The following is a 57,282-nucleotide window of genomic DNA, read 5'->3' as shown; positions in this document are numbered from 1 at the left end:
GAGGCGATCAGCAGTTCCGGCGAGGCGCGGCCAGCTCGGAAACTGGCGAAGAGCGAATCGTCCAGCGCCTGAGCCTCGCCGCCTGGAAGCGTGCTGGCGCGGGCGATCAGCGCCGCCCAGTCCTGGGCTGGCAGTTCGAAGCGGTAATAGCCGGTTCCCCCCGCATTGGGAATGAACGGCCCCTTTCCGGCAAGTTTGACCGGGGCGGATTGGGTGGTCAGCAACTGGCAGCTCTGCTTGGTGACAGCCAGCCGGCGGACGCACAGCGGCACCCCCCAGCGCGTGTCTGGTGCGAGGGTGCCCAGCCGGGCATACCGGCTTTGTGTCGCGGTATAGCCGCCCTTGCCTGGAGCGAAAGTGATCAGCGGCACGCCCTGCTGGTCGGTAAAGCCCTGCATGGCCGGCACTATCCGTGCGTCTCCCGCGGCATCGGCCATGGCCGCAAAGAACTCTTTGCTGGTGGCGTTGCCATAGCGGTGCGCAGCCATGTAGCGGCGTACGCCATCGCGGAACTTGGTATCGCCCATGTACCCGGCAATCATCGCCACCACGTGGCCGCCCTTGCCGTAAGTGATGCCGTCAAAGGCTTCGTCGATCTTTTCGTTGGTCGGGATCGGCTGATGAATGGCGCGGCCAGCCAGCAATGCGTCCGTGCTCATGGCTTCAAACCCTTCGGCCAGAGCGCCCGCCCCGATATTGAGATCGGGGCGCCATTCGTTGCCGATGCGAAAGCCCATCCAGTTGGCAAAGCTTTCGTTGAGCCAGATGTCATCCCACCATGCCGGGGTAACCAGATCGCCAAACCACTGGTGCGCCAGTTCGTGGCTGACGACCATGCCGAAGGCGCGCTTTTGACCGGTCGGAGCGTTATCGTCCATAATCAGGATTGGATCGGCGTAAAGATCAGCGCCCGCATTCTCCATCGCGCCGGGCATGATCGGCGAAGTGATCTGATCCAGCTTGGGATAAGGGAACGACTGGTTGAAATAGCTTTCAAGGTGCCGGACGATGCCTTTTGACCCTTCAAGGGCAAAGGCCATCTTGTCTTTGTTCTGCTGCGTCGTGACAATCCGCAACGGCAGCGGCGTGGCGCGCTGCGGGGTTGGCGGAACGGTGCCTTCGACCGTGGCAAATGGGCCGACCATCATCGCCACCAGATAGGTCGGCAGCGGCAGGGTGGGGGCAAAGCGGTGCACGTCAAGCCCGCCTTCCAAGGTCTTGGATACCTCGGGCGCATTGCTTACCGCAACCTGGCCAGGTTTGGTGCGCAAAGTGACGGTAAAAGGCTGCTTGAACCCGGGCTCGTCAAACGAGGGGAACGCTGCGCGGGCATCGATCGATTCGAACTGGGACCATGAATACCAGTCATCGCCCACCTTGACCCGGAACAGACCTGCCGGACTGGTGTTGAACGGCGCGTCATAGTCGAACGCAAACGTGACCGGGCCGGCCGGCAGCGCTTCGGCAAAGGTCAGGCGGGCCACCCCGGTCGGATCGACCTGGGCCCATGTGCCAACATAAGTCTTGCCCCCCGCTGTCGCGACCGCCTTTTTTATGCCAAGATCACGGCCGTGCAGATCGACAAAGCGGCTTGCTGACTTGAGCACCGCGTCGATTTCAGTTCTGCCGCTAAAGCGCTCGTTGTCAGGGTTGACCGTAAGGTCAAGCCGGTAGGTCACCGGCTTGACCGCATCGCTTAAACGCCCCTTGGGAACACCCTGGGCCGCAACCGGCGCGGTGGCCGCAACCGGCGCGGTTTGGGCCAATGCGGGTGCTGCGCAGGCAAGTGTTATAAGCGAAGAGGCAGCTAGCAGACGGCGCATATTGGGAATCCCTCGGGTAATCGTGTCAATTCCCCGCAGGACACAGCCGATGCTGGTTGCAATTGCAACCAGCCGCCTCGACGAAACGCGTTTACACTTCGATCAGCGCAGCAGGCCGCCCAAAAGCCCACGCGCGAACCGGCCCAGCATGGCCCCGCCAAGAGCCGTGCCAATCGCACCGGCCGCCGCGCTGGCCGCCGAAGCCGCCGGCGATCCGCTGGACCGCCGCCCGCTCATCTGGCGCGCAACCATGGTCCCGGCTGACGCTGCTGCCGCGCCGAATGCCGCCTTGCCCGCCTTTTCCCACATGCTGGGCGTCGCGCGGGGCTGCGCGCGCTGGGCAGTCTCGCCCTGCTTTTCGACCACATGCGCCGCAGCGGCAGCATCGGCGGCCTTCTGGCTTAGCACCTCGGCTGCGCTTTCGCGGTTGACAGCCGTATCATACTTTCCATCGAACGGGCTGATTGACTGGATGATCGCCCGTTCCTTGTCGGTCACCGGACCAAGGCGACTGCGCGGCGGGGCAATAAGCGTGCGCTGGACCACGGTGGGCGCGCCATCATCGTCCAGCGTCGAGACCAATGCTTCGCCAACCTTCAATTCGGTGATCGCGGTTTCGACGTCGAGATCCTTGTTGATGCGGAAGGTTTCCGATGCAGCCTTGATCGCTTTTTGGTCGCGCGGGGTGAACGCGCGCAGAGCGTGCTGAACCCGGTTGCCTAGCTGTCCGGCTATTTTTTCAGGGATATCGATCGGATTCTGCGAGATGAAATAGACGCCCACACCTTTCGACCGGATCAGGCGCACGACCTGTTCAACCTTGTCGAACAACGCCTGGGGGGCATCGTCGAACAGCAGATGGGCCTCATCAAAGAAGAACACCAGCTTGGGCTTTTCGGGATCGCCCACTTCTGGCAGCGCTTCGAACAGTTCGGACAGCAGCCACAGCAGGAAGGTCGCGTAAAGCTTCGGGCTCTGCATAAGCTGATCGGCGGCGAGGATGTTGATTATCCCCTTGCCGCTGTCATCGCAGCGCATGAAATCGTTGATCTCGAACGCCGGTTCGCCAAAGAACAGATCCGCACCCTGGCTTTCGAATGACAGCAACTGGCGCTGGATCGTGCCGACGCTGGCCTTTGATATGTTGCCATAGGTAGTTGCCAGTTCGCTCGCCTGTTCACCGCAGGTCATCAGCACCTGCTGCAGATCGTCGAAATCGAGGAGGAGCAAACCGTTGTCGTCGGCCCACTTGAAGCAGACCGTCAGAACACCTTCCTGCGTTTCGTTAAGGCCAAGCAGGCGCGAGAGCAGCAGCGGGCCCATTTCCGAAACGGTCGTGCGGATCGGGTGGCCCTTCTTGCCGTAAAGATCCCAGAAAACCGCCGGGTTATCATGGTATTCAAACGGAGAGATTCCCAATTCGTCTGCGCGTGCCTTGATCTTGTCGGCATGGGCGAAGCTGTCGCTGCCGGCCATGCAGATGCCTGACAGATCGCCCTTAACATCGGCCAGGAAAACCGGCACGCCCTGGACGGAAAACTGCTCAGCCATGCACTGGAGCGTAACGGTTTTGCCGGTGCCCGTGGCGCCGGCCACCAGTCCGTGCCGGTTGGCTTTCCCCAGTTTGAGCATCTGCCGTTCGCCATTGGCGCCAAGGCCAAGATAGATGTCGTCCATTGTGGCCAAAGCTCCCGCTGCCAAACCTGTGTTTCTGATCCCGAATAGACTGGCCGGAAGCCTAGAGCGAGAGGCTTTTTGCAAGTCGGGAAAAGCACGGCTAGAAGCCGCCTCGCCATGGCCCAGCCGTTCATCCTGCTTGACGATGCCCGCCCCGACGGGGCCAGTGCCGCGCGGCTATATCAAGGCCCGCTTGAGGTGGTGGTTGCCCGCCGCGCGGATGAGGTTGTTCCAGCGTTCGAGCGGATCGAAGCGCTGCGCGCGCAGGGCCATCACCTGGCGGGTTATCTGGCCTATGAGGCTGGGCTGGCGCTTGAGGACAGGCTGTCTCCCCTCGCAGCACAGCGCACCGGGGCGAACGGGCCGCTGGTGTGGTTCGCCGCCTTCGCTGGCTACCAGCCGATCGAGGCGGCCGATGTTCCGGCCTGGCTACACAGACAGGCGCCGGGACTGGCCAGCGTTGGCCCGCTTGACCCCGCTCTGTCGCCTGGCGGCTATGGCTGCGCCTTTGCTGCGGTGGAAGATGCGATTACGGCTGGCGATATCTATCAGGTCAACCTGACCTTCCCGCTTGCCGGATCATACCGCGGCGATCCGCTGGCGCTCTATGCGCGGCTGCGCCCGGCGGCAGGCGCGGGCTATGGCGGGGTGTTGTTTGACGGGTCGCACTGGCTGCTCAGCCTCTCGCCAGAACTGTTCTTTGCGGCCAAGGACGATGCCGTCCGGGTCAAGCCGATGAAAGGCACCCGCCCGCGCGGACGCGATGCGGCGCAGGATGCCGCGCTGCGCGATGAACTGGCCGCTTCGGTCAAGGACCGCGCAGAAAACCTGATGATCGTCGATCTTCTCCGCAATGATCTGTCGCGTGTCGCCCAGCCGGGCAGCGTCAAGGTTGATCAGCCCTTCGCGGTCGAAAGCTATCCGACGGTGCATCAGATGGTCACCACTGTCACCGCGCGGCTCCAGCCCGGGCGAAGTGCGGCCGATGTCGTGCGTGCACTGTTTCCGTGCGGTTCGATCACCGGCGCTCCCAAGATCCGCGCGATGGAACTGATCCAGGCGCACGAACGGGATGCGCGTGGTCCCTATTGCGGGGCAATCGGGCGGATTGATCCTGCTGGCGAGACCGCGTTCAATGTGGCAATCCGTACTTTGCGCCTGACGCCGGGGGAAGACGGCCAGGGCCGTGCCGTGCTGGGCGTCGGCTCGGCGATTGTTGCGGATTCGGACTGCCTGCCGGAATGGCGGGAATGTCTGGTCAAAGGGGGATTTGTTCGCTTGGGTGCCACCGGTGCCGATTTGATCGAGACGATGCGGTTCACGCCCGATGATGGCATCCCGCTGCTCGAACTGCATCTTGAACGGATCAAGGTCAGCGCTGCCGAGATGGGCTTCGCGTTTGATCGCCATGCCGTGCGCAACGCCATTCAGGCGCTGTGTTTCGATGCTGAAAAGTCTGCGCGGCTGCGGCTGTGCGTGGCGCGTAGCGGCGCCTACACGCTCGACCTTTCACCGCTGCCCCCGGCGCTGCCCGACCCGGCGCTGTGTGCCGTGCTGCGTTTGCCGGTCGATACCGGCGACTGGCGCCTGCGGCACAAGACCAGCGACCGGGGATTTTACGACGAGGGCCTGAAAGTAGCGCAGCAGGCCGGGGCGCACGAAGCGCTGTTCCTGCGCGACGACGGCCTCATGACCGAAGGCTGCTTTACCAGCCTGTTCGTCCAGCGCGGCGATCTTCTGGTCACGCCGCCAATTGCACTGGGCCTGCTACCGGGTGTGCTGCGCGCGTCACAGCTTGCCGAGGGCCGCGCAATTGAAGGGGAGGTGACGCTGGACGATCTGGAAGGGGGCTTCCTTATCGGCAACGCCTTGCGCGGCCTGATGCCGGCGCGGCTGCTATGAAGACCTCGGCTGCCCTTTCGCGAATTGCACCGTCGCGCACCACTGGCATGACAGACCGGGCCAGCGCGCTTCGCGCAGCGGGCCGCGACATCATTTCGCTATCGGTTGGCGAACCCGATTTCGCAACTCCGCCCCACGTGGCCGACGCTGCCAAGCGCGCCATCGACGAAGGCCAGACCCGTTATACACCGGTGGCCGGAACCATTGCTCTGCGAACCGCGGCGGCGCTGCATTTCCAACGCGATCTGGGCATTGCGACCGTGCCCGAAACCGTAATCGTCAGTTCGGGCGGCAAGCAGGCCATATTCCACGCGCTGCTGGCGACGCTTGATCCCGGCGACGAGGTGCTGATCCCGGCGCCGTGGTGGGTCAGCTATCCCGAAATCGTTCGTTTTGCCGGCGGCGTCCCGGTCGACGTGCCAACCGACGCCGCAGGGGGATACCGCATCACGGCAGAACAGCTTGATGCCTTGATCACCCCGCGCACGCGCTGGCTGCTGCTCAACAGCCCCGGCAACCCGACCGGCTCGGTCTACTCGGCCGATGACCTTGGCAAGATCGCCAACGTCCTGGATCGCCACCCGCATGTCATGGTCCTGTCGGACGATATCTATGCGCCGCTGCGCTATCTGGCGGGCCGTCACGTTACGCTGGCCGCATTGCGGCCCGACCTGGCCAACCGCGTGCTCACCGTGTCCGGCGTATCCAAAAGCCATGCCATGACCGGCTTTCGCATCGGTGTCAGCGCCGGGCCTGGCTGGCTGATCATGGCTATGGCCAAGCTTCAGTCGCATTCATCGGGCAACCCCTGTTCGATCAGCCAGGCCGCCGCCGTGGCCGCTTTCGAAGGCCCGCAAGGTTATCTGGCGGACTGGTGCGGCCAGTTCCGCACCCGACGCGACACGGTGGTAAGCGCCATCAACGCGATCCCCGGCCTGTCTACTCCGGCGCCCGATGGCGCGTTCTATTGCCTGGTCGATGCCGCGCCCCATATGTCGCGGTTTGGCGATGACGAGGCGCTTTGTTTGCACTTTCTCGATCACGGAGTGGCCGTTGTGGCGGCATCGGCATTTGGCGGAAAGGCCGGCTTCCGGATCAGTTTTGCCGCCGATCAGGCAACGCTGGACGATGCGTGCCGCCGCCTTGCAAAGGCCCTCAGATGAACGCAATACCTATCCTGTTCGAAGACGGCGAAGCGCTGGTAATCGACAAGCCAGCCGGCCTGCCGATCGAGCGTCCCCGCGCCGGAGGTCTGAGCCTGGAGGCGCATCTCGAAGATTTGAAGCTCGGCTTCCAGCGCGCGCCGGTTCCGGTCCACCGGATCGATACCGATACGTCTGGCTGTCTTTTGCTGGCACGCAATCCCAAGGCGCTTAAACGGTTCAATGCCGCGTTCGAAGCGCGCACAGTGGATAAAATTTATCTCGGCATCGTTGCCGGACCAGTCGGAGACGACGCGGGAACAATTGAACTTGCGCTCACCAAAATCAGCAGCGCCGAAAAAGGCTGGCGGATGATTGCCGCGAAAAAGGGTAAGCCCTCGATCACCCACTGGCGCAAGGTGCAAGACCACGGCAGCCTGACCTTGGTCGAGTTCCGCCCCGAAACCGGGCGCACCCACCAGATTCGCGTCCACGCTGCCGAAACGTTTGGCGAGGCCCTGCTGGGAGATCCGGTCTATGGTAGCGGCAGCGGCGCAGCGCGCACCATGCTTCACGCGCTGGCGCTTACGGTTCCGCGCGAAGGCAAGGCCGCAGTTACGGCCCGCGCGCCAATTCCCGCCGATTTCGCCGCTCTGGGTTTTGGCGATGTCGACGCTTGTACATGAAGCGGTACAGCGGGCTCAGGCGCTGGCAAGCGAAAGCTTCACCGCCTCTTCCGGCCCGGGTGGACAAAACGTCAACAAGGTGGCGACGGCGGTCCAATTGCGCGTCGATGTTTATGCCTTGCGTCTGCCGGTCGAGGTTTTCCAGCGGCTGAAGACCCTTGCCGGAAGCCGCATGACGATCAAAGGCGAACTGCTGCTGAGCGCTCAGCGATTCCGCACGCAGGAAGCCAACCGCGAAGACGCCCGCTCGCGCCTGTCGGCGCTCATTGAAGATGCGTTCAATCTTCCTGAAAAACGCGCAAAGAGCCGCCTCAACCGGATAAACAAGGGTGAGCGGCTGGACGGCAAGAAGAAACGCGGCGCAGTAAAGGCCGGACGGGGCAAGGTACGTTTCGACTGATCAGGTGGTTGCGCTGGCGCTCATCACCTGACGGCCATCGGCAGAATAAATGCCAAACTCTAATGCTGCATGGTTGCTGCGCAGCACAAGGCGCAGCATTTCTCCGCAAATGGCTGGCGAAACCCCGCGGAAAGTGAATGTCTTGAGCATGTTATCGCCAAGCTTGCGCCCAGCCAGGTCGAGCAGCAAGGTTGCCATCAAGGGTCCGTGAACGACAAGCCCGCGATATTTCTCAACGTCGCGCGCATAGGCCAGGTCATAATGGATGCGGTGACTGTTGAAAGTGATCGCAGAATAACGAAACAGCAATGCCTCGGTCGGCAGTATAACCCGTTCAACAGACCACGACGATGGATCGAAAAGCCCTTCACTGGGCGGCGGCGGCGAGGGCGGCGCGCTGGCTTGTGCTGGCGCCCGGTAAACGATTGTCTGGACTTCGCGCACGCATGGGCCCGCACTGCCGCTCGTTTCATGCGCGACATCGACAAATGCGAGTGCCCCTGACTGGCCTGTCTTTTCCGAAACCGACAGAATTCTCGAGACACGCGTTACCGCCTCATCGACCTTCACCGGGGCCAAAAACTCCACGCGGCTGGACGCCCACATCCGGCGCGGCAGCTGTATCGGCGGCAGAAACGTGGCTGCATTGGCATCACGCACCGGGTGGCCATCCGGTCCAAGGCTGGCGGTAGGACCATCGGGAAGGCCAAGGCACCAGTGGAACCCTTGCGCTGCATTGCCATCACCCGGTGCAACCCGGTCCAGCGTGCCGCACCAGCGCGCGAATTGCCCTGGATCGACGTGGTCGTGGCGGGTTTCTTCGCGCCCGATCCAGGCTGACCAGTCGCTCACGCCTTTTCGAATACCGCGGCAATGCCCTGCCCGCCGCCGATGCACATCGTTTCCAGCCCATAGCGCACGTTGCGGCGGCGCATTTCGCGGGTCAGGTTGGCAAGGATTCGCCCGCCGGTCGCTCCAATCGGATGGCCTAGCGAAATCCCCGATCCGTTGACGTTGAGCATTTCATGGCGGCTGTCGTCGTCCGCCCAGCCCCACCCTCTGAGACAGGCAAGGACCTGCGGGGCAAAGGCCTCGTTCAATTCGATCAGGCCAATATCGGCCCACGACAAACCGTTTTTGGCGAAAAGCCGCTCAGTGGCGGGCACTGGGCCAAATCCCATCCGGCTGGGATCGCATCCGGCAGCAGCGGCGGAATGAAAGAATGCGATCGGTTCAAGCCCCATTTCCTCCAGCTTGTCCTCGGCCACGACCAGGCACGCAGCAGCGGCATCGTTCTGCTGGCTGGCATTTCCGGCGGTTACCACGCCGCCTTCCAATGCGCGCAATTTGCCCAGGGTTTCCACTGTGGCGTCGGCGCGGTAGCCTTCATCATGGTCGAACAGCAGCGGATCGCCTTTTTTCTGCGGGACCTCGACCGGGACCAGTTCATCGGCAAACTTGCCCGCCGCCCATGCCGCAGCCGCGCGCTGATGGCTCCGCGCGGCGTATTCATCGCAGGCCTCGCGGCTGATATTCCAATCTTTGGCCAGGTTTTCCGCCGTTTCAATCATACCTGAAATCACGCCATAGCGTTCGATCGGCTGGCTCATCACGCGGCCGCGGGTCAGCCTGTCGTGCAGTGTCAGGTTGCCCGCGCGCACGCCTTTGCGGATATCGGTCGAGTAATGCTCGACATTGGACATGCTTTCGCAGCCGCCTGCAACGACCACATCGCTCATTCCTGTCTGGACCATCATCGCTGCGTTGACCACGGCTTGCAGCCCCGATCCGCAGCGCCGATCCAGCTGATAGCCTGGAACCTGTTCCGGCAGGCCCGCCAGCAACCATGCCCAGTGCCCGATGCTGGGCGCCTCGCCATTGCCGTACCCCTGACTGAAGACTACATCGTCGACCCGGTTGGGATCGATTCCTGTGCGCTTTATCAGGGCTTTGAGGATCACCGCACCAAGCTGTCCGGCGGTGATCGACGACAGCGCGCCACCGAACTTGCCGACCGGGGTGCGGATCGGGGCGACGATGGCGGCGCGGCGCAATGATGTCATTTGCTGTCCTTGTCAGATGTGCCGACCACGCCTCGATCAATCAGGCGTGCGACTTGGCCCGAAGAAAGGCCCAGACGTTCGGCCAGGATCTCTTCGCTATGCTCGCCCAGGTACGGGGCCGGTTTGGGATCGCCCGGCTGCTCGCCGGGAAGATTGGCGAAAGAACGGGTGGCTGGATAGGCAAAGCCGCTGGGGTTGGCGGGCGAGGGACCAAACAGCGGATTGTTGCCGACAAGATCGGGGTCTTTGGCCGCCTCGTACATCGTGCGATAACGCTCGAAAGTGGCGCCAGCGTTTTTCAGGCGCACGGCAAGTTCCGCATAATCGAAGGCCGAAGCGGCCTCTTGAAACATATCGAACAGCTGCGCTCGGTTGACGAAGCGGTGGTGGTCGCTTGCGGCAAAGTCGACACCCAGTTCGCGCTCCATTGCGGCGACGGGTTTGCCCAGCCCGAAGGCTTCGACTGTGGCCGACCATTGCTTGGCAGTCAGCGCGGCGACCATGAAACGCTTGCCGTCCTTGCTGATGAAATCGCGGCCGAATGCGCCCCAGATCGCGTTGCCCAGCCGTTCACGGTCCCCTCCGCGGTAAAGCATTTCCGCCATGGCACCGGCATTGGCCATTGTGCCGATCGCCACGTCGCCCAGCGGCACACGCATTTCAGCGCCTTTACCGGTGGAATCGCGGTGGCGCAGCCCGGCCAGCAAAGCAAAAGCGCAATAGGCTCCGGTAATGAAGTCCCACGCTGGAAGCACCTGGTTGACCGGCGGTGCCACGGCTGGATCCCACTCCTCTGGCCCAGTCATCAGGGGATAGCCGCTGGCCGCGTTGACCGTGAAATCCATGGCCTGGCGTCCATCGTGCCAGCCCATGATCCGGACCGAGACGAGGTCAGGCCGTCCCGACGCCACCTTGTCATGGGCCAGAAAACTGTTCACCGGCAAATTGGTGACCATCTGCCCGGTGGCGCGTACCAGTTCGACCAGCAGTTCCCGTCCCTCGGCAGAGTGCAGGTCAAGCGCGACACTCTTCTTACCGCGGTTGAGGTTCTCCCACGACAGCGAGCGCCCTTCGCGGGTCATCATATAACGGTCGTAATCGAGCCCGCCCGCCTTGTGATCCACCCGTACAACGTCCGCGCCGAACTGCGCACAATAAAGCCCGACCGTTGGCGAAGCGACGAAGGACGACACCTCGATGATTTTCAGCCCGGCAAGAAGGTTATACATTTACTGGTTCGCCGCCCATTCGCGCAGCATGTGCTTGGCGATCTGCAATTGCAGGATCTGGGTCGTGCCTTCATAAATCCGGTATATTCGCGCATCGCGGAAGAAGCGTTCGGCGTCGTATTCGGCCAAATAGCCCGCCCCGCCGTATATCTGGACCACGCGGTCGACCACGCGGCCGCACATTTCGGTCGCGAAAACCTTGGCCGCGGCGGCCTGGCGCAGAACCTTTTCCCCGGCATCGGCACGGCGGCAGGCATCCTCCAGCATGCATTCGGCGGCGTATATCTCGATTTCGCTGTCAGCCAGCATCTGCTGGATCAGCTGGAAATTGGCAATCGGTTCGCCAAATGCCTTGCGTTCATTAGCATAGCGCAGCGCCGAATCGAGCGCGCGGCGGGCATAGCCGGCAGCGGCCGAGCCCACCGAGAGGCGGCCGTTGTCGAGGCTTTGCATCGCGGTGACGAAGCCCTTTCCTTCTTCATCGCCCAGTAGCGCGTCGGCAGGCAGATAGACATCTTCCATAACGATGTCGGCGATGTGGCTGCCGGCCTGGCCCATTTTCTTGTCGCTTTTGCCAACCGTTACCCCGGGCATGTCCATCGGCACCAAAAAAGCCGAAACGTGGGCGTTCTTGGGCAGGGCGTCCTTGCTGGTCCGGGCCATAATCAGCGCGACATGCGCGAAAGGCGCGTTGGTAATGTAGCGCTTGGTCCCGTTTAGCACCCAGCCATTGCCGCTTCGCACAGCCATTGTCTGCATCGCCGCGCTGTCCGATCCCGATCCAGGCTCGGTAAGACCAAAGCTGGCGACCTTGCCCGCAGCCAATTGGGGGAGCCATTGGGCCTTCTGTGCCTCGGTCCCGCCTTTGAGGATCGCCGAACAGACCATGCCGATGTTGATCGACGTGATCGAGCGATAGCACGGCATCGCATAGCTAAGCTCGCGGATCGTTCGTGCGTATTGCGACACATTCATGCCAGCCCCGCCATACTGTTCGGGCATGGTGATCCCGAACAATCCCATCTCGCGCATTTCAGCCATGATATCGTCAGGGATGCGGTCGGTTTCGAGGATTTCCTTCTCGGCCGGTACCAGCCGTTCGCGGACATACCGGTGCAGTTGTTCGATGAACTGGTCGAAAACGTCGGCGTCCATACCTGGGTTCATGGGCAAGTCCTCAGATCGGGTCATAGGGAAATACGTGGGCTGAAACCTCGTCCGCGCGGGCAAAGCTGGGACGGAAGGCCGGAATCAGTTCATCCGCGATGCTTTCGGGCGTCCAGCCTTCAACCTTGGTCATCGATCGGATCGGACGCGGCTTGTTATAAAGCACGATCTCGTTCTTGCGGACCGAAAAGATCTGGTTTGATACGTCCTTGCTGGCATCGGCGGCAAGGTAGACCACCAGCGGCGCGATCTTGTCCGCGCTCATCGTCTTGAGCCGCTCGACCCGTTGCTGCTGTTCGGGCGTTTCGGCGGGAATGCTGGCTGTCATCCGGCTCCATGCAAAGGGCGCGATGCAGTTGGAACGGACCCCGACGCGGGCCATATCAAGCGCGATCGATTGCGAAAGACCGACGATGCCCAGCTTTGCAGCGCTGTAATTGGCCTGGCCCACATTGCCGATCAGCCCGCTTGTGCTGGTGAAGTGAATAAAGCTGCCCGAATGCTGTTCACGGAAATAGGGCGTTGCCGCCTTGCTGACGTTAAAGCTACCGTTGAGGTGGACATCGATCACCGCGCGCCAGTCTTCATGGCTCATCTTGTGCCAAATCGTGTCGCGCAGGATGCCGGCGTTGTTGACGACAGCATCGATCCGGCCAAAGCGCATGACGGCATCTTCGATAATTGTCGCCGCGCCGACAGGATCGGCGACCGAGGCAAGGTTGGCGTGGGCCCTGCCGCCCGCCGCGATGATATCGTCCGCTGTTTGCTGGGCGGGCCCGGCATCACCGCCTTCGCCACCGCCGCCAACGCCCGGATCGTTGACGACTACCGCCGCGCCGCGGGCCGCGCAAAGCAGGGCGATCTCGCGCCCGACACCGCGGCCTGCGCCCGTTACGGCTACAACCTTGCCTTCAAGCATCCCCATCGTGGCGATTCTCCTAATTTAACCGAACGTTTAAACGGTCAATAGGTCAGCCCCGGCGAAAATCAACTGGCAGGCTTGGCAGGTAAAGGCGCGGCTGGCGGAGCGGACGGCTGCGGCAAGTCATCACGCGTCAGGCGCTGATCCTCGATCATTTCGGCGGCCTCGTCCAAGGCCTTGGCTTCCCCCACCGTTACTCCGCCGGGGCCAGGCTGGTTGTCCGCCTTTTGGCAAGCGGCAAGGGCAACAAGGGCGGGAATAAGGATCACTGTGCGCATGGAACTTGCATCATAGCGAGGCAGTGCAAAAAGCGAAAGACGGGCAGCCCCGATTGGGGCAGCCCGTCTTTACCTGTCAAAACCAGCATTACGGCCGGGGACTGTCACCGGTCCGTTGGTCCGAAGCAGCGGCAGCATCCACGGCACCGGCCGATGCATCGGCTACCGGCGAAGCATCCACATCGCCGACAGCTTCTTCAGCAGGCATTTCAACGTTTTCAGGCTGGGCTTCTTCCTTGGCGCTGTCCGAACTTCCACAAGCGGCAAGCGCAAGGGCGGCGACAGAAGCAAAGCCGAGTGCGGCGAACTTTTTCATGGGTAAAGCCTCATCAATATTGCGGGATGGACATGTTGCGCGAGCGACCCCGTAACCGCCTCCTAGCCAAGCGCGCCATCCCTGCCAACCCAGAACCGGGCGGCCAGGCAACCGATAAAGCCAAACCGGTTGTATAGATATAAAGATTTCTTTATATGATATGCCGATGCGGATCGATCCCACACTTCGCGCGCTGGCAGACCCTACGCGGCTGCGCATTATGCGCTTGCTGTCGGCAATGGAACTGGCAGTGGGAGAGCTTGCCCAGGTTCTGGGACAAAGCCAACCGCGCGTGTCGCGCCACATCCGTATCCTGTGCGATGCCGGGCTGGCCGAACGGCGCAAGGAAGGCAGCTGGGTGTTTTTGCGCAGCGCGATCGGCGCGACCCGCGCCCCGCCCATGGGTGCCGCCGCCGCCCGTCTGCTCGATGTGGCCGAAGCGGACGATGCAACCTTCGCCGCGCGCTGCGCCGAAGACCGCCGCCACCTCGCCGCGATCCGCGCCGCCCGAGAGGTCAGCGCAGAAGGATATTTTTCGCGCCATGCAGAAGAATGGGACACCTTGCGCGGGCTCCACAGCCCCGACGGCCCGGTGGAAGCCGCGCTGGCCAGAGCGCTGGGCACGCGATCACTCGGCGCGCTGCTCGACGTCGGCACCGGCACGGGCCGCATGGCCGAACTCTTCGCACCGGCCAGCGACCACGTAACCGGGTTGGACAAGAGCCCGGAAATGTTGCGCATTGCGCGCGCCCGGCTGCAGAACCTGCCGTCTGATGGCGTGGCGCTGGTTCAAGGCGATTTTACCGCCCTGCCCTTTGCCGATGACAGCTTCGATACGGTATTGTTCCACCAGGTGCTGCACTATGCCCAGGTGCCCGAGGCTGTACTGGCTGAAGCAGCGCGGGTGGCACGGTCCGGCGCAACAGTGGCTATAGTCGATTTCGCCGCGCATGACCGCGAGGAATTGCGCGAAAAACACGCCCATGCGCGGCTTGGGTTTTCCGATGAGCAGATGCTTGCCTTGCTCAGTAGCGCCGGGTTCGCGCCCGCGCCGCCTGTAGCCCTTCCAGGCAAACCACTGACCGTCAAGATCTGGACAGGCATGCGCGGTAGCAGCGCTGACCATTCCCTGACGCCGCACAACACAAAGGTATCGCGCGCATGACCGCTTCATCGATCCTGCGCGGCGTCGCCGATCGCCCGCAGTTTGTCACCATCCCCGGCGACTTCAGGGTTTCTTTCGAATTTTTCCCGCCCAAGACCGAGGCGATGGAAAAGCAACTGTGGGACGCTGTGGTCGAACTGGCGCCGCTTGATCCCAGCTTCGTGTCGGTTACCTATGGGGCCGGCGGCTCAACGCGCGAGCGCACGCACGCCACCGTAGCCCGGATCATCGACGAGACTTCGCTAAAGCCTGCCGCACACCTGACCTGCGTTGCCGCCAGCAAGGATGAAATTGCCGAGGTTGCCGATCGCTATTGGGAAGCCGGCGTGCGGCACATCGTCGCGCTGCGCGGCGATCCGCCACCCGAGACCGGCGGCCGCTTTGAACCGCACCCCCACGGCTTTGCCAGCGCCGCGGACCTCGTCGCGGGATTGAAGGCACGTCACGATTTCGACATTTCAGTTGCGGCCTATCCCGAAGTGCATCCCGAAGCAGCCGGTGCCCAGGCCGATCTTGACAACCTGAAACGCAAGCTTGATTCCGGGGCGTCGCGCGCAATCACCCAGTTCTTCTATTCGACCGATGCCTATTTCCGCTTTCTGGACAAGGTACTGGCTGCCGGGATCACCGCGCCGGTCCTGCCAGGGATCATGCCTGTGACCAACTTCGCCGCGATCCGGCGGATGAGCGGAAACACCGAAATCCCCGGCTGGATGATCAAGCTGTTTGACGGGCTGGACGGCCTGCCCGGCCCGCGCTCGATGATATCGGCGGCCGTGGCGACCGACCTGTGCCGCCGGCTGTACCAGGGCGGCATCCGCGATTTTCACTTCTACACGCTCAACCGCGCCGACCAGACATACGCTATCTGCCACCTGCTCGGCCTGCGCCCCAAGGAAATCAGCCAATGACCCCGCGCCAACTGCTTCAGGCCGAAGCTGCCAAGGCGATCCTGATCAAGGACGGTCCCTATGGCACGGCAATCCAGGCAGAGGGGCTGGACGAGGTGGCCTATCGCGGCGACACCGGCCTGACCCTTGACCAGAAGGGCAACAACGATCTGGTCAACCTGACCCAGCCGCATGTCATCCGCGCGATCTGCGACCGCTATATTGCTGCGGGGGCGCGGGTGCTGGCGACCAACACCTTTAATGCAAACCGCATCAGCCAGGCCGATTACGGTGCCGAGCATCTGGTCGGCGACATCAACCGTTCCGCGGCCCGGATAGTCGCCGAAGCTTGCGACTCAGCCACTGCAAAGGACGGTTTACCGCGCTTCGTGGTCGGCGCAATCGGGCCAACCAACAAGACCCTGTCGCTTTCCCCCGACGTCAACGATCCGGGCTACCGCGAAGTTGATTTCGACACGGTCAAGCAGGTCTACCGCGAACAGGCGGCCGCGCTGCTTGAAGGCGGTGCGCAGTTCATTCTGATCGAAACGGTGTTTGATACGCTGAATTGCAAGGCCGGCATTCTGGCGGTGAAGGAGCTGGAACGCGAGCTGGGCCGCGACGTGCCGCTGATGCTGTCAATGACGCTGACCGACCTGTCCGGGCGCAACCTGTCGGGCCATACGGTCGAGGCATTCTGGCATGCGGTTCGCCATGCCAAGCCGGTCACCGTGGGGCTGAACTGCAGCTTCGGCGCGACCCAGCTGCGCCCGCAGATCCGCCTGCTCAGCGGGATCGTCGACACCCTGCTGATGGCCTATCCCAACGCCGGCCTGCCCAATGAACTGGGCCAGTATGACGAGCTGCCCGAAACCACCGCCACCCTGGTCGGCGAATGGGCAGCGGGCGGGCAGGTCAACATTCTGGGCGGGTGCTGCGGCAACACCCCCGAACACATCGCCGCCATGGCTCGGGCCGTTGCCGGCCTTACTCCGCGCAAGGCGCCGCAAGTGCCAGTCGAAACACGGCTGGCAGGTCTCGAACCCTTTATCATGGCAGCGTGATGGGGATCGACGGGCCGCTTGAATGGCGCATTCGTCCGGCCGGGCCTGACGACGGCGCTGCACTTGCGCTGGTAGCGCAGGCAACATTCCTGGAAGCTTACGCCGGACTTGTCCAGGTGGGAGACATGCTGGCGCACTGCGCTTCGCAAAACAGTGCAGAGGCCTTCCGCTCTGCCTTGGATGAAGGCGCAAAAGCCTGGCTGGTCGAAGCGGTGAAGACCGGTGCGCCGCTGGGTTTTGCCCTCTTGATGCGCTCCGCCCTGCCCGATCCGCAGCCCGGCGATATCGAACTGAAACGGATCTACCTGCTTGACCGCTGCAAGGGTCAGGGATTGGCCGGCGATCTGCTCGGCATCGTAGTTGCCGGGGCTGCGGGTTATCGCCGCCTGATGCTGGGCACCAACAAGGACAATGAACGCGCGCTGGGATTTTACCGCAAGAGCGGGTTTAAAGTGGTCGGCACCCGCACGTTCACTGTCGGCACCGAAACGTTCGACGATTACATCCTGGCAAAACCTCTGGAAACCTCATGACCACCCCGTCCTCCGCGCGTTTCGTCAATGTCGGCGAACGTACCAACGTCACCGGCAGCGCGGCGTTCAAGAAGCTTGTCCTGGCGGGAGACTACGCCAAAGCAGTTGATGTCGCGCGTCAGCAAGTCGACAACGGCGCGCAGGTGATCGATGTCAACATGGACGAGGGCCTGCTTGACGCCGAGCTGGCGATGACCACATTTCTCAAGCTGATCGCCGCCGAACCCGACATCGCCCGCGTCCCGGTGATGATCGACAGTTCCAAGTGGGATGTGATCGAAGCGGGCCTGAAATGCGTGTCAGGCAAACCGATCGTCAATTCGATTTCGATGAAGGAAGGCGAAGAACCGTTCCTTTCCCACGCGCAGAAGTGCATGGATTACGGCGCCGCCGTGGTGGTCATGGCCTTTGATGAAAAGGGGCAGGCCGACACGAAAGACCGCAAGGTCGAGATTTGTGCGCGGGCCTACGCCCTGCTTCTGTCAATCGGATTTCCGCCCGAAGACATCATCTTCGATCCCAACGTTTTTGCGGTCGCGACCGGGATCGAGGAACACAACAACTACGCCGTCGATTTCATCGAAGCGGTTCGCGAAATCCGCCTGCGCTGCCCCCACGTCCACTTCAGCGGCGGGCTGTCCAACCTGTCATTTTCATTCCGCGGCAACGAGCCGGTTCGGCGGGCGATGCATTCGATCTTCCTCTTCCACGCGATCCCCGCCGGGCTCGACATGGCAATCGTGAACGCAGGCCAGCTTGACGTTTACGACACCATTGATCCGGCGCTGCGCCAGGCCTGCGAGGATGTTATCCTCAACCGCGATGCCGGCGCGACCGACCGGCTGATTGTCTTGGCCGAAAGCTTTCGCGGGACTGACGCCAAGGCCGAAAAGGAAGCAGAGGAGTGGCGCGGCTGGGATGTGGTGCGGCGGATCGAACACGCGCTGGTGAAGGGCATCGACGCGCACATCGTCGCTGATACCGAACTGGCCCGGCAGGACATTTTTGAACGCGGCGGCCGACCTATCGAGGTGATCGAAGGCCCCCTGATGGAAGGCATGAACACCGTTGGCGACCTGTTCGGCAGCGGCAAGATGTTCCTGCCGCAGGTGGTCAAATCGGCCCGCGTAATGAAGAAGGCGGTCGCCCATCTGATCCCTTTCATCGAAGCGGAAAAGACCGCCGCGTCCAAGCCCAAGGGCAAGATCGTGATGGCCACAGTCAAGGGTGATGTTCACGATATCGGCAAAAACATCGTCGGGGTGGTTTTGCAGTGCAACGGCTATGAAGTTATCGACCTGGGCGTGATGGTGCCGTGGACCAAAATCCTGGAAACCGCGCGCGAGAGCCAGGCCGACATTATCGGCCTGTCCGGGCTGATTACGCCCAGCCTCGATGAAATGGTCACCGTGGCCGAAGAAATGAAGCGCGACGGGTTCACCCTGCCGCTGTTGATCGGCGGGGCGACTACCAGCAAGGTTCATACCGCACTGAAGATCGACCCGGCTTATAACGGCCCGGTTATTCATGTGCTTGATGCCAGCCGCGCGGTGGGAGTAGCTAGCCAGCTGCTCTCTGATACGCAGCGCGATCGCTTCGTTGAAGCGACCGCAAGCGACTATCAGCACGTCCGCGATGTCAGAGCGGGCAAAGAAGGGTCAGTGCTGCTTAGCCTCGAGGATTCGCGCGCCAACGCCTTTAAGGCCGATTTTACCGACAAGCCAATGCCGCCAGAACAGCCTGGTCTGCACGTCTTTGACAACTGGGATCTGGCCGATCTGGTGGCTTGCTTTGACTGGACCCCGTTTTTCCGCGCCTGGGAACTGGCGGGCGTCTACCCCGCGATCTTGAACGATGACGTAGTCGGAGAAAGCGCCCGTGCGCTTTACGCCGATGCGCGCGCGATGCTTGACTTGATCATTTCCGAAAAGTGGCTGACCGCCAGGGGCGTCGCCGGCTTCTGGCCCTGCGCGCGCGAAGTCGACGATGTCGTCTTGTACCCGCAAGACGATGAACGGTGCATACGCCTGCCTTTCCTGCGCCAGCAGATCCGCAAGAGCCGCGACCGGGCGAATTACTGCCTGGCTGATTTCATCGATCCCGATGGCGACTGGATCGGCGGCTTTGCCGTAGGCATCCACGGGATCGAGCCGCATCTGGAACGCTTCCGCGCGAGCCATGACGACTATTCGGACATCCTGCTCAAGGCGCTGGCCGACCGTTTTGCCGAAGCCTTTGCCGAGCGGCTGCATCAGCGCGTGCGCACCGACCTGTGGGGATATGCCCCGGGTGAACAGCTGACCAACGAAGCGCTGATCAAGGAACAATATCGCGGTATACGCCCGGCACCAGGTTATCCCGCCTGCCCTGACCACAGCCTGAAACCGATGCTGTTCGACTTGCTAGGGGCCGGGGATAATGCGGGTCTGACCCTGACCGAAAGCTTCGCCATGTGGCCGACCGCCGCCGTTTCGGGTTTCTATTTCGCCCACCCGCAGAGCGAATACTTCGGCGTCGCCCGGATCGGGCGCGATCAGCTGACCGATTATGCGGCGCGCCGAGGAATAGAAGAATCGCTGGCGGAACGCTGGGTCCGACCCAACCTTGATTAGGGCTGGCAATTGCTCCGATTGCGGGTAATCCTCTGGTAATAGGGGGCTATCTGTATGGAACAATTCAGTATTGGCCGCGTCTTGTCGCGCGGTTTTGGACTGGTGCGCGACACCATCGGTACGGTTGGATTGTTTGTCCTTGTCGTCGTGGTCGTGCAGGCCCTGACCGGCTTTCTGGCCCAGGCGCTTGCAGCCGGTTCGCAGGGTGACCTGGATGTTACCAGTCCCGCCGCGAACCTTGCCCGCTTGTCTGCGCTGTTCAGTACCGGGTGGTCCTGGTTGTTCATACTAATCAGCGTGATCGGCTTTGGCTTGTCCTATGCGGGCGGCATCCATGGCTTCGCACAGCAAGCCGAACGCGGCGGCACAACGCTGGCGCAATGCTTTCAAGTCGGCCTGACGCGGATGGTTCCGGTCATTGGCCTTAGCATATTGTGGTGGCTAGGCATCTGGCTGGGGACGGTCTTTTTAATTGTGCCGGGATTAATCCTGCTGTCCATGTGGAGCGTGGCCTTGCCCGCACAGATCGTGGAAGGGCGCGGGATTATCGATAGCTTCGGGCGCAGCCGCGAACTGACTCGCGGCAACCGTCTGTCGATTTTCGGCGTTCTGTTTGTGTTGTTTTTGATCTATTACGCGGTGATAATTATTCTGTTCGGCGCCCTGCTTGGCACAGGCACGTTGGGGTTGGGCAACAACGGACAGGCAAGTTTGTTGAGCACGGTTCTTTCGATTCCTGCGGCGTGCCTTTCTGGTATGCTGCTAAAATCCATGATCACCTCAATCTATCTTGAATCCGTGCTGGTGAAGGAAGGGATGCGAACCCACGGCCTCACCGAAGTATTTGAATGATCCGACGGGCGCTGCTGACACTGGCAGCCTATGCCTGGTCGATACCAGCGTTCGCAAGTTCGCAGGCTGCTGTCGCGGTGGTTTTCGACACGGTTACGATTCGTCCGGTTTTGGCTGAAGGAGAGGCTGACCACGCGACACACCGCTTGGTGGGTCCCGATGATCCGGTGCGCATTGCAAGTATTTCCAAGCTGGTAACGGCGCTCGGCGTAATGCGGCTGGTCGACCAGGGGCAAGTCGACCTGGACCGTGATGTTTCGGACTATCTGGGCTGGACGCTTCGTCATCCGGCATTTCCTGACCGGCCGATTACGCTGGCCATGCTACTGTCGCACCAGTCGGGCCTGATCGACGGCGATGACCTGTACCTCATCCCGCTGGGAGCGACGCTGCAGCAGCGCCTCGGCGATCCGCGGGTGTGGGACCAGTCCCACGCGCCCGGATCAGGCTGGTTCCACTATACCAATCTCAACTTCCCCGTCGTCGCCACCATCATCGAACAGGTCACTCGCCAGCGCTTCGACGTGGCAATGCGCGACCTGGTGCTTGCCCCGCTCAAGCTCGATGCCTGCTTCAACTGGGGTGCGGGCTGTTCGGCCAGCGCGGCGGCGCGCGCAGTGGTGCTCTACCGCGCCAATGGCGATGTCGCGCGCGATGACTTGCACGGCACCTTTCCAGCGTGCCCGGTCGTCACTGACGCGGACGGCGGCTGCGATCTGTGGCGCTATACGCCGGGCAGCAACGGCGCGCTGTTCAGCCCGCAGGGCGGCTTGCGGATTTCGATGCGCGATCTGTCCAAGATCGGTCAAATGCTCGCACGGCGCGGAACCGGATTCCTTTCGCAGCAAAGCTATGCCCGCCTGATCCGCCCAATATGGCGCTTCAACGGCCACAACGGCCTTGGCGAAAACGGCGAGCCTGACGGTTTCTTTTGCGCATATGGCCTCGCGGTGCAAACCATCGGCAGCGACCAAAAGGGTTGCCGCGATGACCTGTTTGGCGATGCCCGCACCCGGATTGGCCACGCCGGCGATGCATATGGCCTCAAAAGCGGGCTGTGGCTTGATCCGGCCAGCGGCAAGGGGATCGCTTATTTCACCACGGGAGTCGCCAATGACGCACCCACCGGGCGCAGTGCCTTTACCGCGGCCGAAGAGGTGGTTGTGGAGAGAACCGGCCGGAGCGCCTTTTACAAACCGGACTGAGCGGCTAGGCGCACTGGGTGCCGCCACGCCTTCTCGACCAGCTTCACGCCACCTTCGGGTTTAGCGCCTTTCGCGGGGTGCAGGACCGGGTAGTGGCGCGCGTCCTGGCCGGGCAGTCGACCCTGGCGGTGATGCCGACCGGCGCGGGCAAGAGCCTGACCTATCAGCTGCCCGCCGTCGTCATGGACGGCACCTGCGTGGTCATATCGCCGCTGATCGCGCTGATGCATGACCAGCTGCGCAGCGCCGAAGCCAATGGCATCCGCGCCGCCAGCCTGACCAGCGCCGACAGCGAGGACTACCGCGAGCGTGCGGTCGATGCCTTCCGCGGTGGCCAGCTCGATCTGTTGTACGTAGCCCCCGAACGCGCCAGCCAGCCGCATTTCCGCGAGCTGCTGAGCCGGGCGCAGGTCAGCCTGTTTGCCATCGACGAAGCGCACTGCGTGTCCGAGTGGGGCCACGATTTCCGCCCCGACTATCGTCTGCTGCGGCCCCTAATGGATGCCTTTCCTGTCGTCCCGCGGCTCGCTCTGACAGCGACAGCCGACGCACATACCCGCAGCGATATCCTGACCCAGTTGGGCATTGCCGAGGACGGCCTGATCATCGCCGGGTTTGATCGGCCCAATATCCGCTATGCCATCCGCCCGCGTGAAGGCGGCGTGCAGCAGCTGCGCGCTCTGCTGGCAGAGCAGCCCGGCCCGGGGATCATCTATGCGCCGACGCGCAAGAAGGTAGAGGAGCTGGCTGAAAAACTCTCGGCTCATTCCGGACGGCGCGTGCTGCCCTATCATGCCGGGCTTGATCCTGCGGTGCGCGCAGCCAACCAGTCCGCCTTCGTCGCCTCGGAAGACATGGTGATGGTTGCGACCGTCGCCTTCGGCATGGGGATCGATAAACCCGACGTGCGCTTTGTCGCCCACGCTGGCATCCCCAAATCGATCGAAGGCTATTACCAGGAAACCGGCCGCGCCGGGCGTGACGGCGATCCGGCGCTGGCGCTGATGCTGTGGGGGTCCGAGGACTTTGCCCGCGCCCGCCTGCGCCTGGGCGAGGTCGAGGCCCACCGCCAGGCCGGGGAACGCGCCCGGCTAGATGCTCTCGCGGCGCTGGTCGAAACCGGTGAATGCCGCCGCGCCGTGCTGCTGCGACATTTCGGCGAAGACCCACCGCCAGTCTGCGGCAACTGCGACAACTGCCTGGATGCGCCCGGCGTGATTGATGCCAGCGAACTGGCGCGCAAGGTGCTGTCAGCCGTCTACCGAACCGGGCAAAGCTTTGGTTTCGGTCACGTCGAGAAAGTGCTGACCGGCGTGGCGGACGAGCGCGTGACCCAACGCGGGCATGACCAGCTCAGCGTATTCGGCATCGTGCCTTCGGACGAAGCCCCGCTGCTCCGCCCGCTCGTCCGTGCCTTGCAAACGCGCGGGGTGCTGGTCCCGACCGAGCATGGCGGGTTGGCACTGGGCGGGGATGCCCGCGCTATGCTGAAAGGCGAAGCGGACGTGCGCATTGCGCTGGCCCCAAGGCGCGAACGCGGCGGCAAAGGCAGCCGGCGCAGCCGCAGCGATACGATCAACCCGGTTGGCGATCCGCTGTTTGATGCGCTGCGCGCGCTGCGCCGCGATCTGGCAGCCAAAGGCGGCGTTCCGCCCTACGTCATTTTCCACGACGCCACTTTGCGCGAAATGGCCGCGCGCCGCCCTGCCAGCCTGACCGCGCTGGGTGAGGTTGGTGGGGTCGGCGCGCGCAAGCTGGAAGCCTTTGGCGAGGCGTTCCTCGCCGTACTCCGACAGTTTTAGGGCCGGATGGCGTCGTGCGGCAGTTGCGGCGCGGCGTCCTCGCCGTGGCGGGTCTTCCACAGTGAATAGCCAACCCCGCTGGCGATCAGGGCAAAGGTCACGCCCAAGCTCAGCACCGGCGGGAACTTGGCCCCGCCCAGCACGAAGTCGGAAACGAAGATCTTGCTGCCGATGAACACCAGCACCGCGGCCAGCGCATACTTCAGATAATAGAACCGGTGGATCATCGCCGAGAGCGCGAAGTACAGCGCACGCAGGCCCAGGATCGCCATGATGTTGCTGGTATAGACGATGAATGTGTCCGTGGTGATCGCGAAGATTGCAGGCACACTGTCCACCGCGAAGACCAGATCGGCCAGGTTGATCACTACCAGCGCCAGGAACAGCGGGGTTGCCGCCGTCACCAGCTTGCCGGTCTTGTCGTCGGGAACCTTCACAAAGAAGTGCTGGTCGTGCAGACCCTTGGTCACGCGCATATGCGCGCTGATCCAGCGCACGACCGGGTTCTTGGCGATATCGGGAGCGTGGTCCCCGGCGAAGAACATCTTGATCCCGGTGAATACCAGGAAGGCGGCAAATATGTAGAGCACCCAGTAGGCCTGCTCGACCAGCGCAGCGCCCGCCGCGATCATCGCCCCGCGCAGCACGATCACGGCCAGGATGCCCCACAGCAAGGCGCGGTACTGATACTTTGGCTGGATGGCGAAAAAAGTGAAGATCAGGCTGATCACGAAGACGTTGTCGATCGACAGCGCCTTTTCAATGAAGAAGCCGGTATAGTATTTCATACCCAGGTCGGCGCCCTTGGCTACCCATACCCAGGCGCCGAAGGCCAGCGCGACGCTGATATAAAACGCGGTCAATTTCAGCGATTCAGTGATGCCCATCTCGCGGTCTTCCTTATGGAGAACGCCAAGATCGAAGGCAGTCAGCGTCAGCACTATGCCGGCGAATGAGAGCCAGAACCAAACCGGAGTGCCGAGCCAGTCGGCAAACAGGATTTCCATACGATTGCCCCTAAAACAGGTGGGACCCGGCTACCCCTTTGAAAGAGCGCCGGGTTCCCGGTCAGGCGCGAACGCGCGTGGATTGCATGGTGAAGCGCGCCAGCCGATCCTTGATCGCCAGCTTGAGTTTTTTTAGCCGGGCAATTTCCAGCGGATCGGCCCAGCGCAGTGTCTGCAAGCGGTGCAGCGCATCATCAAGCTGCTGATGGCGCTCCATCAGGCGGAATAATCGATCAGACATCAGACAAAATCCCTTTCGCACTTAGTTTTTGTACGATCGGATGTGCCGAGCCAGGCCGCAGATGCTTAAGGAGGGGGACAAGAACCCGGACCACGGCATCGGCAACATCCGATGCGGTCCGACATCACGCAAGCATTTCCCAATTGGGCAAATGCCGCGCCAGAGGGGCCCGGTCCCGCGGATCTTATAATGGGAACGAAACCGGCGTGTTTCAAGAACTTTTGACAAGGCCCGCTAAGCTGATATTAATATGATATCAATTTAAGGGGAACTTCGATGACCGATTCGCATGCACCGATGACCGCTAGCCTGGAACGGCGAGCGTGGAGCACCAGCGGTTACCTCATCTTCGTCGCCTTCCTGGCGCTGCTGGGCCTGACCATCTGGCGGATCATAGCCTTTGCCGGCAGCAACCCGGATGATAGCGCGGTATTTGGCTTCCTGGTGTCGACCGGGCTCAGCGTTCTGGCCCTGATCATCCTCGCCAGCGGGTTCTATATGATCCAGCCCAACCAGGCCGCCGCAATTACACTGTTTGGATCGTACAGCGGCACCGATCGCAGCACCGGTTTGCGCTGGGTCTGGCCCTGGATGGGCAAGACCAAGATCTCTGTCCGCGCCAACAACCTGGTTTCCGACAAGATCAAGGTCAACGATCTGCGCGGCAACCCGATCGAGATGGCGGCTCAGGTGGTGTGGCGGGTAACTGATACGGCCCAGGCGCTTTACGACGTCGATGATTACAAGGCCTTCGTCATGGTCCAGATCGAAGCCGCGGTGCGGACCATCGGCTCGCGCTATCCCTATGACGATTTCACCCACTCCGAAGTGACCCTTCGCGGCAATCACGACGAGGTCGGGGTGGAACTGCGCAAGGAACTGATCGCGCGGCTGACGATGGCCGGGATTACGGTTGACGAATGCGGCTTTACCCATCTGGCCTACGCGCAGGAAATCGCCGGGGCGATGCTCCGCCGCCAGCAGGCCGAGGCGGTGGTCGCCGCGCGCAAGACCCTGGTCGAAGGCGCGGTCGGCATGGTCGAGATGGCGCTGGCGATGCTGTCCGAAAAGGGCGTCGTCCACCTGGATGACGAGCGTAAGGCTGCGATGGTCAGCAACCTGATGGTCGTGCTGTGCGGTGAACGTGATACACAGCCCGTGGTCAACACCGGCTCACTTTACCAGTAAGCCAGACCCGTGCCCCCGCAGATCCGCAAGGCTTTCCCGCTCCGGCTCGATCCTGCGCTCTATGCGGCGCTGGAACGTTCGGCAGCGGGGGACTTGCGCTCGGTCAACATTCAGATCGAGGTGCTGCTGCGCGAAGCGCTGGCCCGGCGCGGCACCAAGGTGGCCCTGCCCGAACCTGTGCGGCGCGGGCGCCCGCCCAAGGAGACGTCCGATGGATGACCGCCGCTACGACAATGCCTGGTTTGCCCCGCATCGCTATGGCTTTGGGGCGGGGATGCCGATTGCCTGGCAAGGCTGGCTGATGTTGATAACGCAGATAGTGCTGGCGGGAAGCGCGGTATGGTTTCTTGATGGCAACGAGACGGCGCAGGTTGCCGCGCTGCTGGTGATCATCATGGTCCCGCTACCGCTGATGATCGCCAAGACGCGCGGCGGCTGGAAATGGCGCTGGGGCGATCGGGAATAAGCCACCTGTCCCCAGCCGGGACACCGCCCAACTGGCTTTACCCTTTATCTACATGCCGATGGTAGTCTGCGGTCATGCTGAAACCCATCACCCTTTCCGCCGCCACGCTGGCACTGGCTATCGCCCTTCCCGCCATGTCGCAGGCCCAGCAAGGCGCGCCCTATGTGCTGGCCGAGACCGGACAGGGCTTTTCGCGTTTGCAGGACGCGGTCAACGCGATCGGCGAGGGCACCGGCACGATCCGTGTCGCCAGCGGTCGCCACGCCGATTGCGCGGTGCAGACCGCGGGCGAGATCGCCTTTGTCGCCGCGGTAAATGGCCAGGCGGTGTTCGACGGGACGGCCTGCGAGGGCAAGGCGGCACTGGTGCTGCGCGGCCGCAGCGCCCGGGTCGAAGGGCTGGTTTTCGCCAATATCAAAGTGTCCGATTTCAATGGTGCCGGCATTCGGCTTGAAAAGGGCGCGCTTACGGTCAGCCAGTCCTGGTTCCGCGACAGCCAACAGGGCATCCTGACCGGCGATGATCAATCGGCAACACTCAGCATCGACAAGTCAACGTTCACCCGGCTCGGCACCTGCGAGGGACCGGGCGGCTGCGCCCATGCGGTCTATACCGGCAATTACGGCCTTGTCCGCGTCACGCGAAGCCGCTTTGAAGCAGGGCACGGCGGCCATTACCTGAAAAGCCGGGCAGGCAGGATCGACGTGCGCAATTGCAGTTTCGATGACAGCGCCGGCAAAGGCACCAATTACATGATCGACCTGCCCGGCGGCGCATCGGGCCGGATTGCCGGCAACTGGTTTGTCCAGGGCGCGGACAAGGAAAACCATTCGGCCTTCATCACTGTCGCACCCGAAGGGCGCCAGCACGACAGTTCGGGTCTGGTGATCGAAGCCAACGATGCCCGCATGTCCCCGGCGGTGACCTGGCCCAGCGTGTTCGTTGCCGACTGGTCAGGCGAAGTCACCCGGATCGGAACCAACACGCTTAGCGCCAAGCTCAAGCGCTACGAGAAACGCTGAACAGTTACTTCAGCGGCAGGAACAGGTCGGTCACGGCCAGGTGTTCGGCGACATCGGGAAAGAAGCTTATGCGTTGGGCAAAGGGCGGCGCATCGCGCGCCTCTTCTCCGCTTTCAGGCCACCAGTCGCCATACAGAAAGGCGAAAGCTGCTCGCAAGTCATCCCCTGATCCAATCTGGCGCAGTACTGCACAGCGGCCGCCAGAGATTTCGACGCGCACCATTCCGTCACCTGGTTGGCATTGCGTTGCCACGGCAAGGTCCATTCGGAATGCCTCGGGCAGAACCTCGTCCGGATCGCCCCGAAAGATATTGAAGGTCGCGGCCTTCGACGGCGGCAGATTGTTGGCGCGGCGCCATTCGATCAGCTGACGGATCGAATCGCCGATACGCAGCGGACTGCCGCGGTGGGTAAGGATCACCACGGGCGTGGCGGGGAAGTCGACAATGCGCACGTCGTCCAGCGAATAGGATGCAGTCATGTATGTCCTCCTGACATTTGCCAGCGGCGCTAGTGCCGCGTGCCAGGATTCCCAATCGGGCAGATCACGCAGTCCGGTTGGCGTTTGATCAAGCCAGTTGCGCAGGGCGCGGGCAAAGGCTTCATTGCCTTCATAGCCCGCGTCGATGGCGATCTGGGTGACCGTGTCCTGCCGGAACGCAAGCTGCATCCCCGCGCGTTTGAGCCGCAGTGCCCGCTCATAAGCGCCGACAGTGATCCCATAAAGCGCGGAAAATTGCCGCTGAAAGTGGAATGGCGAAAACGCCGCAACCTCGGCCAGACGCCCAACCTTCAGCGGTTCGTACAGATGCGCATCGATATGCATGAGCACGCGCACCATTCGCTGAAGATAAGCTGCTTTCCGAACCGCGTTCATCCTTTCCTCCTGACAGGCCCGTTATAACCTGCGCAGTCCGGCGATGCCTGTCCGGGAATGCTCTATTTAAACAAATGCCCGCTACGGTCGCGCTTGGTGGCCAGGTAGCGGACATTGTGAGGATTGGCCGGAAGCTGGTGCGGAACCCGTTCGGACACCGTGACACCCGCCGCTTCGAGCGCCGCGACCTTGGCCGGATTGTTGGTCATCAGCCGGATCGCGCCGACGCCGAGCAAGTCAAGCATCCTTGCCGCCACGGGAAAGTCGCGCGCTTCGGTCGGCAGGCCCAGACGGTTGTTGGCGTCGATGGTATCGAAACCCTGGTCTTGCAACTGGTAAGCGCGCAGCTTGTTGATGAGGCCGATGCCGCGCCCTTCCTGGCGCAGGTAAAGCAGCACACCCCAGCCGCCCTTGGTGGCCTCTTCGGCCATCGCCGCCAATGCGGCATCAAGCTGCGGGCCGCAATCGCATTTCAGGCTGCCAAGGATATCGCCAGTCAGACATTCGGAATGAAGCCGGACCAAAGGCGCCCGGTCGCCCGAGCGCTGGCCGATTACCAGCGCAACATGTTCGCGCAGGTCGTCTGCCGAACGGAAGGCGACGATCTCGGCGTCATCGGCAGCGGCAACAGGTAAGCGCGCGCGCGCAGCGACGGACAGCGCAGATGTGTCCTGCCAAACCGACAGATCCTGCGCCGACACGCCCTGCGCCTCGCCGCCGTTGCCGGGATCGACCAGAAAGGCCGGGAGGATACCGGCCAGCCGCGCCAGATCCATGGCCGCGGCGGCGGCTTCGGACCAACCAAGATGCTCGGCACGGAACGGCCCTTTCATGGGATAACGCAAATCCAGCGCCGGATCGGCCAGCGCCCGCGCCTGGGCCAGGTCGAATGGCTCGGCAGCGCGGATCAGCACCGGGGCGTGTGGCTCGGCTGCTTCACGCTGGTTGGCCAGTTTGAGCGTGCCGGCGCGCGCCGCGCTGATCAGCATGGTCGCACTGGTCGCCCCTGGGGCAAAACCGGTCTCTGCCGGCAGCAGCATCGCTCCGCCTTCGACTGCAATCGGCCAGCCATGGCGCAGCGCATCCAGCGCCATGGCCACCCGCCGCGCCGGGCTGGTCACAGATCAAACTCCGTCACCAACGGAATGTGATCGCTCGGCTGTTCCCATTTACGGGTTTCTTCGACCAGCCGGTGACTGCGCGATTGTGCGGCCAGATCGGGCGAGGCCCACATGTGATCGAGCCGCCGTCCGCGATCCTTGTCCTGCCAGTAGGTGCGGTACGACCACCACGAATAGTTCCGTTCCGGAGCAGGAATGTGCTTGCGGCCCAGATCGGCAAAGCCGTGCGCGGTGCGAAAGCGTTCGAGTGCTTCGATCTCTATCGGGGTGTGGCTGACAACCTTCAGCAGCGCCTTGTGATCATAGACGTCGCAATCCAGCGGGGCGATGTTGAAATCGCCGGTGATCACGGTCGGGCAGTCCAGTTTGTCGGCCCAGAAGGCCATGCGTTCGAGGAAGTCCAGCTTCTGGCCGAACTTCACGTTCTGCTCACGGTCCGGCACATCCCCGCCAGCTGGGATGTAGACGTTTTCAATTACCATACCCTGCCCGGCTCCCAGCAGCTCCACGCCGACATGCCGCGCCTCGCCATTGGCTTGCCAGTCATGGCGATCCAGCTCGCGAAAGGGAATGCGGCTTACTGTCGCCACCCCGTGATAGCCTTTTTGCCCGTGGACAGCGCGGTGGGTATATCCCAGGTCCTCGAACACCTCATGGGGGAAGTGCTTTTCCTCGGTCTTGATTTCTTGCAAGCACAGCACATCGGGCTGCTCCTGGATCAGAAATCGCGCCACCTGATTGGCGCGCAGACGGACAGAATTGATGTTCCAGGTAGCTAGAGAAACCATGGCCCGGCTTTAGGTGCGAAGGCGCAGTGCGGCAAGGGCAGCGGCAAGTGCACGTCAACATGCCGAAAGAAAACCCTCGGTCCGGGGGCATTGGACCGAGGGTTCCTTTGTGCGTTCGTCACGCTTTGACGGTGCGCCCTCACTGGAGGTGCGGGCAACAGGGGGGAAACCCGCCTCAGGTCGCGCCGTCACTCACGGTTCTAGGCCGATTTGGCTTGCTGGCCCATGAACAATCGCGCCAGATTTGTCGCAGTTTGTCGCAGCCAGCACACGGCCCACGATGGGCCGTTCGCCCTCATCGACGAGTGGCACTGCGCGGGTCGTTGAACTTGAACGTATTGTCAGGAACCGCCGCGCCATACCGGTGATTACTGAGGTTGATCACGGTGCGGTTATTCTGCGAGTCGAGCGAGGCCCAGCTCGACAGTTCAAGGCCGCCTGGCGCCGATCCCTTGCGCACGAACATCAGGGTAATGATCCCGTATTCCGGATGGCCCTTGTCACGCACTTCGATTCCGACCACGTTCGGATTGCCGACCGGAACCAGCCTTCCGTACTTCATGACGTCGCGGTTCGGATCAAGCAGCGCGCCCAGCGGACTGTTCTTGATCGGCCAGCGTTGCACCTGGCGCACCGAATAGTCGACGAAAGTAAGGGCCGATCCATCGGACACGACCAGGATCGGGACGCCCTTTTCATATTGGAACCGGATCCGGCCCGGGCGCTTCAAGGTCAGCACACCGCCCATCCGTTTGCCATTGCGATCGGTCTGGACGAAATCGGCGCGCAAGGTCGAAATACCGCGCAGCGCACCGACTGCCTGAGCCAGGTCACCCTGTGTGGCGGCACCCTGCGCCAGCACGGCGGAAGGTTGGCTGGCGGAAACGACGAGCACCGCCGAAACGGCGGCACATGCGATAAGGCGGGTTTTGGAAATCAAGCTGTTCATGCCAACTCCGTTAAGGAACGGGGCTTGAACTCTGAATGAACCCCGGGGTTCCTTACTTGATCTTCGCTTCCTTGAACTCGACATGCTTGCGCACGACCGGGTCATACTTGCGGAAGGTCATCTTCTCGGTCGTGTTGCGCGGATTCTTCTTCGTGACGTAGAAGAAGCCGGTGTCGGCGGTGGAGACCAGCCGGATCTTGACGGTTGCGGGCTTCGCCATGGCTCTTGTCCTGAACTCTCGATTCGGGCGCGAAGGCCCCTGAAACTGTTGAGGCGGCACGCAAGCGCCGCCCCGGAAGGTCGCGCCAATGCGTCAGCGCGGGCTGAAAGTCAAGGCTCGGCGCGGCTCAATCGGGCCTGTAGGTCGCGATCGGCTGCAATACCGCATAGTCTTCCACCAACGGCTCGTGGCCCAGTGGCGCCAGAACAAGATCATCGGGCGCAACTGCCGTGTCGGGCAGCCGGTCGAGCAGGTCGCGAATCAGGGTCAGGCGGCCCCGGCGCTGATCGTTGAAATCGACCAGCGTCCAAGGCGCCTTGTCGCTGTGGGTCGCTTTGAGCATAGCCTCGCGCGCCTTGGTGTAGTCAGCATACTTCTCGCGCGCGGCCAGATCGATCGGCGACAGCTTCCAGCGTTTGAGCGGATCATCGAGGCGCTCGGCGAACCGCTCCTCCTGCTTGTCCTGATCTGTCGTCAGCCAATATTTGAACAGCAAAACCCCGTCATCAATCAGCAGATCCTCAAACCGCGGAACCTGAGCCAAAAAAGCCTGAACCTCTTTATCCGTGGCGTAGCCCATGACCTTTTCAACACCGGCCCGGTTGTACCAGCTGCGGTCAAACAGCACGATTTCGCCCGCTGCTGGCAAATGTGCGACATAGCGCTGGAAATACCACTCGGTCTTTTCGCGGTCGCTCGGCTTGGTCAGCGCCACCGTACGGCATTGACGCGGATTTAACGGAGAACGTACCGCTTCGATTGCCCCGCCCTTGCCGGCGGTGTCGCGCCCTTCAAATATGACCAGAACGCGCGCACCGGTCTTGGCGACCCAGCGCGCCATCGCCACCAGTTCTTCCTCAAGCGGGGCGTAGAACGTATCGAACTTTTTGCGCTTTAAGCGTTTCATGAATGGCCATCCCTTAAACGCACAGCTTGCGCCAAGCGCGCGCCCTTAGCAACGGGCCGCAAACGGCGTTGCTGTCCCGCTTTGGAAAAGTTACAACTGCAACCATGTCGCAAGCCCCTGCCCTTGACGAGCCCGACTTTGCCCGATTGCCGCAAGGCGATCCCGCTGTATTCACGGCGCCGCTCAACCGGCCAGACCATGTCGGCGAAGATTGGATCGAACCGCAGCAACGGATCTATTCCAGCGACGAGGACGGCATCTGGAACGACCTGTACGCGCGGCAGATGGATATACTGCCAGGCCGCGCGGCCAGCGCCTTCTTGGCTGGCACGCAAAAGCTTGGGCTGGGACGCAGCGGGGTGCCGGATTTTGCCCGGTTGTCCGAACAGCTGAATGCACTGACCGGTTGGAGCGTGGTGCCCGTGCCGATGCTGATCCCCGATCATGTGTTCTTCTGGCATCTGGCCAACCGGCGTTTTCCCGCCGGCAACTTCATCCGGACGCGCCAAACCTTTGATTATATCCAGGAACCCGACGTGTTCCATGACGTCTTCGGCCATGTTCCGATGCTGGCCGATCCGACCTATGCCGACTATATGCAGGAATACGGCCGGGCCGGCTGGAAGGCGATGCGCTATAACCGGCTGAAATCGCTGGGGTCATTGTACTGGTACACGGTGGAGTTCGGCCTCGTTCTGGAAGGATCGGATTTGCGCGCTTATGGCGCGGGCATCCTGTCCGGCCCGGCCGAGGCGGTGTTCTGCCTGGAGGCACAAAGCCCCAATCGCATCATGCTCAACGTAGACCGGGTAATGCGCACCGACTATGTGATCGATGACCTGCAACCGACCTATTTCGTCATCGAAAGCTTCGACGATTTGTTTCACCAGACTGTCGACCGTGATTTCGACCGGCTTTACCGCAGCCTTGCCCCTGGCTTCACTTATGCCAACACGGCCATAATCGACATTGATGACGTCCTGCACCGCGGCACCCTGGAATATTTCCTGCGCGGCGGACGGGGCAGCGGCGCCGCACCGGTCTGACCTGAATAGAAAAAGGCCGGCGGTCGCTGCAACCGCCGGCCCCTCGGTGCCCCCGGAAGGGGCGCGCAAGTGCTAGTTATTCAGGCTTGGCATCCATCTTGTCAGCCTTGTTTTCCATGGCGTCAGCCTTGGCATCAGCAGCGTCTGCTGCTGCTTCGCCCTTGGCTTCGACGGCCTGTACCTGGTCAGTCGTCGCACCCGACGCATCCATCGCAGCTGCCGATGCATTGATCGACGCTTCAGCGGCTTCACCGGATTCGCGCACAGCCTGTGCCGCTGCTTCGTCAGCGTTTTCCTTGGCGCTGTCGCAAGCCGTCAGGCCCAGGGCCATGGCTGCGGTCGAGGCCAGCATAACGCTCTTGTAAAATGACTTCATGATCTCATCCCTTGTTGGTGCCCACCTGGATCGGGTGCGCTTGAACGCATTGGCGGCGGGCAAACCCTCGCCAACAGGACATCAACAAACCAAGGGGAAACTAGTTCCCGATGTTTTCATCGGGCCAGGAAGAAAATTGCAAGGCCGCCCGCTGCCATCCGGTACCAGGCGAAAGGCGCAAAGCCCGCCCGGCTGACATAGGCAACAAACACCTTGATCACTGCCAGCGCGACGACAAAAGACACGGCAAAGCCGACAGCGATATGCGTCCACCCCACCGGTCCGCCGCCGGCCATCAGTTCGGCGCGGCTGTCCCACAGTTCCAGCGCAGTGGCGCCTACCATGGTCGGGATAGCAAGGAAAAAGCTGAATTCAGCCGCAGTTCGACGTTCTATTCCCATAGCCAGCGCGCCCATGATCGTCGCGCCCGACCGGCTGACACCCGGAATCATCGCTACGCACTGAAACAATCCGACACCCAGCGCCTGGCGCATGGGCAGCTGGGCCACGCCGCTGGCTGGTCCAGTTTTGGCCAGACGTTCGATCGCCAGGATTGCGATCCCGCCTGCGATCAGTGCCCAAGCTACAACCAGCGGACTACCCAGAAGAGCGCGGATCTGGTCCTTGAGCAAAAGTCCGAGAGCGGCAGAGGGCAGAAAACCAAGCAAGACGTTGCGCACGAAAATAAGGCTGATCCGTTCCAGCCGCAGCAGGCCCTTGCCTACCGCCCAGAAGGTCCGCCAGTATTGCACCACCACAGCCAGGATCGCGCCCAGCTGTATGACGACATTAAACACGGCCCAGGTGGCCGCGTCATAGCCGAACAGTTCGGATGCCAGGATCAGATGTCCGGTCGAGGATACAGGGATAAACTCGGTCAGCCCTTCGACGATGCCCAGCAGTATTGCGGTGATGATCAGATCCATGGGCTGCCGCTCAACGCGAGTGGACGGCGCAAGTCAAGCAGCGTCACCGTTGCGGCGGCGCAGCAACGCTGCCTCAACCAAGGGCAGGCGATCGTTACCAAAGAACATATCGGTTTCGTCGACAAAAATCGTCGGAGATCCGAAGCCGCCGCGCGCCACCAGTTCCTCGGTATTGGCGCGCAAGCCCGCCTTGACCTCGGCGCTGGACGCTTCAGCCAGAATCATATCGGGGTCCTCACCTGCTGCGGATATGAACGCGGCCAGCACGGCAGGATCGGTCAGGTCGCGCCAGTGCGCCCACAATGCATCGAACGCGGCAAAGGCGAAGGGCTGGATTTTGCCGCGCGCTGCCATGGCAACGCAGCAGCGCATCACCAGAACGGCATTGACCGGATGGTCGGGCGAGGGGAAGCGGATGGTCAGCCCGGCCAGCCGCGCCCAGTCAAGCAAGTCCTTGGCGTAATAGGCTTCCTTGGCCGGGACCGGATTGGCCCGCGCGGCATAGACCGATTGGTTTGCCGCGTTAAACACACCGCCGACCAGGATCGGGCGCCAGGTGATTTCTTCGCCCAGTCGCAAAGCCAGTGGCACCAGGTTTGACACGCCCAGCCACGTCCACGGTGATGTCACGTCAAAGAACAACTCAATGCGGGGCCGGGTCATGGCAGTCCTCTCCCTTTGCCTCGCATCATGCCCGATCGCCGCGGCTTTACCAGATGCGCAAACGCTTTTCCGGGGGGAGATAAAGTGCATCACCCGGTTGGACGTTGAAGGCGGTGTACCATTCATCGAAATTTCGGACGATGCCATTGATCCGGTATTCATCGGGCGAATGCGGATCGGTTTTGAGCTGCTGACGGGCGGCAGCTTCGCGGCTTTTGCTTTTAAAGGCCTGAGCCCAGCCCATGAAAAAGCGCTGGTCGCCGGTCAACCCGTCGATCACCGGGGCGTCCTTGCCGTTGAGCGACATCTTGTAGGCGCGATAGGCCAGGCTTAACCCGCCCAGATCGCCGATGTTTTCGCCCAGGGTCAGGCGCCCGTTGACGCAGGTCTTGCCGTCATCGAACGGGCAAAGCGCATTGTATTGATCGACCAGCGCTCCGGTCAGCTGTTCAAAATTGGCCTTGTCGCTGGCGGTCCACCAATCGCGCAGGTTGCCCTGCCCGTCGGATTTGGCGCCCTGATCGTCGAAGCCGTGGCCGATCTCGTGACCGATCACGCCGCCAATCGCACCATAGTTGACCGCATCGTCAGCCGATATGTTAAAAAACGGCGGCTGCAGGATCGCAGCGGGAAAAGCGATCTCATTCGCGGTCGGCAGATAATATGCGTTCACCGTTTGCGGGAACATCAGCCACTCCGCCTTGTCGACCGGCTTGCCCAACCGGCCGATATTGTCGGCATAGTTCCAGGCATCGACCGCCAGCGAGTTGGCAAAGGCATCGCTGCCCAGCGCCAGCCCGTCATAGGTCTTGAATGTGGCGGGGTAGCCGATCTTGGTATTGAAGGCGTCCAGCTTGGCCTTGGCCGCGACCCGCGTTTCCGGGCCCATCCATTCAAGCTGCGTCAGGTTGACCGCCATTGCCGCACGCAGGTTGCCGACCAGACGGTCCATCGCGGCCTTGTTTTCTGCCGGGAAAAAACGCTGGGCATAGACCTGCCCGGCCAATTCACCGACTGCGCCTTCAACCGCACCGATCGCCCGTTTCCAGCGCGGACGCTGCTGCGGTTGCCCGCTGAGCGTTGTGCCGTAGAAGGCAAAGTTCGCATCATCGATCCGCTTGGGCAGCACGGCCGCCTTGGATGCGATAAAGCGCAGGGCCAGCCATGCCTGCCAGGTTGCCATCGGTTCGGTTGCGATCATCCGGGCCAGCGCCGGTACGCCGCCGCCCAGCTTGGCAGCCATTTCCGGGGTGTACTTGGCTGCGATCAGTTCTTCCCTGGTCGGCGGCATCTGCGCGACAATGATATCTTGCGCAGCGCCCAGGCCGGCGCGTTCCAGCATCGGGCGCAGCGGCACGTCGGGCGCCAGCGCGGCAAACTCGGCAATCGAGATCTTGTTGTAGGTCAGATCACGGTTGCGCCCCAGCGCCCTGTCCCAATTCTGCGCAGCCATACGCTTTTCCAGCTGGAACACCGCTTCAGCCGTGGCCTTCGGATCAGTGTAAGTCAGTTCGCCCGCCAAAAATGCCAGGTATTCCTTGTATTTGGCAACGATGGTCTGGTTGCGCTCGCTATCGACCAAATAATAGTCGCGGTCAGGCAGACCCAGCGAAGCCTGACGTGCCGACAAGGCGTTGATGCTGCTGTTCTTGCCGTCCGGTCCAACACCAAGGTTCACCGGTGACGCCAAGCCAGGGGTCATGAACAGCGCGGCCAGATCGTCCAGGTTCCTGGCGCCGTAAATCCGCTGAAGCACGGGATAGGCCGGAGCGAGACCCGCTGCCTCGATGCCGTCGGTGTTCATGAACGCGTTATAGGCTGCGGCCACGCGCGCGCCCGGCGAGGCGGCTGCTTGCGGCGTGCCCGTCACTTCATCCATGATCGTTTTCATCCGCGCTTCGGACAGATCACGCAAAGCGATGAAGCCACCAGTTTCGGTCCGGTCAGCAGGAATTTCTGCCGCGGCCAGCCACTTGCCGTTGACGTACTGGTTAAAATCGTTGCCCGGCCTTACGGCGGTGTCAACGTTGGCAGTCTGGATACCCCAGCCCCAAACCCCGACATCGACTGACGGCGCAGTTTGGGCGATAGCAGGCGCGGCCAGCGTAAGACCAAGCGCGGATGCGGCAAGGATGCCGGCGTAACGGATTTTCATGGATGCACCCTGATTTGCGACCTTTATTATGATCGCAGGCTAGCCATACTTGCGCGTCAGGCCAATGCCGCTAGCCGGTCTGGCTGGACCGTTCGTCGAATTGCAGACTGGCCAACCTGGCATACAGGCCGCCGGCTGCGGTCAGCGTGTCGTGGGTGCCGGTTTCAACTATCCGCCCATGATCCATCACCACGATCCGGTCAGCCGCGCGCACGGTAGCCAGGCGGTGGGCGATGACGAGGGTCGTGCGGTCTGCCATCAGCCGGTCAAGCGCGTCCTGCACCAGCCGTTCGCTTTCGGCATCCAGCGCGCTGGTCGCCTCGTCCAGCAGCAGGATCGGCGCGGCACGAAGCACGGCACGTGCAATCGCCATGCGCTGGCGCTGCCCGCCCGACAGTCGCGCCCCGCCCTCGCCCAGAAAGGTATCGATCCCTTCCGGCAGCGCGCGCAGGAACGTTTCGGCATTGGCGGCGCGGGCCGCGTCCCAGATCGCGTCCTCGTCCGCGTCCCAGTTGCCATAGCGCAGGTTGTCGCGCGCCGTTGCGGCAAACAGCACCGCCTCTTGCGGAACCAGCGCGATGCGGCGGCGAATTGCGGCGGGATCGGCGGCGGTCAGCGGCACCCCGTCAAGCTTGATCGCACCGGACTGCGGATCATAAAACCGCTCAGCCAGCTGGAACAGGGTCGATTTGCCGGCGCCGGAAGGACCGACAATTGCCACCGTCTCGCCCGGTTCGACCACCAGCGAGAAATCGGCCAGCGCCGCGGTATCTAGACGAGTGGGATAGCGGAACGATACATGCTCGAAAGCCAGCTTGCCGCGCGGTGGCTGCGGCAGATCAAGCGGGCGTGCCGGCGCAGCAATCGCAGGCTTTTCGTTAAGCAGTTCGTTGAGGCGGCTGGCCGCCCCCGCTCCGCGCAGCAGATCGCCATAAACTTCGGTCAGTGCGCCAAAGGCCCCGGCAACGATCCCGGCCGTAACCACAAAGGCAAAAATGGTTCCCCCCGTCACTGTGCCGTGCGCCACGCCGATCGCGCCCTGCCACACCAGCATCACGATCGAGCCGAAAATGGCGGTGATCGCCAAAGCCGTCATGATGGCGCGCAAACGGATGCGGCGACGTCCGGTTTCAAACGTACGCTCAACCGCGCCGGCAAAACGGTCAAGTTCGCGGTGTTCCTGATTGAAGGCCTGGACGATCCGCATGCCGCCCAGCGTTTCGGCCACGATGGTGCCAATGTCGGCCACCCGGTCCTGGCTGGAGCGCGAAATCGAGCGGACGCGGCGGCCGAAAATCATGATCGGCAGGATGACGAGTGGTATGCCGATCAGCAATCCAGCCGCAAGCTTGGGCGCCAGAACGAACAGATAACCGATGCCCAGTGTGCCCATAATCAGGTTGCGCAGCGCGACTGATACCGTGGTGCCGACCACCTGTTCGATAAGCGCTGTATCCGCAGTCATGCGTGAGGAAATCTCGCTAGGGCTGTTGGCCTCAAAGAACGAGGGCGACAGGCGCAGCAGGTTTGCCTGCACTTTCAGCCGGATATCAGCGACAACCCGCTCACCCAGCCAGGATACGAAGTAGAACCGGCTTGCGGTTCCGGCGCCGAGCACCAGCACAAGCAGAAACAGATAACGGAACCACCGCCCGATCGCATCAACATCGCCGCCTGCTGCAAAACCGCGATCGATAATCAGCCGAAAACTGGCGGGGATTCCGATGGTTGCGGTGGCGGTGACAAGCAGTGCGAGCAGGGCAAAAAGAACCTGCCGGGGGTATTTGCCCGTTTCGCGCCAGATCATGCGCAGCGGACCCAGGGTGCGCGCAGGTTTGGCGGGCTGCAGCGCCGGGCTATCCGGCAGGGCTTCGGGGTCGGCCGGAAGAGGCTGGGAACTCATGGTCCAGCGCCCTAGCACAGCCGCGCTGCGGGGAAAGTCTCAATTGCAGACCCTTTGTGCACTGCGGCGCGATATATTGCATTGCACAATCCAGCGAATCGCGCCACGTTGACCGATCACCACGGCCGCAAGGGGCCCGCAGGAAGGAACCAAAGCGCCGTGCTTTACACGATGTACGAACTTAACCGCTCGTGGATGAACGCGGCCAGTAGCTGGGCCTCGATCGGGGCGGAAATGCTGGGCAACCCAGCCCTGCCGTTCGGCTACAATGGCTTCAGCCCGGTGATTGCATCAGCATTAGAAGTGTTTGCCCACGCTTCGGCCAATTATGGCAAGCCGGCATTCGACATCGAAACCGCTACCGTCGATGGTCAGACCTTTCCGGTGACCGAAGCGATCGTCGTGCACAAGCCGTTCGGCAACCTGCTGCGCTTTACCCACACGGGCTTGCCGGCCAATGCTCCGCGGTTGCTGATCGTCGCGCCGATGAGCGGGCACTTCGCCACGCTGCTGCGCGGAACAGTCGCGCGGATGATTGAGCGCTGCGAAGTCTATGTTACCGACTGGGCTGATGCGCGCATGGTGCCGCTGAGCGCGGGCGAGTTCGATCTGGACGATTACATCGACTATCTGATCGACTATTTCGAACATATCGGCCCTGGTGCGCATGCTCTTGCAGTGTGCCAGCCTTCGGTCCCGACCCTGGCCGCCGCTGCCATCATGGCCGATACCAAGAACGCATGCCGTCCGCTGACCCTGACCATGATGGGCGGGCCGATTGACACGCGCGAGGCGCCGACATCGGTGAACGATCTGGCCATGCAGCGGCCGATCGAATGGTTCCGCCACACGGTGATTGCAACGGTGCCGCTGCAATATCCAGGAGCCGGACGCCGGGTCTATCCAGGCTTCATGCAGCTTGCCGGGTTCATGAGCATGAACATGGGCAACCACATGCAAAGCCATTATCACCTGTTCAAGCATCTGGTGGCCGGCGACGGCGAAAGCGCCGATGCGACCAAGGCGTTCTATGACGAATACCGCTCGGTCTGCGATCTTAACGCATCATACTACCTGCAAACGGTGGAAGAGGTTTTCCAGAAGCATTCGCTGCCTAACGGGACTTTCGTTCATCGCGGCAAACTGGTCGATCTGGGCAAGATCAGCGATACCGCGCTGCTGGCGGTCGAGGGAGAGCGTGACGACATTTCCGGGATCGGCCAGACCAAGGCGGCGCTGCACCTGGCCACCGGGCTGGCTGAAACAAAGAAACAGTACCTGCTCGCCCCGGAAGTGGGCCACTACGGCATCTTCAACGGCAGCCGCTGGCGCGACCAGATAGCCCCGGTACTGGAAGACTGGATCGCCCGGTTCGACCGGCCGGCGTTAAAGGTGGTCGCCTGATGGTCAGCCGGACGGCGTAGCCACTGCTTCGGGCGGCACCCGCAGGAATATCCGGCGCAATACCCGCCAGGCAATAACCATCAGCGCGACCGCCAGTACCAGCAGCACGAACGCCACCATGCCGGCGACAACCGGGTGGCTGTAGGCAAGGTACAACAGGCCTGTCGTCGCCACATCCTCAACCGCTGACACCGCAACATTACTGAACGGTTCGGGGCTGGTGTTGACCACAGCCCGCGCGCTGGCCTTACCGCCATGAGCAAGCAGCGATGCCCCGCCGCCCAGAATAAATGCGATTGCCTGGGTGGCGGGATCGGACGGATCGACAACGGCCAGCGCCAGCAAGGCCCCGCCCAGCGGCCGGATCAGAGTGTGGATCGTGTCCCAGATAGTGTCGAGCCAGATCACCTTATCGGCAAAAAACTCAAGAAACGCGGCCAGGCCGGCAACGCCCATGACCCACGGATTTGCCAGCACCTGCAAAGATGCCAGATGCTCGGGCAGCGGCAAAACGCCAAACCGCATGGCGAGGCCGGTGGCCAGCACGCACAGGTAAAGCCGCCACCCCGCCAGCAGGCTGACGCTGCCCGCAACGCCAAGTATTTCCATGATACCAAGGTGTTCGGCCATTTGCCACCGGTCCCCTTCCCGTTTTAGCGGTGAAGGATGGGATCAAACCCCGCAAATGGCAAGGCCGCGCAATCGGATGGATCGCGCGGCCCGTATCGCCCAAAACAAGCGGCAGATCAGAGGACTTCGAACAGCCCTGCTGCGCCCATGCCGCCGCCCACGCACATGGTCACCACGACATATTTGGCGCCGCGACGCTTACCTTCGATCAGCGCGTGCATCGTGCAGCGCGCGCCGGTCATTCCATAGGGGTGGCCGATCGAGATCGACCCGCCGTTGACGTTGAGCAGATCATTGGGGATGCCCAGCTTGTCGCGGCAATAAAGAACCTGCACGGCGAAAGCTTCGTTCAGTTCCCACAGACCGACCTCGTCCATTTTGACATCAAAACGGCTGAGCAGCTTGGGGATTGCGTAGACCGGACCAATGCCCATTTCGTCCGGCTCGGTACCCGCCACCGCCATGCCGACATAGCGGCCGAGCGGGGTCAGCCCCTTTTTCGCGGCAAGCGCCGCTTCCATCACGATCACCGCGGCCGAACCGTCGGACAGCTGGCTGGCATTGCCGGCTGTAACGATGCCTTCTGGCAGGACAGACTTGAGGCTGCTGAGCCCTTCAAGCGTTGTTTCAGGCCGGTTGCCTTCGTCCTTGGCAAGGGTCACGTCGTGCATGGTGACTTCGCCAGTTTCCTTGTTGGCGACGCCCATGGTCGCGCTGCACGCGACGATTTCGTCATCGAACTTGCCGGCAGCCTGGGCTGCGGCGGTGCGCTGCTGCGACTGGAAGGCATATTCATCGCAGGCGTCGCGGCCGATGTCATAGCGCTTGCCAACCACTTCGGCGGTTTGCAGCATGGGCATGTAGATCGCGCCGTGCATTTCCATCAGCGCCCGATCAGGGGCAACGCGCATGTCCTTGGTCTGGACCATGCTGATCGATTCCTGGCCGCCTGCGGCGACCACGTCCATGCGGTCGATGATCACCTGCTTGGATGCCGTGGCAATGGACATCAGACCTGACGAGCACTGCCGGTCCATGCTCATTCCGGAAACGCTCACCGGCAGCCCGGCGCGCAGCGCGACCTGGCGGGCGATGTTGCCGCCTTGGGTACCCTGCTGCAGGGCCGAACCCCACAGCACATCGTCCACTTCGCCGCCGTCGATCCCGGCGCGGGCTACTGCTTCGCGCAGGCTATAGGCGCCTAGCGTGGCGCCGCTGGTTGCGTTGAACGCGCCCTTGTAGGCGCGGCCGATCGGGGTGCGCGCGGCGGCGACAATTAATGCATCACGTGACATGAAGTCTTCCTCGTTGATGTGGCGTTGGTCAAAGCGATCCCGGGGAGGACACGGCTCAGACGAAAAGCTGCGTGATCCATTCGGTAATCAGCGCGGGCTTGTCCTCGCCTTCGATCTCGATGGTCACTTCGTTGGTCTGCTGCCACTGTCCCGGGCGCTTTTCGATCAGCTCCAGCAGCTTGGTATGGCTGCGCACACGCTTGCCCGAGCGCACGGGTGAGATGAAGCGGGTTTTGTTGCCGCCATAGTTGACACCCATCTTGACGTTGTCGATCCGCGCGCCTTCGGTCATCGCGCCCAGCACGGGCAGCAGCGACAGGGTCAGAAAGCCGTGGGCAATGGTCCCGCCAAACGGGGTCATCTTGGCCTTTTCCGCATCGATATGAATGAACTGGTGATCGCCGGTTGCATCGGCGAACATGTTGATGCGTTCCTGGGTGACGTCAAACCAGTCGGACACGCCGATCACTTCACCGGTCTTGGCTTGCAGTTCTTGGGGGGTCATCGGGCCTCTCCTGCCTGTCGGAAAGGCGCTGTCATGGCCCAAGCTGCGCCGCAGCGCAACACGCTGCGGCCTGCCGCTACGGCAAGGCGGCAGGGGTGACCGGGATCGGATGCGATTTAGCGGACGGTGTTTTTGCCGAATCGCGAGCCCAGCGCGGCGGGTGCCGATTGAGCCAGCGCTGCGCCGGTTTTTCCAGCCCATGGTAAAGCAGGACCGACGCCGTCAGGACCATTGCCACATAGCCGAACAGTCCAGTCCAGCCCACTTGCAGGTTGGCCCCGACAAAGGCGATCTTGAACACAATGAAAAGCAGGAAGTGGCTAAGGTAGGTCGCATAGCTGACCTCGCCCAGATAGACCAGCGGGCGCGAAGCCAGCACACCGATCAGCGTCCCGCGCCCCGTGGCCAGCGCAAACAAGGCCAATACCAAAACCGCCGGGACAAAAGCGGTTTCTGCCCAGCCCAATGTGATCCCGGACATACAGATTACCGCTGCCATAATGCCGCAAGCGAGGCTCTGACGGGCGGCGCCCGATGGTCGCCGGTACAACTCGCACAGAACCGCACCAATGCTGAACTGGATCAGGCATCGCCACAGGCCAAGGCCGGTGATGTCCGCCCCCAGGGTCCGGTGCCCGGCGCTGGCATAAAGCCCCCACAGCAGCAGCAGGCCAAGCCCGGCAATGACGGGCAACAAGGCCGTGCGCAGCCTTTGCACTGCGCCCACTGCCACCAGCAAGGGAAACAGCAAGTATGCGCCAAACTCGGTGCTGATCGACCAGGCCGGATGGTTCCAGGACAGTGCGCCGGTGAAGCCCCAGTTCTGCACCAGCAATGCATGAAGCGGCAATTCGCCCAGCGGATAGCCATCAATCGGGCGCCCGGTCGCGATCAGCAGCACAGCCAATGCGCCAAATAATGCCAGGATTGCGCCATGCAATGGCCACACGCGGGCAAAGCGCCGCCACAGGAACGGCAGCACCGCACTGGCGCCCTGCGCCGCCAGGCGCGGGGCATAATTGTACCAGATGACAAAGCCCGAAAGCATGAAAAACAGGTCGACAGCCAGATATCCTTTGGCCAGCACATCGATGGCCGCGGCGGGAAGGATTGTCGCCAGCGAAAGACGGCAATGATAAAGCACCACTCCCCAGGCTGCGATCCCGCGGATACCCGTCAGCGCGGCCAGGTGCCCGGTTGCTGGCGCAATCGGCCCGGTGCCTGATTGCCCCGTCACGCCGGCTTGACCTTCATCACCGGCCGGGCAGCTTTTGCGCTGCGCACCGGCTGATCGGTCCGCTTGAGATAGCTCCACAGCCCGCATTGCAATCCGATTATCATGAAAATGAAGGGCTGATAGGCAACGCCAACGAACAGCGCCCCAACCATGTAGACGATCTGCGCTTGCTGCAAGGCACCGGCCAGGGGCGCCTGCCACATGTTCTCTGCTCCTTCGCGCCGGCGCCAGCGCCGCTGCAAACGTTCCATTTGCCAGATCCCGGCCAGCATCAGCCACAGCCAGATGGTCAGGCCCGGCCAGCCCTGTTCGCCCAGCATCTCGAAATAGCCGGAGTGATAGGCGCGCGCCTTGTCGAAGGAATGGTTGACCTCGAAATCGACATTGTTGGCGCTGCCCCCCTGCACTTTGCGGGTTTCGACGCGGATGCTGTTGCCGCGATAAGCTTCGAATCCGCCGCCAAAGGGATGGTCCGCGACATAACGCAAGGTCCACTTCCAGACCTCGACCCGGGTTGATGCCGATTGGTCTGACGAATGGTTTTCGATCGTGCTCATCCGCTGGGTGTAGCTGGCGGGCAGAAAGGGTACTGCGACAACTGCAGCCAGTCCGGCAAGCCCGACGAACAATCCGCGCCGCTTCACGGTGCGCAGCGACAGCACGCCGATTACCGCGATACAGATCAGGCCGGTGCGGGTCTGCGTTCCGATCGGGATCAGCACTGCGGCAAATGTCAGGGCAAGACCGAACAGGAAGACCAGCCGGTCACGCGGGAAAATCGTGCCGTGGTTGACAACCCACCAGATCAGCGGGATCACCGCAACGGCAACGGTCGACAGCGTAGATCCTTCGTAGAGGCCGCTGTTGTTATCGACGAACAGGCGCAGCGTGCCATAGCCGCCGCCGCCCGCCAGCGTCTTTATCCCGCCATCAATGATAATCGCCCCGACGGTCAGCACCATGACCAGCGCTGCCGCTTCGATCCGCAGCCGCGTGCGCAGCGTCAACGGGAGGAACAGCGCGAAAATCAGCGCCTTCCACACCCACGACCATTTTTCCAGCGCTTCGGCCGGAAAATCGGCCGCCAGCGTTGTAAGTCCGCAATAGAGCAGCAGAGCGACAATCAGGCCCTGGCGCAGTGTAAAGCGGCTATCGCGCTTGTCGTCGAACAGTGCCCAGCCGGCAAAGGCCAGTATAAAGGCAACAAGTGAAACCGGAACCGCGCTTAAAAACCCCCATGAAATCCGCTGCGGCGCCAGGATATCGATGTAGAGATAGGCCAGCACCCAGACAAAGGGCCGCCGCGCACCCAAGGCGACAAACAATGCCACAAAGCCGGTAAGCGCCAGATTAAGCACGCGGCGCGTCCTTGCTGCGGAGTTTGCGGACCGGTTCGGCAGGGCCTTCGCGATCAAGTTCGGGCCGTTGCACCAGACGCAGCAGCGCAACCAGCAGGGCGGCATGGGCCACCGACAAGGCGAAGATATCAACCACGCTTTGGCGCATAGCAGCAGGCGGTTGACGCGGCGTTAAGCCTTGATGCCCTAGGGAAAGCGCCATGACCCGGGTCCTGCACGTTCTTGACCATTCCCTGCCGCTGCACAGCGGCTATACCTTTCGCACGCGCGCCATCCTGACCGCGCAGCAAGCGCTGGGGCTCGACGTGCGCGCAATAACCGGTCTGCGCCACAACGCCGGTGGACCCGACTGTGAAGAGGTCGACGGGTTGATATTCCATCGCTGCCGGGGTTCCTCAGCCGGACTGCCTGGCTGGCGCGAGTGGCAGGAAATCCGCATTCTGGCTGACGCTATCGTCAATCTGGCGCACGAGTGGCGCCCTGATCTGCTCCATGCCCACTCACCTGCGCTGTGCGGCATGGCGGCAGTGCTGGCCGGAAAGCGGCTGGGCATTCCGGTAATTTATGAAATCCGCGCCTTTTGGGAAGATGCCGCCGTTTCGAACGGCACGGGCAGCGCAGGCAATGTCAAATACCGGCTGACCCGCGCGCTGGAAAACCGTGTGGTGGCAAGGGCAGGCGCCGTTGTCACCATCTGCCGGGGACTAAAGGACGATCTTGTCCGGCGCGGCGTTATGGCGGACAAGATCACACTCAGCCCCAACGGTGTCGACTTGTCACTGTTTGGTAAAAGCCCCGCCCCCGACGCGGGGCTTGCCCGGGACCTTGATCTGGGCACCGGCCCGGTAATCGGGTTCATCGGCAGTTTCTATGACTATGAAGGCCTGGACGATCTGATTGATGCCATGCCCGCGTTGATCGAGCGGGCGCCAGACGCACGGCTGCTTCTGGTTGGTGGCGGGCCGATGGAGCAGGCGCTGAAAGCGCAAGCGGAAGCCAGTGCGGCCAGCGCCGCGATCCGCTTTGTCGGACGCGTGCCTCACAGCGAGGTTGAACGGTATTATGCCCTGATCGATGTCATGGCCTATCCGCGCAAACAAAGCCGCCTGACCGACCTTGTCACACCGCTCAAGCCGCTGGAAGCGATGGCGCAGGGCAAACTCGTTGCCGCCTCGGACGTGGGCGGACACCGCGAACTGATTACCGATGGGGTCAACGGGACTTTGTTCCGGCCTGATGATCCCCGTGATTGCGCCATGGCTTTGGCCGGCCTGCTGGCCGATCGGTCCCAATGGGACGCCCGCCGCGCAGCGGGACGCGCCCACGTCGCCGCGGCCCATGACTGGGCCCGCAACGTCTATCGTTATCAAGATGTTTACCAAGTGCAGCTAGGCAAACCCTTGCATAGCCGTATCCGCGCCGCCGCCTGAAGGCTCGGCCGGTACGGCTCTGGACCAAACAAGTACGGGGTTTCACATCGTGGCCAAGCAGCAGCGCAAGGCGCCCATTTCGAAGCCAATCACGGCGAATCCGCTGTTTCCGGCGGTCGCCGCCTTGTGGTTCGGCGCCCTGTTCGGCCTCAGCAGCATCGCGCTGCGTGTCTCGGTAATTGAATCGCTGGTCCGCATGACCATGATCGACCTTGTCGTTCCGGCTGCCGCTCCGCCGCTGGGCCTGACTGCCCGGATTCTGATCGCCCTGCTGATGGCGGCAATTGGCGCTTTGGTCGGCGCCAGCATTGCCAAACGCATCGCTAGGCCAAAATCCGAAAAGCGTGAGCGCAGCCGCAATGCGCGAAGCGTTGAAACAGATGCACCGCAGGCGGCCGGCCGCGACAACCACACCGATGCCCCCGCCCGCCGTCCGATCTTCGCGCATGAAGAACTGGGCGATGAAGCCGGTTCGCTCGCGGCGCCGTCCCCGCCTATCCAGCCAGGCCGGCGCAGGGCCCTTACGCTTGAAGATCAGTATGAGAAGTTTGTGCCTGCCGATCTGGCACCGCTTCCCGGCGGTTTGCCGCAGGTGCTCGATCTGGCCGGGACCGAACTTGATAAGCCGCCGGTGCCCGCAACGGTTCTGCCCGACTTGCAGCCCACCGTCGCGGCCGAAACCGACCTGAACGCCTACTGCGATGTCGATGCAGAGGTTGAGGGCCAGCCAGAAAACGCAGATGCCGGGGTCGAAGCCGCCAGTGAAATCCTTGCGCAACCGGCCTGCGCCCAGCATGCGGTGTTTGGTATCGAACACTTTGCCTCGGGCGGCGATCTGACCGACTTGGCACCGGATGATGGCCCCGATGAAGACAACTTTGCCGGACGCCAGGTATTCGGAATGGGGCCTGTCGAACCGCAGCAGACAGAAGAACGGCAGGTGTTTCAGACTGTGGAGGTCGCGCGCGACCAGATCGATGCCGTGTTCGCCGCAGACACGCTGAAAGCGTCGGTGTTTGATCCGCTCAATGCCGATCCGCTGTTTGGCACGCCGGGCGAAGCGCCTGCGGTTGCGGCAGCATTTGACGCCGAAACATGCGCGGTTGATCAATCTGCCGATCATGCGAAGGATGAAACTGACGCGATAGCGCCAGCTGATCGCGCCGATCCGGCGCCGCAGCCCCGACTGGTCGCACCCCCCAGCGCTGACACAGCGCAGCCGTTTCCGCCGATCGAAGACCTCGACATGGTTGCTCTGGCCCTGCGTCTGCAACAGTCGATGGAGCGGCGCCGCGCCGCGCGTGCCAGCGTGCTGCTGGACGCAAAGGTCGCCCAGGACGCCGAATCCGCCGGACTGCCCGCTGCTGGCGCACCTCTGCTGGTCGCCGGGCAGGAACCGGACAGCGCCGAACCCGAGCTTTCCACGATGCCCGCGCAGCTGCCCGAGGCCCTGCGCCCGATCGCTTTCGAAGACCTCGCCGACGAAGACGAGGACGATGACAACGACGAAGTAATGGCCAGCTTGCTTCCGCCGCGGCAGATTTTCGCTCCGGCGCAGAACGCAGCGACTGTCCAGCTGCCGGTTGTCGAACCACGGCCAGACGGCGGCCAGGAATCCGCAGCCGCAGCCGCTGGCGATGAGGATGACGATGACGATGGCTTTGGCGGCGAAAGCTATGCATCCCTGCTGTCAGCCGGCGTGCCGATCAACCGTTCGGGCTTCGTCCGCATCGATGAACCGCATATCCCGGACCATCAGGTAGAGCCGGTCGTCATTTTCCCCGGCCAGGCGGCCCGCGTAGCATTGGCTCCGCGATCCGAGGCGAACCAGCCGTTCGTCGCACCCGTGACGTCACCAGCCTTCGAGGACGCCGGACAGTTCCGGCGCTTTGACGCGCCGCCCAGCGCTGGGCACGGATTGCCGATATCTGCATCACCCAGCGCTCCGGCATTGGACGCCGAGGAAACCGAGCGGGCCCTGCGTACAGCGCTGTCCAACCTGCAGCGGATCAGCGGCGCGGCTTGATCCCGGACGGGCGCACAAGCGCCTGCAACGCTATTCATGCAAACCATGAAGCAGCCCGGCTCGGGCAGCCCCTTTTCGCAGTTGCAAAAACAGTTTCGTGTCGTCATGGGAAGAATTGGCGCAATTTTTGCTGCGTTTCGCGGCGAAGGGTGTTGTGCTTAATTGCCGGATTTTCCGCGTTTTGCGTGCTTCACGCCGCGAATCACGATGTCCGGTGCGAAAGGGATGGACACGTTAAATGGGTTTTCCGGCGCCTCAGGGGCTCTATGATCCGACCAATGAACACGACGCCTGCGGCGTCGGTTTCGTGGCCCATATCAAGGGCGCGCAGACCCACGGCATAGTCACCCAAGCCCTCGAAATTCTCAAGAACCTCGATCACCGCGGTGCAGTCGGCGCCGATCCGCTGCTGGGTGACGGCGCGGGCATCCTGATCCAGATTCCCGATGTCCTGTTCCGCAAGTGGGCGGACGGCGAAGGTTTGAAGCTGCCACAAGTTGGCGATTACGCGGTGGCCATGTGCTTTCTTCCGCAGGACGCAGCGGCGCGCGATTTCGTGGTCGGCACTTTTGAAAAGTTCATCGCCAAGGAAGGCCAGCGCCTGATCGGATGGCGCGACGTTCCTGTCGCCGCAGAAGGCCTGGGCCAGACCGTGCGCGAGCAGATGCCGGTCATCCGGCAGTGTTTTATCGCACGCGGCGATAGCTGCCCCGATGAAGCGGCGTTCGAACGCAAGATCCTGGCAATCCGCAAGCAGACCCAGAACCCGCTGAAGGCACTGGCCGAAAAGCACGACCTGCCTGGCCTGACCGAACTGTACATGCCCAGTTTTTCGACCCGTACCGTGGTCTACAAGGGCCTGCTGCTGGCAACCCAGGTCGGCGCATTCTATGACGATCTGCGCGATCCCGATTGCGTGTCGGCGCTGGGGCTGGTCCACCAGCGGTTCAGCACCAACACCTTTCCCAGCTGGAAACTGGCGCATCCTTATCGGCTGATTGCCCACAACGGCGAAATCAATACCGTGCGCGGCAACGTCAACTGGATGAACGCCCGCCGCCGCACGATGGAAAGCGAACTGCTCGGCGCGGATCTGGACAAGATGTGGCCGATCATCCCGCATGGCCAGTCGGACACTGCCTGCCTCGACAACGCGCTCGAACTGCTGCTGGCGGGCGGGTACAGCCTTGCTCACGCGATCATGATGCTGATCCCCGAGGCATGGGCAGGCAACCCGCTGATGGACGCCAAGCGCCGCGCGTTTTACGAATACCACGCTGCCTTGATGGAGCCGTGGGATGGTCCCGCCGCCGTTGCCTTTACCGATGGGCGCCAGATCGGCGCAACGCTGGACCGCAACGGCCTGCGCCCGGCGCGCTTCCTGGTCACCGACGATGATCTGGTGGTCATGGCTTCGGAAAGCGGCGTCCTGCCGATCAAGGAAGAGCGCATCGTTCGCAAGTGGCGGCTACAACCGGGCCGCATGCTGCTGATCGATTTCGCCCAAGGGCGGATAATCGAGGATGAAGAACTCAAGGCCCAGCTTTCTGCTGCCGAACCCTATGACGACTGGCTGGAAGCCGCGCAGTACAAACTCAAAGACCTTGACCTGATCGAGCCGGAACTGGCGCAGCTGCCGGTCGATACGACCAGCCTGCTCGATCGCCAGCAGGCCTTTGGCTACACTCAGGAAGACCTGTCCCGGTTTCTTGAACCGATGGCCGTGAATGCCGACGATCCGTTGGGGTCTATGGGCACCGATACACCGATCGCAGTGCTGTCCAACAAGAGCCGCCTGCTTTACGATTATTTCAAACAGAACTTTGCCCAGGTCACCAATCCGCCGATCGATCCGATCCGCGAGGAACTGGTGATGAGCCTGGTGTCCATGATCGGTCCGCGTCCCAACCTGCTGGGCATGGAAGCCGGCACGCACAAGCGGCTTGAGGTTGACCAGCCGATCCTGACCAACGACGAAGTTGCCAAGATCCGTTCGGTCGAAGCTGCGCTGGACGGCGCTTTCCGCACAGAAACGATCGACTGCACCTGGGACGCTGGAACGGGCGCTGCCGGTCTTGAACTGGCAATCAGGGAAATGTGCTGGGCCGCGACCGAAGCGGTGCTGCAGGACAAGAACATCCTGATCCTGTCCGACCGTGCCCAGGGCCCTGACCGTATTGCCATGCCCGCGCTGCTGGCCACCGCTGCGGTGCACCACCATCTGGTCCGCCAGGGCCTGCGCATGCAGACCGGGCTGGTTGTTGAAACCGGCGAAGCGCGCGAAGTGCATCACTTCTGCGTACTGGCGGGCTACGGCGCGGAAGCGATCAACCCCTATGTCGCCTTTGAAACGCTGGAAGACCTGCGGGTGCGCAAGGACCTGCCGGTTGACGCCAAGCAGGTTCAGAAAAACTACATCAAGGCGATCGGCAAGGGTGTGCTGAAGGTCATGTCCAAGATGGGCATTTCGACCTATCAATCCTATTGCGGCGCGCAGATCTTTGACGCAGTCGGCCTGTCGAGCGCTTTCATCGAAAGCTATTTCACAGGCACCGCGACCATGATCGAAGGCGTGGGCCTGGCCGAAGTGGCAGAAGAAACGGTTCGCCGCCACGCTACGGCCTATGGTGACAATCCGATCTACAAGCACATGCTGGACGTGGGCGGGATGTACGGCCTTCGCCTGCGCGGCGAAGAACACGCCTGGACCGCGCAGAATATCGCTGATCTGCAACACGCAGTGCGCGGCGGCAACTTCAAGAATTATGAAGAGTTCGCCAGGTCGATCAACGACCAGTCGCAGCGCATGCTGACGATCCGCGGTCTGATGGAGTTCCGCAAGGCCGACAAGGCGCTGGACATCAGCGAGGTTGAACCGGCCAGCGAAATCGTCAAACGCTTTGCCACCGGCGCGATGAGCTATGGCTCGATCAGCTGGGAGGCGCACACCACGCTGGCCGTGGCGATGAACCGCATCGGCGGCAAATCGAACACTGGCGAAGGGGGCGAGGACCCGGCGCGCTTTACACCGATGGCAAACGGCGATTCGATGCGCAGCGCAATCAAGCAGGTCGCCAGCGGACGGTTTGGCGTGACCACTGAATACCTGGTCAATGCCGATGATATCCAGATCAAGATGGCGCAAGGCGCAAAGCCCGGCGAAGGCGGCCAGCTGCCCGGCCACAAGGTCGACAAAACCATCGGCGCAACCCGCCATTCGACCCCGGGCGTAGGCCTGATATCGCCGCCGCCGCACCACGACATCTATTCGATCGAGGACCTGGCCCAGCTGATCCACGATCTCAAGAACGTCAACGCCAGCGCGCGCGTGTCGGTCAAGCTGGTAAGCGAAGTCGGCGTTGGCACGGTTGCGGCCGGCGTGTCCAAGTGCAAGGCCGATCATGTTACCATATCGGGATACGAAGGCGGCACCGGCGCATCGCCGCTGACCAGTCTGACCCATGCCGGCAGCCCGTGGGAAATCGGCCTGGCCGAAACCCAGCAAACCCTGCTGCTCAATAACCTGCGCGCCCGTATCTGCGTTCAGGCCGATGGCGGCTTGCGCACCGGACGCGACGTTGCCGTGGCGGCCCTGCTGGGCGCGGACGAGTTCGGCTTTGCCACCGCGCCGCTGATCGCGGCGGGCTGCATCATGATGCGCAAGTGTCACCTGAACACCTGCCCGGTCGGCGTGGCGACGCAGGACCCTGTCCTGCGCGCGCGCTTCACCGGCCAGCCCGAGCACGTGATCAATTATTTCTTCTTTGTCGCCGAGGAACTGCGCGCGATCATGGCCGATCTGGGCTTCCGCACGCTGGCCGAAATGACCGGTCGTGTAGACCGGCTCGACATGGCTCCGGCGATAACCCACTGGAAGGCCAAGGGCATCGACCTGGGTCGCATCCTGCATCAGGTTCCGCTTGGCGACAGCCCCAGCCTGAACTGGTCGCTGACCCAGGATCACGGTCTGGAAAAAGCGCTGGACAACGATCTGATTGCCGCGGCGGCAGATGCACTGAACGACCGGCAGGCGGTGGTGATCGAACGCAAGGTGATCAACGTCAACCGCACCGTCGGCGCCATGCTGTCGGGCGCAGTCGCCAGGAAGTACGGCCATGCCGGGCTTCCCGACAACACCATCAAGATCAAGCTGACCGGGGTTGCCGGCCAAAGCTTTGGCGCGTTTCTGGCCCACGGTATCACGCTGGACCTGACCGGCGATGCCAACGACTATGTCGGCAAGGGCCTGTCGGGCGGGCGGGTGATCGTTCGTCAGCCAACCCATGTCGAACGCGAGCCGACCGAGAACATCATTGTCGGCAACACCGTGCTGTATGGCGCGATCGCCGGTGAAGCGTTCTTCAACGGCGTTGCCGGGGAACGCTTTGCCGTGCGCAATTCGGGCGCGGTCGCCGTGGTCGAAGGCTGCGGCGATCATGGCTGCGAATACATGACGGGTGGCGTAGTCGGGGTGCTGGGCAAGACCGGCCGCAACTTTGCCGCAGGGATGAGCGGCGGGGTCGCTTATGTTTACGATCCCGATGGCGCCTTTGCCAAACTGTGCAACCCGGCGCAGGTCGATCTTCTACCCGTCAGTGCAGAGCGCGACGACGATGACGGTGCCGGCCGCCCGCAGCAGCGCACGGTCAGCGCAAGCGACACCGGAATGGGCGACATGCTACGTCACGATGGTGAGCGGCTGCGCGTATTGCTTGAACGCCACCACCTGCACACCGGATCGCCCCGCGCCCGCGCGCTGCTGGATGATTGGCACACGGCCGTGGGCCAGTTCATCAAGGTCATGCCGCGCGATTACGCCAAGGCGCTGAAGCAACTTGAGGCTGAGCGGCTTGAAGCCGGCTCGGTGGCCGCAGAATAACATAGGGTCACACGAACGATGGGTAAGGAAACCGGCTTTCTTGAGCTTGACCGTCTGGATCGCACCTATGCCGATCCGCAGGAACGGCTGAAGAATTACAAGGAGTTTGTCGTCCCGCAAAGCGAACCGGCGCTGCGCGCGCAGGCTTCGCGGTGCATGAACTGCGGCATTCCCTACTGCCACAACGGCTGCCCGGTGAACAACATCATCCCCGACTGGAACCACCTGGTCTACGAAGGGGATTGGCTCAATGCGCTGGAAGTACTGCATTCAACGAACAATTTTCCCGAGTTTACGGGACGCATCTGCCCCGCTCCGTGCGAAGCGAGCTGCACGCTCAACATCGTCGACCAGCCGGTAACGATCAAATCGATCGAATGCGCGATCGTCGACAAGGGCTGGGAAAATGGCTGGATCGTGGCCCAGCCGCCCGAAAAGCGCACGGGCAAGACAGTAGCGGTGGTCGGTTCCGGCCCGGCCGGCATGGCCGCCGCGCAGCAGCTGGCCCGCGCAGGTCATTCCGTCACGATATTCGAAAAGAGCGACCGGATCGGCGGATTGCTGCGTTACGGCATACCCGACTTCAAGCTGGAAAAGCACCTGATCAACCGCCGACTGGTGCAGATGGAAGCCGAAGGTGTCCAGTTTCGCACTTCGACTGAAGTTGGAGTAACCATATCGGTTTCTTCGCTTCGGGAAAACTTCGACGCGATCGTTCTGTCGGGCGGCGCGGAACAGCCGCGCGGCCTTGAAATACCTGGCGCCGAATTGCCGGGCGTGCGCCTGGCAATGGAGTTCCTGACCCAGCAGAACAAGCGCAATGCCGGCGACGAGGAAGTCCGCGCCGCTCCGCGCGGAACCTTGACCGCGACCGGCAAGCACGTGGTGGTAATCGGCGGCGGCGATACCGGCAGCGACTGCGTTGGCACGTCCAACCGCCAGGGCGCAGCATCGGTCACCCAGATCGAGATCATGCCCAAGCCCCCTGAAAAGGAAGACAAGGCGCTGACCTGGCCCGACTGGCCGATGAAGCTGCGGACATCCTCCAGCCACGAAGAAGGTGTCGACCGCGACTGGGCGATCCTGACCAAGCGCGTTGCCGGCAGTGACGGTCAGGTGACCGGCCTTGACTGCGTGCGGGTCGAATGGGCCGGCGGCAAGATGCAGGAAGTGCCGGGCAGCGAGTTCACGCTCAAGGCTGATCTCATTTTCCTCGCCATGGGTTTTACAGGACCGCGCAAGCAGGGCCTGCTCGACCAGGCCGGGGTTGATCTTGACGCACGCGGCAACGTCGCCGCCAATGTCGCCGATTACCGCACCAGCGATCCGCAGATCTTCGCCTGCGGCGATATGCGCCGCGGGCAAAGCCTGGTGGTTTGGGCGATCCGCGAAGGCCGTCAGGCGGCGCGCGCGGTCGATGAGGCCTTGATGGGTGTGAGCGAGCTGCCACGCTGACACCGCGCGCCGCTTGCCTTTGATGACGGCGGCGTTACCGCGGCCGCGATGCGCATCGCCTTTCTTTCCTGTCCCGAAACCCTGCCCGGCTCGCCCGCACGCCGTCCCGATGCGTTCGAACATGACCTGCTGTTCGATGCGCTGTCCGCCGGGCTGGACGGCCGCGCCGAAATCACCGCGATCGACTGGCGCGCGCCGCTCGGCAGCCTTACTGCCTTTGACGCTGCTTATCTTGGCACGCCGTGGGACTATACCGATGCCAAAGACGCGTTCCTGGACCGGCTCGACGCGCTGGAATCCGCCGGAGTATCGCTTGCCAATCCTGCCGGAGTGGTGCGGTGGAATGCCGATAAACTGTATCTGAGGCAGCTGGCGCAGCAGGGTGCGACATCGATTCCGACCCTGTGGCCCGACCGCGCCGGACCAGCCGACGTGCTTGCCGCCTTCGACCACTTCGCGACCGATCGCGTTGTGGTCAAACGCCGGGTAGGCGCAGGCGCGATCGGGCAGGACAGCTTCACCCGCGCAGCCCCGCCCGCAGCAGACTGGCAGATCGACCAGGCGGCGATGATCCAGCCATTCCTGCCCGCGATCCAGCAGGAAGGTGAACTGAGCTTCATCTTCATCGACGGCCAGTTCAGTCACGCGCTGGTCAAGCGCGCCAGCGCAGGGGATTACCGCATTCAGTCGCTTTACGGCGGAAGCAAGGTGCCGCTTGATCCGGTCCCAGCCGACCGCGCCGCCGCCGGGGCGATCATGGCCATGCTGCCGTTCGACAAGCCGCCCGTCTATGCGCGGATCGACATGGTAAGGCTGGACAGCGGAAATCTGGCGGTGATCGAGGCCGAACTGATTGAACCCTATCTCTATCCCGAGCAGGGTCCGCAATTTGGCCGCATGCTGGCCGATGCAATCCTGCGCAGGCTGGACTAGGCGACCAGATCTATCGCCGCAGGCGGCGAAAGCGGCCACGCACGTCGCGGCGGTATGTCAGCCGGCGGGGTCCAAAGAAACGGTTATGCAGGTAATTCCAGATCCAGGGGCCGCGGTCCGGCGGCATGCGCTGCAGGGGATCAAACGAAAGATCGTCATCGTCCGCGCCGGGCGCAAGCAAAAGGTAGCGCACAAATAGCGCCGAAAGCCCTACGCAAACCAGCAATCCGGCCAGCGCGGCAACAAGGATCAACCATAGCGGCACAGCTGCCAGTCCCGTTTGTTGCGTGGACTGACGATAGCTTGGCGTGATGCCCCGACAAATCGCTCTTCCGGGCTAGTTGCTAGCGCAAAAGTCGAAACGCGGCGCCCCATCACCGAGCCGCCAGTCAATGGAGCCGCGGCCGCGCGCTTCAAGAAACGCGTTGGCCTTGCCAAAGTGGCCGCTGCCGAACCAGCCGCCATGCGCGGACAGCGGACTGGGATGGGGCGCCGTCAGCACCAGATGGTGGGTACCCGCGCCCAGTCCCTGCACGCGCTGCGCCTT

At 62.5% G+C, this 57,282-nt stretch carries 51 protein-coding genes and 1 pseudogene (1 of these 52 only partly in view); 23 read left to right on the top strand and 29 right to left on the bottom strand.

The features are described 5' to 3' along the window. A protein-coding gene (locus Q0L62_RS07545; protein ID WP_296678511.1) for a M1 family metallopeptidase crosses the window boundary here: on the bottom strand, positions 1-1,823 show its 5' portion. Its footprint begins 844 nt before the window's first position; 1,823 of the gene's 2,667 nt are visible here — the first part of the coding sequence; its start codon is at positions 1,821-1,823; its stop codon lies beyond the left edge, outside the window. Positions 1,824-1,925: 102 nt separating this feature from the next. Next, positions 1,926-3,500: a helicase HerA-like domain-containing protein gene (locus Q0L62_RS07540; RefSeq protein ID WP_296678508.1), complete on the bottom strand. Its 1,575-nt coding sequence runs from the start codon at positions 3,498-3,500 to the stop codon at positions 1,926-1,928. 117 nt (positions 3,501-3,617) lie between these two features. On the opposite strand from Q0L62_RS07540, the gene pabB reads away from it, so the two are divergent. The 4 genes from pabB to arfB are packed head-to-tail and all read left to right on the top strand — an operon-like array spanning position 3,618 to position 7,630. Beyond that, positions 3,618-5,402: an aminodeoxychorismate synthase component I gene (gene pabB / locus Q0L62_RS07535; RefSeq protein WP_296678505.1), complete on the top strand. Its 1,785-nt coding sequence runs from the start codon at positions 3,618-3,620 to the stop codon at positions 5,400-5,402. Beyond that, positions 5,399-6,565 (top strand): pyridoxal phosphate-dependent aminotransferase, encoded by a 1,167-nt coding sequence (locus tag Q0L62_RS07530; RefSeq protein WP_296678503.1) that lies wholly within the window; start codon positions 5,399-5,401, stop codon positions 6,563-6,565. Before pabB ends, Q0L62_RS07530 begins: the two co-directional genes overlap by 4 nt. After that, the gene (locus tag Q0L62_RS07525) at positions 6,562-7,230 is read left to right on the top strand and encodes an RluA family pseudouridine synthase (RefSeq protein ID WP_296678501.1); all 669 of its coding nucleotides are present in this window, start codon (positions 6,562-6,564) and stop codon (positions 7,228-7,230) included. Before Q0L62_RS07530 ends, Q0L62_RS07525 begins: the two co-directional genes overlap by 4 nt. After that, positions 7,211-7,630, top strand: coding sequence for an alternative ribosome rescue aminoacyl-tRNA hydrolase ArfB (gene arfB / locus Q0L62_RS07520; protein WP_296678500.1), 420 nt, complete (start codon positions 7,211-7,213; stop codon positions 7,628-7,630). Before Q0L62_RS07525 ends, arfB begins: the two co-directional genes overlap by 20 nt. Here arfB and Q0L62_RS07515 read toward each other — a convergent pair whose 3' ends face one another. The 7 genes from Q0L62_RS07515 to Q0L62_RS07485 all read right to left on the bottom strand — a co-directional run bounded on the left by Q0L62_RS07515 (position 7,631) and on the right by Q0L62_RS07485 (position 13,605). Next, complete coding sequence (locus Q0L62_RS07515; protein WP_296678498.1) at positions 7,631-8,482, bottom strand: MaoC family dehydratase N-terminal domain-containing protein; 852 nt, start codon at positions 8,480-8,482, stop codon at positions 7,631-7,633. Beyond that, positions 8,479-9,693 carry an acetyl-CoA C-acetyltransferase gene (locus Q0L62_RS07510; protein ID WP_296678496.1) on the bottom strand — a complete coding sequence of 405 codons (1,215 nt, stop codon included), beginning with the start codon at positions 9,691-9,693 and terminating at the stop codon, positions 8,479-8,481. Before Q0L62_RS07510 ends, Q0L62_RS07515 begins: the two co-directional genes overlap by 4 nt. After that, complete coding sequence (locus tag Q0L62_RS07505; RefSeq protein ID WP_296678494.1) at positions 9,690-10,922, bottom strand: CoA transferase; 1,233 nt, start codon at positions 10,920-10,922, stop codon at positions 9,690-9,692. The genes Q0L62_RS07510 and Q0L62_RS07505 overlap by 4 nt, the downstream gene beginning before the upstream one ends. Then, complete coding sequence (locus tag Q0L62_RS07500; protein ID WP_296678492.1) at positions 10,923-12,089, bottom strand: acyl-CoA dehydrogenase family protein; 1,167 nt, start codon at positions 12,087-12,089, stop codon at positions 10,923-10,925. 10 nt (positions 12,090-12,099) lie between these two features. Further along, positions 12,100-13,008, bottom strand: coding sequence for an SDR family NAD(P)-dependent oxidoreductase (locus tag Q0L62_RS07495; RefSeq protein WP_296678555.1), 909 nt, complete (start codon positions 13,006-13,008; stop codon positions 12,100-12,102). 68 nt (positions 13,009-13,076) lie between these two features. Then, complete coding sequence (locus Q0L62_RS07490) at positions 13,077-13,289, bottom strand: hypothetical protein (protein WP_296678490.1); 213 nt, start codon at positions 13,287-13,289, stop codon at positions 13,077-13,079. Positions 13,290-13,377: 88 nt separating this feature from the next. Further along, complete coding sequence (locus Q0L62_RS07485; protein ID WP_296678488.1) at positions 13,378-13,605, bottom strand: hypothetical protein; 228 nt, start codon at positions 13,603-13,605, stop codon at positions 13,378-13,380. 166 nt (positions 13,606-13,771) lie between these two features. Here Q0L62_RS07485 and Q0L62_RS07480 point away from each other — a divergent pair, with 166 nt between their 5' ends. The 8 genes from Q0L62_RS07480 to recQ are packed head-to-tail and all read left to right on the top strand — an operon-like array spanning position 13,772 to position 23,728. After that, complete coding sequence (locus Q0L62_RS07480) at positions 13,772-14,770, top strand: metalloregulator ArsR/SmtB family transcription factor (RefSeq protein ID WP_296678486.1); 999 nt, start codon at positions 13,772-13,774, stop codon at positions 14,768-14,770. Then, positions 14,767-15,681 (top strand): methylenetetrahydrofolate reductase [NAD(P)H], encoded by a 915-nt coding sequence (gene metF / locus Q0L62_RS07475; RefSeq protein WP_296678484.1) that lies wholly within the window; start codon positions 14,767-14,769, stop codon positions 15,679-15,681. The genes Q0L62_RS07480 and metF overlap by 4 nt, the downstream gene beginning before the upstream one ends. Continuing rightward, positions 15,678-16,724 carry a homocysteine S-methyltransferase family protein gene (locus tag Q0L62_RS07470; RefSeq protein ID WP_296678482.1) on the top strand — a complete coding sequence of 349 codons (1,047 nt, stop codon included), beginning with the start codon at positions 15,678-15,680 and terminating at the stop codon, positions 16,722-16,724. Before metF ends, Q0L62_RS07470 begins: the two co-directional genes overlap by 4 nt. Beyond that, on the top strand, positions 16,724-17,257 hold the full coding sequence (locus Q0L62_RS07465; protein WP_296678480.1) for a GNAT family N-acetyltransferase: 534 nt from the start codon (positions 16,724-16,726) through the stop codon (positions 17,255-17,257). Before Q0L62_RS07470 ends, Q0L62_RS07465 begins: the two co-directional genes overlap by 1 nt. Next, positions 17,254-19,869, top strand: a complete 2,616-nt coding sequence (metH, locus tag Q0L62_RS07460) for a methionine synthase (RefSeq protein WP_296678478.1) — start codon at positions 17,254-17,256, stop codon at positions 19,867-19,869. Before Q0L62_RS07465 ends, metH begins: the two co-directional genes overlap by 4 nt. A 54-nt stretch (positions 19,870-19,923) precedes the next feature. Continuing rightward, on the top strand, positions 19,924-20,721 hold the full coding sequence (locus Q0L62_RS07455; RefSeq protein ID WP_296678476.1) for a hypothetical protein: 798 nt from the start codon (positions 19,924-19,926) through the stop codon (positions 20,719-20,721). Then, a complete protein-coding gene (locus Q0L62_RS07450) occupies positions 20,718-21,926 on the top strand; it encodes a serine hydrolase (RefSeq protein WP_296678474.1) in 1,209 nt (402 codons plus the stop codon). Before Q0L62_RS07455 ends, Q0L62_RS07450 begins: the two co-directional genes overlap by 4 nt. Before the next feature lie 17 nt (positions 21,927-21,943). Next, positions 21,944-23,728, top strand: a complete 1,785-nt coding sequence (recQ, locus tag Q0L62_RS07445) for a DNA helicase RecQ (protein ID WP_296678473.1) — start codon at positions 21,944-21,946, stop codon at positions 23,726-23,728. On the opposite strand, the gene Q0L62_RS07440 is transcribed toward recQ, so the two are convergent. Together Q0L62_RS07440 and Q0L62_RS07435 are read right to left on the bottom strand one after the other, a co-directional pair. Continuing rightward, complete coding sequence (locus Q0L62_RS07440) at positions 23,725-24,735, bottom strand: TerC family protein (protein ID WP_296678471.1); 1,011 nt, start codon at positions 24,733-24,735, stop codon at positions 23,725-23,727. The genes recQ and Q0L62_RS07440 overlap by 4 nt on opposite strands. Positions 24,736-24,796: 61 nt before the next feature. Beyond that, the gene (locus tag Q0L62_RS07435) at positions 24,797-24,976 is read right to left on the bottom strand and encodes a YdcH family protein (protein ID WP_296678469.1); all 180 of its coding nucleotides are present in this window, start codon (positions 24,974-24,976) and stop codon (positions 24,797-24,799) included. 276 nt (positions 24,977-25,252) lie between these two features. Here Q0L62_RS07435 and Q0L62_RS07430 point away from each other — a divergent pair, with 276 nt between their 5' ends. The 4 genes from Q0L62_RS07430 (at position 25,253) to Q0L62_RS07415 (ending at position 27,652) form a co-directional block, all read left to right on the top strand. Next, complete coding sequence (locus tag Q0L62_RS07430; protein WP_296678467.1) at positions 25,253-26,164, top strand: SPFH domain-containing protein; 912 nt, start codon at positions 25,253-25,255, stop codon at positions 26,162-26,164. A 9-nt stretch (positions 26,165-26,173) separates the two neighbouring features. Then, positions 26,174-26,383 carry a toxin-antitoxin system HicB family antitoxin gene (locus Q0L62_RS07425; protein ID WP_296678465.1) on the top strand — a complete coding sequence of 70 codons (210 nt, stop codon included), beginning with the start codon at positions 26,174-26,176 and terminating at the stop codon, positions 26,381-26,383. Then, complete coding sequence (locus tag Q0L62_RS07420; RefSeq protein WP_296678463.1) at positions 26,376-26,630, top strand: hypothetical protein; 255 nt, start codon at positions 26,376-26,378, stop codon at positions 26,628-26,630. Before Q0L62_RS07425 ends, Q0L62_RS07420 begins: the two co-directional genes overlap by 8 nt. Before the next feature lie 74 nt (positions 26,631-26,704). Then, complete coding sequence (locus Q0L62_RS07415) at positions 26,705-27,652, top strand: right-handed parallel beta-helix repeat-containing protein (protein ID WP_296678460.1); 948 nt, start codon at positions 26,705-26,707, stop codon at positions 27,650-27,652. A 4-nt stretch (positions 27,653-27,656) separates the two neighbouring features. Here Q0L62_RS07415 and Q0L62_RS07410 read toward each other — a convergent pair whose 3' ends face one another. The 6 genes from Q0L62_RS07410 to ppk2 all read right to left on the bottom strand — a co-directional run bounded on the left by Q0L62_RS07410 (position 27,657) and on the right by ppk2 (position 32,514). Beyond that, entirely contained in the window at positions 27,657-28,529 is an 873-nt protein-coding gene (locus tag Q0L62_RS07410) for a GyrI-like domain-containing protein (protein ID WP_296678459.1), read from the bottom strand. Positions 28,530-28,591: 62 nt separating this feature from the next. Beyond that, positions 28,592-29,623 (bottom strand): GTP cyclohydrolase II, encoded by a 1,032-nt coding sequence (ribA, locus tag Q0L62_RS07405; RefSeq protein WP_296678553.1) that lies wholly within the window; start codon positions 29,621-29,623, stop codon positions 28,592-28,594. A gap of 23 nt (positions 29,624-29,646) precedes the next feature. Beyond that, complete coding sequence (locus tag Q0L62_RS07400; RefSeq protein WP_296678456.1) at positions 29,647-30,438, bottom strand: exodeoxyribonuclease III; 792 nt, start codon at positions 30,436-30,438, stop codon at positions 29,647-29,649. Between the two features lie 295 nt (positions 30,439-30,733). After that, positions 30,734-31,387 carry an outer membrane lipoprotein carrier protein LolA gene (locus Q0L62_RS07395; protein WP_296678454.1) on the bottom strand — a complete coding sequence of 218 codons (654 nt, stop codon included), beginning with the start codon at positions 31,385-31,387 and terminating at the stop codon, positions 30,734-30,736. A gap of 52 nt (positions 31,388-31,439) precedes the next feature. Continuing rightward, positions 31,440-31,607, bottom strand: coding sequence for a 50S ribosomal protein L33 (gene rpmG / locus Q0L62_RS07390; RefSeq protein ID WP_086490179.1), 168 nt, complete (start codon positions 31,605-31,607; stop codon positions 31,440-31,442). A gap of 127 nt (positions 31,608-31,734) precedes the next feature. Further along, positions 31,735-32,514 carry a polyphosphate kinase 2 gene (gene ppk2 / locus Q0L62_RS07385; protein WP_296678447.1) on the bottom strand — a complete coding sequence of 260 codons (780 nt, stop codon included), beginning with the start codon at positions 32,512-32,514 and terminating at the stop codon, positions 31,735-31,737. A gap of 104 nt (positions 32,515-32,618) precedes the next feature. Between ppk2 and phhA the strand changes: the two genes are divergently transcribed. Then, positions 32,619-33,560, top strand: a complete 942-nt coding sequence (phhA, locus tag Q0L62_RS07380) for a phenylalanine 4-monooxygenase (RefSeq protein ID WP_296678445.1) — start codon at positions 32,619-32,621, stop codon at positions 33,558-33,560. Positions 33,561-33,636: 76 nt separating this feature from the next. Here phhA and Q0L62_RS07375 read toward each other — a convergent pair whose 3' ends face one another. The 5 genes from Q0L62_RS07375 to Q0L62_RS07355 all read right to left on the bottom strand — a co-directional run bounded on the left by Q0L62_RS07375 (position 33,637) and on the right by Q0L62_RS07355 (position 39,487). Then, complete coding sequence (locus tag Q0L62_RS07375; RefSeq protein ID WP_296678443.1) at positions 33,637-33,936, bottom strand: hypothetical protein; 300 nt, start codon at positions 33,934-33,936, stop codon at positions 33,637-33,639. Positions 33,937-34,052: 116 nt separating this feature from the next. Next, a complete protein-coding gene (locus Q0L62_RS07370; RefSeq protein ID WP_296678440.1) occupies positions 34,053-34,862 on the bottom strand; it encodes an undecaprenyl-diphosphate phosphatase in 810 nt (269 codons plus the stop codon). A 33-nt stretch (positions 34,863-34,895) separates the two neighbouring features. Continuing rightward, complete coding sequence (locus Q0L62_RS07365) at positions 34,896-35,525, bottom strand: 2-hydroxychromene-2-carboxylate isomerase (RefSeq protein ID WP_296678438.1); 630 nt, start codon at positions 35,523-35,525, stop codon at positions 34,896-34,898. A 46-nt stretch (positions 35,526-35,571) separates the two neighbouring features. Next, on the bottom strand, positions 35,572-37,680 hold the full coding sequence (locus Q0L62_RS07360) for a M13 family metallopeptidase (protein WP_296678436.1): 2,109 nt from the start codon (positions 37,678-37,680) through the stop codon (positions 35,572-35,574). 70 nt (positions 37,681-37,750) lie between these two features. Then, positions 37,751-39,487 (bottom strand): ABC transporter transmembrane domain-containing protein, encoded by a 1,737-nt coding sequence (locus tag Q0L62_RS07355; protein ID WP_296678551.1) that lies wholly within the window; start codon positions 39,485-39,487, stop codon positions 37,751-37,753. Positions 39,488-39,742: 255 nt separating this feature from the next. On the opposite strand from Q0L62_RS07355, the gene Q0L62_RS07350 reads away from it, so the two are divergent. Beyond that, positions 39,743-40,987, top strand: coding sequence for a polyhydroxyalkanoate depolymerase (locus tag Q0L62_RS07350; protein WP_296678549.1), 1,245 nt, complete (start codon positions 39,743-39,745; stop codon positions 40,985-40,987). A 3-nt stretch (positions 40,988-40,990) separates the two neighbouring features. Here the strand turns inward: Q0L62_RS07350 and Q0L62_RS07345 are convergent, their stop codons facing one another. From Q0L62_RS07345 to Q0L62_RS07320, 6 genes are all read right to left on the bottom strand, one after another. After that, entirely contained in the window at positions 40,991-41,617 is a 627-nt protein-coding gene (locus tag Q0L62_RS07345; protein WP_296678433.1) for a DUF4126 domain-containing protein, read from the bottom strand. Between the two features lie 116 nt (positions 41,618-41,733). Further along, positions 41,734-42,912 (bottom strand): acetyl-CoA C-acyltransferase, encoded by a 1,179-nt coding sequence (locus Q0L62_RS07340; RefSeq protein ID WP_296678432.1) that lies wholly within the window; start codon positions 42,910-42,912, stop codon positions 41,734-41,736. A gap of 55 nt (positions 42,913-42,967) precedes the next feature. Beyond that, positions 42,968-43,417: a MaoC family dehydratase gene (locus Q0L62_RS07335; RefSeq protein WP_296678430.1), complete on the bottom strand. Its 450-nt coding sequence runs from the start codon at positions 43,415-43,417 to the stop codon at positions 42,968-42,970. A gap of 76 nt (positions 43,418-43,493) precedes the next feature. Then, on the bottom strand, positions 43,494-44,654 hold the full coding sequence (locus tag Q0L62_RS07330) for an acyltransferase (RefSeq protein WP_296678428.1): 1,161 nt from the start codon (positions 44,652-44,654) through the stop codon (positions 43,494-43,496). Then, entirely contained in the window at positions 44,651-46,012 is a 1,362-nt protein-coding gene (locus tag Q0L62_RS07325; protein ID WP_296678426.1) for a DUF5935 domain-containing protein, read from the bottom strand. Before Q0L62_RS07325 ends, Q0L62_RS07330 begins: the two co-directional genes overlap by 4 nt. Beyond that, on the bottom strand, positions 46,005-46,148 hold the full coding sequence (locus Q0L62_RS07320; protein ID WP_296678424.1) for a hypothetical protein: 144 nt from the start codon (positions 46,146-46,148) through the stop codon (positions 46,005-46,007). Before Q0L62_RS07320 ends, Q0L62_RS07325 begins: the two co-directional genes overlap by 8 nt. Positions 46,149-46,212: 64 nt before the next feature. Between Q0L62_RS07320 and Q0L62_RS07315 the strand changes: the two genes are divergently transcribed. From Q0L62_RS07315 to Q0L62_RS07295, 5 genes are all read left to right on the top strand, one after another. Beyond that, entirely contained in the window at positions 46,213-47,442 is a 1,230-nt protein-coding gene (locus Q0L62_RS07315) for a TIGR04063 family PEP-CTERM/XrtA system glycosyltransferase (RefSeq protein WP_296678421.1), read from the top strand. 49 nt (positions 47,443-47,491) lie between these two features. Further along, on the top strand, positions 47,492-49,468 hold the full coding sequence (locus tag Q0L62_RS07310) for a hypothetical protein (protein WP_296678419.1): 1,977 nt from the start codon (positions 47,492-47,494) through the stop codon (positions 49,466-49,468). Between the two features lie 238 nt (positions 49,469-49,706). After that, positions 49,707-54,347 (top strand): glutamate synthase large subunit, encoded by a 4,641-nt coding sequence (gene gltB / locus Q0L62_RS07305; RefSeq protein WP_296678417.1) that lies wholly within the window; start codon positions 49,707-49,709, stop codon positions 54,345-54,347. Between the two features lie 18 nt (positions 54,348-54,365). After that, positions 54,366-55,802, top strand: a complete 1,437-nt coding sequence (locus Q0L62_RS07300) for a glutamate synthase subunit beta (protein WP_296678413.1) — start codon at positions 54,366-54,368, stop codon at positions 55,800-55,802. Between the two features lie 48 nt (positions 55,803-55,850). Further along, positions 55,851-56,735 carry a hypothetical protein gene (locus Q0L62_RS07295; RefSeq protein ID WP_296678412.1) on the top strand — a complete coding sequence of 295 codons (885 nt, stop codon included), beginning with the start codon at positions 55,851-55,853 and terminating at the stop codon, positions 56,733-56,735. 337 nt (positions 56,736-57,072) lie between these two features. Here Q0L62_RS07295 and Q0L62_RS07290 read toward each other — a convergent pair. Continuing rightward, positions 57,073-57,282: pseudogene (locus Q0L62_RS07290) on the bottom strand (hypothetical protein); the annotation flags it as partial.

It is taken from the genome of Novosphingobium sp. (genome assembly GCF_024642085.1).
GTDB lineage: Bacteria > Pseudomonadota > Alphaproteobacteria > Sphingomonadales > Sphingomonadaceae > Novosphingobium.
Note: the sequence above shows the minus strand (reverse complement) of the source record. Positions and strands in the feature narration are given on the sequence as shown.

What these genes read in the sequence shown, in the direction of transcription:
- Q0L62_RS07540 (WP_296678508.1), bottom strand. Translation starts at nt 3,500, where the DNA reads ATGGACGACATCTATCTTGGCCTTGGCGCCAATGGCGAACGGCAGATG.
- pabB (WP_296678505.1), top strand. Translation starts at nt 3,618, where the DNA reads ATGGCCCAGCCGTTCATCCTGCTTGACGATGCCCGCCCCGACGGGGCC.
- Q0L62_RS07530 (WP_296678503.1), top strand. Translation starts at nt 5,399, where the DNA reads ATGAAGACCTCGGCTGCCCTTTCGCGAATTGCACCGTCGCGCACCACT.
- Q0L62_RS07525 (WP_296678501.1), top strand. Translation starts at nt 6,562, where the DNA reads ATGAACGCAATACCTATCCTGTTCGAAGACGGCGAAGCGCTGGTAATC.
- arfB (WP_296678500.1), top strand. Translation starts at nt 7,211, where the DNA reads ATGTCGACGCTTGTACATGAAGCGGTACAGCGGGCTCAGGCGCTGGCA.
- Q0L62_RS07510 (WP_296678496.1), bottom strand. Translation starts at nt 9,693, where the DNA reads ATGACATCATTGCGCCGCGCCGCCATCGTCGCCCCGATCCGCACCCCG.
- Q0L62_RS07505 (WP_296678494.1), bottom strand. Translation starts at nt 10,922, where the DNA reads ATGTATAACCTTCTTGCCGGGCTGAAAATCATCGAGGTGTCGTCCTTC.
- Q0L62_RS07500 (WP_296678492.1), bottom strand. Translation starts at nt 12,089, where the DNA reads ATGAACCCAGGTATGGACGCCGACGTTTTCGACCAGTTCATCGAACAA.
- Q0L62_RS07495 (WP_296678555.1), bottom strand. Translation starts at nt 13,008, where the DNA reads ATGCTTGAAGGCAAGGTTGTAGCCGTAACGGGCGCAGGCCGCGGTGTC.
- Q0L62_RS07490 (WP_296678490.1), bottom strand. Translation starts at nt 13,289, where the DNA reads ATGCGCACAGTGATCCTTATTCCCGCCCTTGTTGCCCTTGCCGCTTGC.
- Q0L62_RS07485 (WP_296678488.1), bottom strand. Translation starts at nt 13,605, where the DNA reads ATGAAAAAGTTCGCCGCACTCGGCTTTGCTTCTGTCGCCGCCCTTGCG.
- Q0L62_RS07480 (WP_296678486.1), top strand. Translation starts at nt 13,772, where the DNA reads ATGCGGATCGATCCCACACTTCGCGCGCTGGCAGACCCTACGCGGCTG.
- metF (WP_296678484.1), top strand. Translation starts at nt 14,767, where the DNA reads ATGACCGCTTCATCGATCCTGCGCGGCGTCGCCGATCGCCCGCAGTTT.
- Q0L62_RS07470 (WP_296678482.1), top strand. Translation starts at nt 15,678, where the DNA reads ATGACCCCGCGCCAACTGCTTCAGGCCGAAGCTGCCAAGGCGATCCTG.
- Q0L62_RS07465 (WP_296678480.1), top strand. Translation starts at nt 16,724, where the DNA reads ATGGGGATCGACGGGCCGCTTGAATGGCGCATTCGTCCGGCCGGGCCT.
- metH (WP_296678478.1), top strand. Translation starts at nt 17,254, where the DNA reads ATGACCACCCCGTCCTCCGCGCGTTTCGTCAATGTCGGCGAACGTACC.
- Q0L62_RS07455 (WP_296678476.1), top strand. Translation starts at nt 19,924, where the DNA reads ATGGAACAATTCAGTATTGGCCGCGTCTTGTCGCGCGGTTTTGGACTG.
- Q0L62_RS07450 (WP_296678474.1), top strand. Translation starts at nt 20,718, where the DNA reads ATGATCCGACGGGCGCTGCTGACACTGGCAGCCTATGCCTGGTCGATA.
- Q0L62_RS07440 (WP_296678471.1), bottom strand. Translation starts at nt 24,735, where the DNA reads ATGGAAATCCTGTTTGCCGACTGGCTCGGCACTCCGGTTTGGTTCTGG.
- Q0L62_RS07435 (WP_296678469.1), bottom strand. Translation starts at nt 24,976, where the DNA reads ATGTCTGATCGATTATTCCGCCTGATGGAGCGCCATCAGCAGCTTGAT.
- Q0L62_RS07430 (WP_296678467.1), top strand. Translation starts at nt 25,253, where the DNA reads ATGACCGATTCGCATGCACCGATGACCGCTAGCCTGGAACGGCGAGCG.
- Q0L62_RS07420 (WP_296678463.1), top strand. Translation starts at nt 26,376, where the DNA reads ATGGATGACCGCCGCTACGACAATGCCTGGTTTGCCCCGCATCGCTAT.
- Q0L62_RS07415 (WP_296678460.1), top strand. Translation starts at nt 26,705, where the DNA reads ATGCTGAAACCCATCACCCTTTCCGCCGCCACGCTGGCACTGGCTATC.
- Q0L62_RS07410 (WP_296678459.1), bottom strand. Translation starts at nt 28,529, where the DNA reads ATGAACGCGGTTCGGAAAGCAGCTTATCTTCAGCGAATGGTGCGCGTG.
- ribA (WP_296678553.1), bottom strand. Translation starts at nt 29,623, where the DNA reads ATGGCGCTGGATGCGCTGCGCCATGGCTGGCCGATTGCAGTCGAAGGC.
- Q0L62_RS07400 (WP_296678456.1), bottom strand. Translation starts at nt 30,438, where the DNA reads ATGGTTTCTCTAGCTACCTGGAACATCAATTCTGTCCGTCTGCGCGCC.
- Q0L62_RS07395 (WP_296678454.1), bottom strand. Translation starts at nt 31,387, where the DNA reads ATGAACAGCTTGATTTCCAAAACCCGCCTTATCGCATGTGCCGCCGTT.
- rpmG (WP_086490179.1), bottom strand. Translation starts at nt 31,607, where the DNA reads ATGGCGAAGCCCGCAACCGTCAAGATCCGGCTGGTCTCCACCGCCGAC.
- ppk2 (WP_296678447.1), bottom strand. Translation starts at nt 32,514, where the DNA reads ATGAAACGCTTAAAGCGCAAAAAGTTCGATACGTTCTACGCCCCGCTT.
- phhA (WP_296678445.1), top strand. Translation starts at nt 32,619, where the DNA reads ATGTCGCAAGCCCCTGCCCTTGACGAGCCCGACTTTGCCCGATTGCCG.
- Q0L62_RS07375 (WP_296678443.1), bottom strand. Translation starts at nt 33,936, where the DNA reads ATGAAGTCATTTTACAAGAGCGTTATGCTGGCCTCGACCGCAGCCATG.
- Q0L62_RS07370 (WP_296678440.1), bottom strand. Translation starts at nt 34,862, where the DNA reads ATGGATCTGATCATCACCGCAATACTGCTGGGCATCGTCGAAGGGCTG.
- Q0L62_RS07365 (WP_296678438.1), bottom strand. Translation starts at nt 35,525, where the DNA reads ATGACCCGGCCCCGCATTGAGTTGTTCTTTGACGTGACATCACCGTGG.
- Q0L62_RS07360 (WP_296678436.1), bottom strand. Translation starts at nt 37,680, where the DNA reads ATGAAAATCCGTTACGCCGGCATCCTTGCCGCATCCGCGCTTGGTCTT.
- Q0L62_RS07355 (WP_296678551.1), bottom strand. Translation starts at nt 39,487, where the DNA reads ATGATCTGGCGCGAAACGGGCAAATACCCCCGGCAGGTTCTTTTTGCC.
- Q0L62_RS07345 (WP_296678433.1), bottom strand. Translation starts at nt 41,617, where the DNA reads ATGGCCGAACACCTTGGTATCATGGAAATACTTGGCGTTGCGGGCAGC.
- Q0L62_RS07340 (WP_296678432.1), bottom strand. Translation starts at nt 42,912, where the DNA reads ATGTCACGTGATGCATTAATTGTCGCCGCCGCGCGCACCCCGATCGGC.
- Q0L62_RS07335 (WP_296678430.1), bottom strand. Translation starts at nt 43,417, where the DNA reads ATGACCCCCCAAGAACTGCAAGCCAAGACCGGTGAAGTGATCGGCGTG.
- Q0L62_RS07315 (WP_296678421.1), top strand. Translation starts at nt 46,213, where the DNA reads ATGACCCGGGTCCTGCACGTTCTTGACCATTCCCTGCCGCTGCACAGC.
- gltB (WP_296678417.1), top strand. Translation starts at nt 49,707, where the DNA reads ATGGGTTTTCCGGCGCCTCAGGGGCTCTATGATCCGACCAATGAACAC.
- Q0L62_RS07300 (WP_296678413.1), top strand. Translation starts at nt 54,366, where the DNA reads ATGGGTAAGGAAACCGGCTTTCTTGAGCTTGACCGTCTGGATCGCACC.
- Q0L62_RS07295 (WP_296678412.1), top strand. Translation starts at nt 55,851, where the DNA reads ATGCGCATCGCCTTTCTTTCCTGTCCCGAAACCCTGCCCGGCTCGCCC.